Below are 55,506 nucleotides of genomic sequence, written 5' to 3'. Positions count from 1 at the left end.
GTCGAGGTTCAGGCCGCCGAGGTGCACGGTGGAGAAGCGGTCGTCGATCCGGCCGCGCAGCACGCGGTCGACCGCGTCGGGCTGCTCGGAGATCTCCTTGTGCATGTACGTGTCGTGGCCGCCCATGTCGTACGAGGCGGCCTCCCACTCCACGGTCTCCGGGGTCGCGGTGGTGGACGCGCCGGAGGTCGTGTAGGTGCGGAAGTCGTCGGCCTTCAGGGTGGCCATCTCGCCGTCGTCGAGGGTGACGACCTGGCGGGTGTGGGCGATCAGCGCGGCGACGTCGGAGGCGACCAGCATCTCCTTCTCGCCGATGCCGAGGATCACCGGGGAGCCGTTGCGGGCGACCACGATGCGGTCGTTGAAGTCGGCGTGCATCACGGCGATGCCGTAGGTGCCCTCGATGGCCTTGACCGCCTCGCGGACCTTCTCCTCGAGGGTCTCGGCCTGCGAGCGGGCGATGAGGTGGGTGATGACCTCGGTGTCGGTCTCGGAGGCGAAGACGACGCCGTCCGCCTCCAGCTTGGCGCGCAGCTCGGCGGCGTTGTCGACGATGCCGTTGTGGACGACCGCGACCTTGTTCTCGGGGTCCAGGTGCGGGTGCGAGTTCACGTCGCTGGGCGCGCCGTGGGTGGCCCAGCGGGTGTGCGCGATGCCGGTGGTGCCGGTGAAGCGCTTCGGGAGCTTGGCCTCCAGGTCACGGACCCGGCCCTTGGCCTTGACCATCTTCAGGCCGGACGACTTCGGGCTGGTGACGACCATGCCCGCCGAGTCGTAGCCCCGGTACTCCAGCCGCTGCAGGCCCTCCAGCAGCAGCGGAGCGACGTCGCGCTTGCCGATGTAACCGACGATTCCGCACATATAGGTGAAACCCCTCCTGGTAGTGAAGTGCTCGGCCGTCCGGGCGGTCAGCCGTAGACGATGCGGCGCAGCTGGCGGAGCGAGAGCTCCGGCGGCGCCACCGCGCGGTGCGGCAGTTCGGCCGCGATGCGTTCGAAGATCTCGGCGTTCACGGCGCCGCCGGACTGCAGTTCGCGATGGCGGCGGCGGACGAACTCCTCGGTCGTCTCGTCGAAGTACGCCAGCACGTCGAGCACCACCCGGGCGGCCTCACCGCGCGGGAGCGCGGTGCTGCGGACCAGGTGGTCGATCAGGTCGTCGTGCGACGGGCGGCGTTCGAGCACCCGGAAATACTGGGGGAGTCCCGCGAGCTTTGCAAGAATCCTGCCCGATTTCGGGCAGGCGGCCTCGCGAACCGGTCTGTGGAGCCCGAAATTGGTCTACACCTTGACGCTTGCTGGGGCGCACGGTACGCATGGTGACGGTTCGGCTACGCATCGGCTCGCATCGGTACGTATGAAAGGGACTGCCCGTGAGACAGCACAGAACGTTTCCGCGCGTGCTCGGCGCCCTGCTCCTCGTCGCGGCCGCCGGCATCTCCTGCGTCGGCGCCTCGCCCGCCGCCGGGACGGCCGCGGAACCGGTGACCCGGCCGCTCGGCCAGGTCGTCCCCGTACCCGCCTCGGTGAGCCCGGCCGGCTCCCCGTTCACCCTGACCGCCGCCACCCGCATCCGCGTCGACCGCGGCGCGGCCGGCGCGGTCGCCGTCGGCGAGTACCTCGCCGGCGTCCTGCGCCCCTCCACCGGCTACCCGCTGCCCGTCACCGACGACACCGGCCACGGCGGCATCCTGCTCAAGCTCAGCGCGCGCGACTCCGCCCTCGGCGAGGAGGGCTACCGCCTCCGCTCCGGCCGCGGCGGCGTCACCCTCACCGCCCGCACCCCGGCCGGCCTCTTCCGCGCCGTCCAGACCCTGCGCCAGCAGCTGCCCGCCCGGGTCGAGCGGCGCACCCTCCAGCCGGGCCCGTGGACCGTCGCCGGCGGCACCGTCACCGACACGCCCCGGTACGCCTGGCGGGGCGCGATGCTCGACGTCTCCCGGCACTTCTTCACCGTCGACCAGGTGAAGCGGTACGTCGACCAGCTCGCCCTCTACAAGATCAACAAACTGCATCTGCACCTCAGCGACGACCAGGGCTGGCGCATCGCCATCGACTCCTGGCCCCGCCTCGCGACCTACGGCGGCTCCACCCAGGTCGGCGGCGGGCCCGGCGGGTACTACACGAAGGACGACTACAAGGCGATCGTTGCGTACGCGGCCTCCCGCCACATGGAGGTCGTCCCCGAGATCGACATGCCCGGCCACACGAACGCGGCCCTCGCCTCGTACGCCGAACTGAACTGCGACGGCGTGGCCCCGCCGCTGTACACGGGCACGAACGTGGGCTTCAGCTCGCTGTGCGTGGCGAAGGAGGCGACGTACGACTTCGTCGACGACGTGATCCGCGAGCTCGCCGCGCTGACGCCGGGGCAGTACCTCCACATCGGCGGAGACGAGGCCCACTCCACCAGCCACGCCGACTACGCCGCCTTCATGGACCGCGTCCAGCCGGTCGTCGCGCAGTACGGCAAGACCGTCGTCGGCTGGCACCAGATCACCGGCGCGACCCCGGCGCCCGGCGCCCTCGCCCAGTACTGGGGGCTGGACCGTACGAGCGCGGCGGAGAAGGAACAGGTCGCGGCCGCCGCGCGGAACGGCACCGGCCTGATCCTGTCGCCGGCGGACCGTACGTACTTGGACATGAAGTACGACGCCGCCACGAAGCTCGGCCTCTCGTGGGCCGGCTACGTCGAGGTCCAGCGCTCGTACGACTGGAACCCGGCCGCGTACCTGCCCGGCGCCCCCGCCGAGGCGATCCGCGGCGTGGAGGCCCCGCTGTGGACGGAGACGATCTCGGAGAACGCCCACATCGACCGGATGGCCTTCCCGCGTCTGCCGGGCGTCGCGGAACTGGGCTGGTCCCCGGCGGAGACGCACGACTGGGACTCCTACAGACTGCGCCTCGCGGCACAGGGCCCGCGCTTCGAGGCGCTCGGGATCGACTACCACCGCTCGCCCCAGGTCCCCTGGTCATAGGCCCTGTTCGGGGGTCAGCCGGGTGGCGGGGCTCTGCGTGCGCGGCGGGGCGGTGGCACGGAGACTGACGGCATGTCCGTGCCAAGCGAGGAGCCGTCCCGGCCGGCGTCGGCACCGTCCCGCCCTGCGCCGGCGTCGGCACCGTCCCGCCCGGCGTCGGCGTCGACGATGGCGTCCTTCCTGAGCAGGGCGGCGTACGTGGTGGCGCCGGGGACGGCCGTCATCGGCCTGCTGTACTACTTCGCCAGCGTGTACACCGACTCCTACTACGCGGCCTTCGGCGTGCCGTCGTCCGACCTCCAGCTCTCCGTCCAGGCCTACCTGGCCAAGAGTCCCGAGGCGGTCTTCGGCCCCGTGTGGTTCCTGCTGGTCTGCGGACTGACGGTGCTGCTGGTGCTCGGCCGGGTCGGCCACGTGCTGGCCCGCCCCGGGAACGAGAAGCGGCGAGCGGCGGTGTGCTGGTGGTTCCTCGTCGTCGGTCTCCTCCTGGTCCTCCTGGGGTTCCCCGTCTTCTTCGGCCGGCGGATTCCCACACCCCTCCCCGACTCCTGGTGGGGGACGCCGTTCGTCCCTCCCTTCATGGTGGCTCTGGGCGCCACCATGGCGTTCTTTGCCGTGCAGCAGCGTCTCCAGCACAGCGTGGACGAGGACGACGGCCCGCGCGACGAGACCGCCGACCGGTTGTGGTCCGCGGGCGGCGCCCTGTTGATCGGGCTGCTGGCCATGAGCGTGTTCTTCGGCGTCTCCCGGTACGTCGCCGAGTCCGGGAGGACCGATGCCTGGACGGCCATCGAAGGGGGGCACACGGGGAGCCTGCCCGTCGTGGTCTACTCGCAGGTCCCGCTCATCCATCACGCGAAGAACATCAAGGACAAGGACATGGGCGCCGACAAGGGCCCGTACCGGTACGAGTACCGGGGGTTCCGCCTGCTCGTGAAGTCCCCGTCGCGCTTCTACCTCGTGTCCTACGCCTCGCGGTACGAGGACCACCTGACGGTCGTGCTGCCCGACAACGAGACCATGCGCGTGGAGATGACCTCGCCCGTCAAGTGAACCGGGGCCCTGATCCGGCGGGCCGGCCTAGGTCGGGTCGGGGGCCGTGGGGTCGGTGGGATCTGTGGGGTCGGTCGGGTCCGTCGGATCGGTCGGGTCTGTGGGGTTGGTCGGGTCCGTGGGATCGGTGGGGTCGGTCGGGTCTGTGGGGTCGGTCGGGTCCGTGGGGTCCGTCGGGTCGGTCGGGTCGGTGGGGTCGGTCGGGTCGGTGGGGTCCGTGGAGTCGGTCGGACCAGTGGACTCTTCGTCGATCGTCTCCCCGGAGAAGGGCACGGTGAGCGTCTCGCCCTGTGAGGTCTCGACGGTCATCACTCCGCTGTAAGGGCCCGCCACGGAGGCCGTGACCGTGAGGGTCATCACGCAGGACCCGCCGGGCGGGACCTCGCCAGAGCAGGCGCGGGGATTCGCCGCCGCCTGCACACCGTCGCCGTCGGTGCTCGTGAACACATTCACGACGGAGAGGTTCTGGTCGGAATCGTTCTGGACCTTCACTGATGCGCGCGCTTCGCGGCCCACCTTTGCGGTCGGCACGCGGACGGGGGCGGACTGGCCGCCGCCCTTCCCTGGGAAGAGTGTGCTGCCCGCTTCCGGCGTGTGTGTCGGCGAGTCCGTCTCACCGCCCTGCTGTGCGCTCCCGCTCCCGCAGGCGGCCGACGCGACGAGGGCGGCGATCACTGCTGCTTCCGCCATGCCACGGGCGAGTCGATTCCTCACGGCGTCAGCACCTCCGTTCCCGGCCGGCGGATCCGGCCCGACGTCACCCTTCCCCGGCGACGCTGAGTAGCCGCCGAGTTCCCTCTCGTGACGCAAAGTGATCGCCTGAATGGAGGGGGCCGTGCTTCGGGGAGCGGAAGACGGAGCCTGCGGTCCGGGGGGACCGTACCCCCGGACCGCAGGCTGGTTCGGGTCAGGCGAACCGGGCGATCGGGTTCGCCAGGTCGCCGACGAGCTGCAGGGCGCCCGACGGGTCCGCCAGGTCGACCATCTGCTTGTTGTTGCGGAGCTGAAGGCGGTTCAGGGCGGAGAGGGCGAAGGTCTCCGTGAACATGTCGTACTGGGCGAACTTCTCCGCCAGCTCCGGCTTCGACGCCTGATAGGCATGCACGCAGGACGCCACCGTCGACCAGAAGGCGTCCTCGTCCACGACGCCCTCCGCGGCCAGGGTGGCTCCGAGGAAGCGGAAGAAGCAGTCGAAGACGTCGGTGAAGACCGACAGCAGCTTCATGTGCTCCGGGACCTCCGCCCGGATCCGCTCCACCGCCGGCGGAAGGACCGCGTCCGGGTCCATCACGCAGATCTCCTCGGCGATGTCCTTGAACACCGCGCGGACCACCGCGCCGCTCTCGTCCAGGACCAGGATCACGTTCTCGCCGTGCGGCATGTACACCAGGTCGTAGGCGTAGAAGCTGTGCAGCACCGGGAGGAGGTACGCGTCCAGGTACCGGGCCAGCCACTCCTTCGGGGGCAGGCCCGACCGGCGGATCAGGGCCGCCGCCAGCGACCTGCCCTCGTGGTCCACGTGCAGCAGCGACGCCATGGTCGCCAGGCGCTCGCCCTTCCCGAGCGAGGCCACCGGGCTCTCGCGCCACAGCGCGGCCAGCATCTTGCGGTACGGGGAGTAGCGGTCCGTCGCGGCCTCGTACTCCAGGTGCCGGTAGCCGACCGCCGCCCGCTCGCGGATGATCGAGAAGCGGGCCTCCTTGAGGACCGGGTCCGCCTCGATCAGTCCGGCCAGCCAGTCGTTGATCGCCGGCGTGGCCTCCATGTAGGCGGCCGAAAGCCCGCGCATGAAGCCCATGTTGAGCACGGACAGGGCCGTCTTGACGTAATGCTTCGTCGGAGACGACGTGTTGTAGAACGTGCGGATCGACTGCTGGGCCAGGTACGCGTCGTCGCCCTCGCCCAGGTACACCAGGCGCTCCTGCGCGACCTCGGCCGCGAAGGTGACGGACAGCTTGTTCCACCACTGCCAGGGATGTGCCGGGATCAGGAGGTAGTCGGCCAGGTCCAGGCCGCGCGAGGCCAGCGTCTCGGCGAAGCCGTCGACCGCGTTGTCGCCCAGTTCCGCCCGGATGAACGCGTCGTACTCGATGTCCGCGCCCGCCGTGAACGTCGCGCGGTCGCGCCGCGCGGCCAGCCAGATCAGGTGGATCGGGGAGGCGGCCTCCGGCGCGTACGCGCGGTACTCGTCCACACCGAAGCCGAGCCGGCCGTTGTTGGCGACGAAGCAGGGGTGGCCCTCGGTCATCCCCGTCTCGATCGCCTGGAAGTCGGCGCGGGCCAGCTCGGCGGCCGTGACGGGCGGCTTGGTCGACTTGTACGCCGTGCCGGCCAGGGTGGACGAGATCTCCTCCAGATACACCGGCAGGATCTCGTCGCTCAGGCCCAGCGCCTGCCGCAGTTCGGTGATGAACTGCAGCGCGTCCAGCCCCAGTTCCTCGCCATTGCGCAGACGGGTGATCGACGCGGCGTCGACCTGCCAGTGGTCGAGGGCGTACCGGTCCGCGGTGAAGCGGTACTCGGTCGCGCCGTCGTCCGACAGCACGCGGTACGTGCCGTCCCCGAGGTCCTCCGGCGTCAGCAGCCGCTCGTGCGCGAACTCGGCGAGACCCTTGCGGATCAGCGCCCGGTTCGCGTCCGCCCAGCGCTCGGGGGTGAGGTGTGCGACGGGGTTCATACGGCGGCTCCCACGGCTGCCTCGAACTGTGCCCGCGTGCAGAAGCTCAGCAGCGCCCGCTTCTCCGGCTTCTCGATCTCCCGCTCCGGAACGAACCCCACCGCCTCGTTCAGCGCGTGCACCGCCTTGTTGCGGACGTCCGGCTCGACGACCACGCGGGCCGTCGCCGGGTCGGCGAACAGCTCCCGCATCACCTCGGTGATCACCATGCGGGTGAAGCCGTGCACCGGGGTGTCGCTGGGCGCGACCAGGAAGTGCATGCCGACGTCCCCGGGCTGCGGCTCGTACAGGCCGACCAGCTCGAGGTGCGCCGGGTCGTAGCGCTCCATGAGGACCGCGGGCTTCTCGTCCACGAGGCCGATGAAGGCCTGGTGGTGCGGGTCGGCGGCGAAGCCCATGTACTCGCGCTCGACGTCCTCCAGTTTCGCGTCCTGCATCATCCAGAAGGCGGCCTTGGGGTGGGTGACCCAGGGGTGGATCAGCTCCGCGTCCTTGAGCGGATCGAGGGGGCGGAAACGTACGGTCATACGGCGAACTCCTGGAACGCGATGGTCTTCTCTACGGGGTAGTGCTCGCGGCCCAGCAGCTCGCGGACCAGGTAGGCGTTGCGGTAGGCGCCCATGCCCAGGTCGGGGGAGGTGATGGAGTGCGTGTGGACGCCGGCGTTCTGGAGGAAGACCGCGCCGCCCGTCGTGTCGATCGAGTAGTTGCGGGCCACGTCGAAGCGGCCCTGGCCGTCCCAGCGGAGCCGGTCGCGGACCGGCTCCAGGAAGGCGGGGACGGCGTACTTGTAGCCGGTGGCGAGGATCAGGCCCTCGGTCTCCAGGGTGAAGTCCTTCTCCTGCTCCTCCTGGCGGAAGCCGAGCGCGTACGTGCCCGTGGTCTCGTCGTACGAGGCGGTCCGCAGGGCCGCGTTGGTGAGGAGGCGGGTGGGGACCGGGCCGGCCAGGTTCTTCTGGTAGAGCAGGTCGAAGATCGCGTCGATCAGTTCGCCGTCGATGCCCTTGAACAGGCCCTTCTGCTCCGTCTCCAGGCGGTAGCGGGTCCGCTCGGGCAGCGCGTGGAAGTAGTCCACGTACTCCGGAGAGGTCATCTCCAGGGTGAGCTTGGTGTATTCGAGGGGGAAGAAGCGAGGGGAGCGGGTGATCCAGTTCAGCTTGTAGCCGTGGACGTCGATCTCGCTCAGCAGGTCGTAGTAGATCTCGGCGGCGCTCTGACCGCTGCCGACGAGAGTGATCGACTTCTTCTTCTGGAGCTCCTCCTTGTTCGGGAGGTAGCGCGAGTTGTGGATCGCGTCGCCGCCGAGGCCCCGGCAGGACTCGGGGACGTACGGCGGGGTGCCGGTGCCCAGGACCAGACGGGCCGCGCGGAACGTTTCCCCGGAGTCGGTGGCGACGACGTACTGCTCGGCCGTCTCGTCGTACGTCACCTTCGTGACGGTCGTCGAGAAGCGGATGCTGTTCAACTTCTCGGCGGCCCAGCGGCAGTAGTCGTTGTACTCGGTGCGCAGCGGATAGAAGTTCTCACGGATGTAGAACGAGTACAGCCGGCCGCGCTCCTTCAGGTAGTTGAGGAAGGAGTACGGGGACGTCGGGTCGGCGAGGGTGACCAGGTCCGACATGAACGGCGTCTGGAGGTGGGCGCCCTCCAGGAACATCCCGGAGTGCCACTCGAAGTGCGGCTTGGACTCCAGGAAGACGCCGTTCAGCTCGTCGAGCGGCTCGGTCAGACAGGCGAGGCCGAGGTTGAAGGGGCCGAGCCCGATGCCGATGAAATCAAGAGGCTGCGTGGACAAGGGTCTCTCCCAGGTACTGCTCGGCGTGGCCGGCGATCAGATCAAGGACGGCGGCGATGTCGGACACCGTCGTCTCGGGGTTGAGCAGGGTGAACTTCAGGTACTGGCGGCCGTCGACCTTCGTCCCGGCGACCACGGCCTCCCCGGAGGCGAACAGGGCCTTGCGGGCGTGGAGGTTGGCGCGGTCGATCTCGGCGGGCGAGGTGGCGTCCGCGGGGATGTAGCGGTAGACCAGGGTGGACAGCTGCGGCTGGACGACCACGTCGTAGCGCGGGTCGGCGGCGAGCAGCTCGAAGCCGGCGCGGGCGAGGTCGCAGACCTCGTCGAAGAGCTCGCCGACGCCGTCGGCGCCCATCACGCGCAGCGTCATCCACAGTTTGAGGGCGTCGAAGCGGCGGGTGGTCTGGAGCGACTTGTCCACCTGGTTGGGGATCTGCTCGGCGACCGTGGTGGGGGTCCCCCCTGCTCGAGCGGAGCCGAGATCCTGGGGGAGGGGGTTGAGGTAGTCGGCGTGGTACGTGGCGTGCCGCAGGGTGGCGCCGTCGCGGACCAGGACGGCGGAGGAACTCACCGGCTGGAAGAAGGACTTGTGGTAGTCCACGGTGACCGAGTCGGCGCGCTCGAAGCCGTCGAGGAGATGACGGCGGGTGCGCGAGGCGAGGAGTCCGCAGCCGTAGGCGGCGTCGACGTGCATCCAGGCGCCGTACTCGTCGGCCAGCGCGGCGATCTCGGGCAGCGGGTCGATGGAGCCGAAATCGGTGGTGCCGGCGGTGGCGACGATCGCCATCGGGACCAGGCCCTCGGCGCGGCAGGCGGCCAGTTCGGCGGCGAGGACCACGGACTGCATCCGCTTCTCGCGGTCGACGGGAACGGGGATGACGGCCTCGCGGCCGAGGCCGAGCAGCTGGGCGGACTTCTGGACGCTGAAGTGGCTGCACTCGGAGGTGAAGATCCGCAGCTTCAACAGGTCCGCCGTCTTGGCCTCCTCGCGGGCCAGCAGCAGTGCCTGGAGGTTGGACTGGGTGCCGCCGGAGGTGAACACGCCGTCGGCTGCCGGGCCGAGGCCGATGCGGCCGGCCGTCCAGTCGATCAGTCGGCGCTCGATGAGGGTGGCGCCGGCGCTCTGGTCCCAGGTGTCGAGGCTGGAGTTGACCGCGGAGAGCACCGCTTCGCCGAGCACCGCCGGGATGACGACCGGGCAGTTGAGGTGGCCCAGGTAGCGGGGGTGGTGGAAGTACACCGCGTCGCGGAGGTAGACGTCCTGCAGCTCGTCCAGGGCGGCGGAGGTGTCCCCGAGTGGCCGGTCCAGGTCGACGGCGTCGATGACGGGGGCCAGTTCCTGGGGCGTGATGCCGGTGAACGGCCGTCGCGTGGCGGCGAGTCGGTCCGCCACCCGCTCCACTCCTTCGGTGACGGAGCGACGGTAGCGGTCCGCCGTCGAGTCGTTGAGCAGGTGCGAGCGCATGGGGATGGGTCCTCCGGACGTGGAGAGGGGCGAGGGGGTTGGCGTGAAGTAAGGTTAGCCTAACCTAACTTCACTCGCAACGGCCCCTCGCCCCCTTGGTGGGTGGTGAGTTGTCCGGGTTCGGGTGTCTTCTACTCCTCCTCGGGAGCCTCGCGCAGGGCGTCCTCGGACAGGCCCCTGCGCCAGTAGCCGACGAAGGTGACCCGCCGCTTGTCGATGCCGCGCTCGCGCACGAAGTGGCGGCGCAGCGCCTTGATCGCGCCGGACTCGCCGGCGATCCACACGTACGGGTCCGCGCCCGGCAGTTCGGCCGCCGCGACCGCCTCGACGGCGGACGGCGCGCCCTCCTCGCGGACGAGCCAGGTGACGGTGGCGTCGGCCTCGGTGGCCAGGTCCATGCGGTCGCCGGAGTACGGCACCTCGAGGAACACGTGCGCGCGGGTCTCGGCCGGCAGCCACTCCAGGATCGCGGAGGCGGCGGGCAGGGCCGTCTCGTCCGCCCAGATCAGCACGGAGTCGGCGTCGTCGGGGAGCTGGAAGCGGACCCCGGTGTTCTGCGCGACCGCGGGCCCGAGCAGGACGACCCGGTCGCCGGGCTTCGCCTGCTGGGCCCAGCGGCAGGCGGGGCCGACGCCCGCTGCGTCAGCAGCTGATGTCGCTGTATGGACGGCGAAGTCGATGTCGACCTCCGCCGGGTCGGTGCGCTGCTCGCGGACCGTGTACGAGCGCATCACGGCGCGCTCGTCGGCCGGCATCGCGCGCCAGGCGCCCAGGATCGCGTACATGTCCGGGTCGTCGAGCGGCGGCAGGACGGGCGCGTCCTGGCCGGGGTGCGGCAGGAAGAGGGAGAGCGACTGGTCGCGCCCCCCGGAGGCGAACCGCTTGAGGTCCGGGCCGGTGAAGGTGACACGGACCAGGGACGGGCCGAGCCGCCGCGTCCGGTCGACCTGGAGGGAGAAGAACTGGAACGGGGCGGTCTCGGCGGGCGTCATCGGGGTCAGGCCACCTTCGTCGCGTTCTCGAGCGCCTTGGCCAGGTCCTCCAGGAGCGGGGCGCACTTGGCGTACGAGTAGACGGGCTCGGTCACGCGCGGGATGACCTGGCCGGCCTTGACGGCGGGCAGCGCGGCCCAGGTCGGCTTGGCCTTCAGGGCCTCCGGCTGCAGGGCCGAGGTGCGGTTGTCGAGCATGATGATGTCGGCCGCGTACTTGTCGACCTGCTCCCAGCTCAGGCCCTCGAACCAGCCGCCCTGGTCGAGCTTGGTCGGGACGACCAGGTTCACGCCCAGCTCCTTGAAGTAGAGCGTGTCGGTCGGGCGGACCGGGGTGGAGACGTAGAAGAGGTCGGGGGAGCCGGAGCCGATCAGGACCTTGATGTCCTTCTTGCCCTGGGCGGCCTTGCGGACGCGCTCGGCGGCGGCCTCGAAGCGGGCCTTGTCGGCGAGGATCTGCTTGGTCTTCACGTCCGCGCCGAGCGAGGCGGCGAGGTCGGCGTGCCGCTGGAGCACGGCCGGCATGGACTTGTCGGCGGCCCAGAGGGCGACGGACGGGGCGATCTTGAGGATCTTGTCCTTCTGCTCGGCCGGGACGTACCAGAGGTCGTTCTTCTCCCACATGTCGGTGATGAGGACCTCGGGCTCGAGCTTGAGGTACTCCTCGATCTTGAACTCGCCCCAGACGTTGCCGATGACCTTGACCTTGGCGATGTCGAGGTCGCCGGCCTGGACGTCCGGCTTCTTCTCCTTGGTCTTCGGGTCTTCGACGTAGGTCGGGCCGAAGACGCCCTTGACCTCGATGCCGAAGTCCTTGAGGGCGGCGGCGGTGCCGGTGAAGGCGACGATGTTCTTCGGGGTGGACTTCGTCTTCACGACCTGGCCGCGGTCGTCCTTGAACTCCCAGGCGCCGGACTTCTCCGACGCTTTGCCGGCGTCCTTCGTGTCGGTACCGCAGGCTGCGAGTGCGGCGCCGAGCCCGAGGGCGCTGCCGGCGGCGAGCAGGCCGCGACGGGTGAGGTGGGTGGCTCGGGCGTTGCTGGGCATGGCGGTTCCGCTCTCGTGCGCTGGGTCGAAGTCGAGGGTAGGTTAGCCTAACCTCACCGCTACTTGTCCAGAGGGTGATCGGGGGCCGGAACGCAAGGGTGGGGCGGAGCGCCGCGCAGCACGGGGGTGAAGAAGCGCGGCACTCCGCCCCATCCGGGTGAGGGCGTGCAGGCCGTGGCGCGCCCACGATGGCAGTGTGGCCGCAGGGGCTCGAGGGCCACTGACGGCCCGTCGGAGCCTCGCTCCAGCCGCCTTCGAGGGCCGTTCCCTAGCTTCGCTGCCGACCCGGACGGCGAAGGGAGACCCCGTGGGACGGTCCAGGAAGTGGTTGCGCCGGCTGTGGCGGGACGCGGAGGTGGGGCTGGCCGCGCTGGGGCAGGGATTCGGCCTCTACACGACCCCGGAGTGCTACGGCTACGTCGTCCTGCCCTCCGCCGAGCCGTTCCCGGAGCGGATGACTCCCCAAGAGGCCGCGCTCTGGGCCGAGTTGGGGGAGGTGTGGCGGGAGCTTGAGCCGGAGCTCAGGACGATGCGATCACAACCGCCGACGCCACGTCCGCATCATGAGTGAGCGACAGATGCCATGAGGAGATGCCGAGTTGGCCGGCCAGGGCGGCGACACCGCCCCGTACGTGCAGGGCGGGCCGGCCGTCGGGCCCGGTGTGCACCTCCACGTCGTGCCAGCGCAGACCGCCGGGCGCGCCGAGGCACTTCGCCACGGCCTCCTTGGCCGCGAACCGCGCCGCCAGGGAGGCCGTCGCCCTGCGCGCACCGGACGGCCCCACGAGCTCCGCGGGGGTGAACAGCCGGTCGGCGAGGCCGGGGTTCCGCTCCAGCGCGAGCCCGAACCGCGTGATCGCCGCCACGTCGATCCCGACCCCGGCGATGGGCGGCCCCGCGGGGGCGGCCTCGGCCTTGAACGCCCGCCCCAGTCGCCGCCCGATCCCGGTGAATATGCGGACACCCCGCCTGCTGTCGTCACGTCGCATGCCCCGCAGGGTCGCAGTCCCGACTCGACGCCGACTCGAAGGACCGGAGTGCCGCGGCGGCTGAGTACGATCGCCTACGCCGGTCTGAGTACGCGAGCGGTCGCCCGCCGCACGGGGCGCCGGAAGGGTGGGGCGCATGCGCCGACTGCTGCTGCTCGTCCCGCTGTTGCTGCTGTTCGCCGCCGCCTGCGGGGTGCTGCTGGAGACCCCCGAGGCCAAGGCGGAGGACGCCGCGCGGGAGGTGGCCACGAGGGCGGGCGAGCGGCTGTCCAGCCAGCGTCCGCGCACGGCCGAGGAGGTCGGGTACTCCGCCTCCCGCATCGACGGGGTGGAGGTGCTGCGGGTCACGGGCACCGATACGCACGACGGGGACGGCGTCGACGTGGTCATCCGCACGTCCGGCACGGCTCAGGACGGTTGGGACGGCCAGGACATGGTCACCGTGCGGCCCTGTTTCGCGGTGCGGGTGTCGCCCAAGGCGGAGTGGGGCGAGGAGCCCGACTACGTCGACTGCCCGGACAACCCTCCGCTGACCTTCGCCCCGCCGCCCGAACCGCCCGAGCTTCCGTACGAGGAGCTCCGCGCGAAGCTCCCCCGGGTGCCGAAGGGCGGCCGGGCGGACGAGGCCGAGGTGCGCCGTACGGTCGCCGCCCTGGACATGGATCCGGCGATCGTCACCGAGGTGAAGGCGGACGGAGGTCGGGTCGGCGTCCTCCTGCTGGTCAGGGGCAACGGATTCGACGCGCAGGACTGCCTCCTCGCCCGCGTCGAACCCGGCGCCACCGAGGTGTGGGTGCCGTCCCGGATCCAGCGCATGCCCGGAGAGGGCGGCTGCTCCGTCGGCAACGCCCTGGACCCGGCTCCGCCCCCGCACTGATGCGGGGCCGCTCGCTCAGGCGGCCCTCGTCTTCGCCTCCGGAGTGCCCGGCCTGCCCCCAGGGCCACCGGGGCCGCCCGGACCCCTCGCCTCCAGCCTGTCGTCCTTCATCAGCAGGGCTGGGATCAGGGCGACGAGCAGGACCGGGACCGCCGAGAGGAAGACCGTGCCGAGCGCGTTGCCGTACGCCTCGGCCACCTGCGGGTTCGTCCGCGACGGGTCCCAGGTGCCGGCCGTGACCGACTGCGCCGTGTCGGCGGGGAGCAGGCGGGTGGCCTCGGTGGCCAGGCGGGTGTTGAGGAGGGCGCCGAAGACCGTGGCGCCGAAGGCCGTGCCCAGGTTGCGGGCCAGGCCGACCGTGGAGGTGCTGACGCCCAGGTGCGCGCGGGGGGAGGTGCTCTGGGCGACCAGCGTGGTGACCTGGGACGAGAGGCCGACCCCTACGCCCATGACCGCCAGCAGCGTGGCGACCTTCGCCGGGGTCGCGTGCGCCGTGTCCAGGGACATCAGCAGCGCCGCCACCGCGGCCAGCGCCGTGCTCGCCACCGGGAACCACTTGTAGCGGCCGGTCCTGCCGATGATCTGGCCCGCCACCACCGTCGCCACCGCCATGCCGATCATCGCCGGCAGGAACAGCAGGCCCGTCTGCGAGGCGCTCGCCCCGGTCACCGTCTGCAGGAACAGCGGCACGAAGTTGACGCAGCCGAAGAACGCGAAGCTCACCGCGAAGGCCACCGTCACGCAGATGGCGAACGTGCGGTCGCCGAAGAGCGCGAGGGGGACGATCGGTTCCGGGGCCTTGCGCTCGCGCAGGACCCAGGCGACCGCCAGGACCACCGCCGCGGCTCCCAGGGCGAGCACCCGTGCGTCCGTCCAGCCCTCGCGGCCCGCGAAGTCCGTGGCCAGCACGAGGGCTGCGATCAGCAGGGTGAGCAGCGCCGTGCCCGGGTAGTCGATGCGCGGCCGGGTGGCCGGGCGCGGGCCGGCGGGCAGCAGCAGGCGGAGGCCGGCCAGGGCGAGCAGGCCGAGCGGGATGTTCACGTAGAAGATCCAGCGCCAGCCGAGCTGGTCGGTCAGGACGCCGCCCACCAGCGGTCCCGCCAGGTTCGCGAGCACCATCACACCGGCGAAGAAGCCCTGGTACCTGGCGCGTTGCCGCGGCGGCATCAGGTCGCCGAGCACCGCGAACGCGCTCACCTGCAGCCCGCCGCCGCCGAGGCCCTGCAGGGCGCGGTAGGCGATCAGCTCGCCCATGGAGTCGGCGGCGCCGCACGCCGCGGAGCCCACCAGGAAGATGACGACCGCGGAGAGGTACACGGTCCGGCGGCCGAACAGATCGCCGAGTTTGCCGTAGATCGGCATGGCCACGCTGAAGGTGAGCATGTACGCGGTGAAGGTCCAGCTGTACAGATCGAGGGCGCCCAGTTCGGCGGTCAGCCGGGGGCCCGCGGTCGCGACGATCGACTGGTCGAGCATCGACATCGCGCTCGTCAGCAGCAGCGCGGCGAGGAGCAGGGGGAACCGTGGCGGCAGAGGGCGCTCGGGCGCGGCGCCGGGGGCCCGCCCCTGGGGGCGGCCCGGGCTGGGTCCGGTCATCGTCGTTCCTCCAAGGTGAGACGCACGTAGATTTGTTCATCAATTACATGCTTTCCTCATATGATTGCCCTCGGTAGCGTAACCTCGCAACCGGGCTCCGGCAGTGAGGTTCCGGAGGCTTCCTGGTGAGCGGCCGTGGTCCGGTTCTTGTCGAGTGCAGCTCAAGCGGAAGTCAAGTGATCCACCTCACGCTCACGAAGTGCATCAGGCCGTAGGAGATGCAAGCCACGGGAGGGGCAGTGCTGCAGATCGGGTTACTGGGAACCCTGCAAGTCGTGCACGACGGCGTGAACGTGACGCCCTCCGCTCCAAAGGTCCGACAGGTCCTCGCCCTGCTGGCGCTGCGCGCCAACAGCACCGTTCCACTGCACCAGCTCGTGGAGGAGCTCTGGGAGGAACGACCACCGTCCAGCGCGGCCACCACGCTCCAGACGTACATCTACCAACTGCGCAAGCTGCCCGGCCTCAGCCTGGAGACGACGCCCGGCGGCTACCGGCTGTCGGTGCCCCAGGGCTGCCTGGACAGCATGCGCTTCACCGAACTCGCCGACCTCGGGCGCACGGCCATGGAGGAGGGCGCGGTCACCGAGGCCGCCGACCTGCTCCACCGGGCCCTCGCCGTCTGGCGGGGGCCCGCTCTGTCCGACCTCACCCCCGGCCCCATCGTCGGCATCGACGCGCTGCGGCTGGCGGAGCAGCGGTACGAGGTCCTGGAGGAGCGCATCGACGCCGACCTCCTCCTCGGCCGGCACCACCGGCTGATCAGCGAACTGACCGCGCTCGCGGCGGACAACCCCACGCGTGAGGGGCTGCACGCCAAGCTCATGCTGTCGCTCTACCGCGCGGGCCGGCGGCCGGACGCCCTGGAGGTCTTCCAGCGCATCCGCCGGGTCCTCATCCGGGAACTCGGCCTGGAGCCCTGCTCGGAGCTGCAGTGGCTGCACCAGCAGGTGCTCGCCGGGGACCGCGGCCTCGACCTGCCCGCCGGCCGGGCGACCGTCCACGCCGCGCCGGAGGTCCGGCCCCCGGTGAAGCTCCCCGCCGACGCCCCGCTCATCGGCCGCGACACCGAACTCGCCCGCGTCGGGCGTATGTTGTGCGAACCCGCGGCCCAGGGCCCCAAGTGCGTCTGCGTCGCCGGCGCGCCCGGCGTCGGCACCACGTCCTTCACCGTCGCCCTCGCCCACCGGCTCGGCGAGGCCTTCCCGGACGGCCGGCTGTACGTGTCGTTCGGCGACCCGGCCGCTCCCCGCCGGGTCGAGGACGTCCTCGGCGAACTGCTCGAAGCCGTCGGGCATGCCCGCTCCGCGCTGCCCGACGGCCGGGCGGAGCGGGCCGCCCTGCTCCGCGCATGGACCGCCGGCCGCCGGGTGCTGCTCGTCGTCGACCACGTGGCCGCGGCCCACCAGGTCGCCGACCTGCTCCCGGAGGACTCCGGCTCCGCCGTCCTCGTCGCCGGCTACCGGCGGCTGTGCGGCGGGCACTTCGGCGCCCCGGTGGACCTCCTGCCCATCGGGCCGGAGCAGGCGCAGGAGCTGTTCCTCGGCGCGCTCGGCCGGGACCGGCTGCTCGGCGAGGACTCCTCGCGCACCCTGCTGGACCTGTTCGGCGGGCTGCCCGGCCCGATGGCCGAGGCCGTGGGCCTGCTGGAGCTGAGACCCCACTGGTCGGTGCGGCAGCTCGTCGACTGGATGGGCCGCGACCGGCCCGCCCCCACCGGCCAGCGCCCGCACCCGTTCCACCACGTGCGCCGCCGCTGCGGCGGGCTCGACCCGCGGGTCGGCGACGCCCTCGCCAAACTGGCGGGCGAGGCCGACGACGTACTGACGGTGGAGGAGGCCGCCCGGATCCTCGGCGGCAACGCGGACCTCGCCGAGGAACTCCTGGAGGAACTGGTCGAGTTCTTCCTGCTCGAGGTGGACCTCGTCCGCGACGGCTCCTCCGAGCGGTTCTTCCAGTACCGGATGCCGCCGCTGCTCCGCATGGCCCTGCGCACGGTCCCGGTGGGCGCGCCGGCCTGACCCGTGACGACCGCGCGTGGTGGGGGCACCCCGGTCCGGGGCGCCCCTACCACGCGTACCGCTCACAGGTCCACGCTGTCCCCGTGCTCCAGGAGCCAGGTGTTGACCTGCAGCGCCATCTCGATGTTCATCCGGTGCAGCCAGTCCTGCGCGTGTGCCTCGCCCTCCGGGCCGGTGACCGCGCGGGCCTTGTCCAGGTCGAGCAGCGGCCGCACCGGGGAGGCCGGGTCGGCGAGCACCTCGGCGAACTCGGCGTGCAGGGCCTTGGTGTACGTGGCGTCCTGGCTCACCGGGAACGGCGCCTTCGGCCGCTCCAGGACCTGCTCGGGCAGCAGGTCCGCCACCGCCGCCCGCAGCAGGCTCTTCTCCCGGCCGTCGAAGGTCTTCAGCTCCCACGGGATGTCGTAGGCGTACTGGACGAGACGGTGGTCGCAGAACGGCACCCGGACCTCCAGGCCGGAGATCATGCTGAGCCGGTCGTTGCGCTCCAGGAGCCGGGGCAGCCAGTGCGTCAGGTGCAGGTGGCAGATCTCCCGCGCACGGCGGGCCTCCGGGGACTCGCCGGGCAGCCGCGGGATGTCCGCCATGGCCTGGGAGTACCGCTCCGCGTAGTACGCGGGCATGTCGAGACGGGCGGCGAAGGCGGGCGACAGCAGCCCCTGGCCCAGCCCGTCGCGGGTCCCCGGGTGCCACTGCTCGAAGGCCACCCACGGGAACTGCGCCTCGTCGGCCAGGTCCGGGATGTGCACCCAGCTGTAGCCGCCGAAGATCTCGTCGGCGCTCTCCCCGGTCAGCGCCACCTTCGAGTGCCGGCTCACCCCGGCGAACGCCCGGTACGTGGAGGTGTCCATGTCGCCGAACGGCGCGGGCACGTCCTGCGCGCGCAGCACCCCGCGCCGGGCCGCCGGGTCGATGAGGTCGGCGGTGGTCAGCTCGATCTCCAGATGGTCCGCGCCGATGTGCTCGGCGACCGCCCGTGCGTAGGGGGCGTCGGGGGCGCTGCGCACCAGGTCGGCCTTGAAGTCGTCGCTGTACCCGCTGTACGTGACGGTGGTGGTGCGGATCCGCTCGCCGCCGGAGCCGCGGCGGGCGCGGGCGGCGAGCGCGGCGACGGCGCTGGAGTCCAGACCGCCGGAGAGCAGCACGCTCAGCGGCACGTCGGAGACCAGCTCGCGGGCGACGCTGGCCTCCAGCAGCTCGCGCACGGCCGTGACCGTCTCCTCCAGGGAGTCCTCGTGCGGCCGCGCCTCCAGCCGGAAGTACCGGCGCAGGGACATCCCGCCGTCCGCGCCGTACGTCAGGGTGTGGCCGGGCGGCAGGTCGCGGATGTCGCGGTACACGCTCTCGCCCGGGGCGCGGGCCATCGAGAACAGCACCCGCAGCCCGTCGAGGTCCACGGCCGGCCGCACCGCCGGATGGGCCAGCAGCGTCTTGGGCTCGGAGCCGAAGACCAGGCCGTGGGCGGTGGGCGCGTAGTACAGGGGCTTGATGCCGAACCGGTCCCGGGCGAGGAACAGGCTCCGCCGGCGCGGGTCCCACACGGCGAAGGCGAACATGCCCTCCAGGCGCTCCACGCACCGCTCGCCCCACTCCAGATAGGCGTGCAGCACCACCTCGGTGTCGCTGCGGGTGCGGAACCGGTGGCCGAGACCGGCCAGTTCGGCCCGCAGCTGCGGGAAGTTGTAGACCTCGCCGTTGTACGTGAGGACCGCGGCGGGGCGGGCCTGCGACGCGTCGGCGTCGGACATGGGCTGCGCGCCGCCGGCCACGTCGATCACGGCGAGCCGGGTGTGGATCAGCGTGGCGTACGGGTCCGCCCACACGCCCCGCCCGTCCGGCCCGCGGCAGGCCATGGTCCCCGCCATCCCCTCCGCGAGCCCGGGGTCGTCCGTGACCGGCCCGCCCTCGCGGCGGACCCAGCCTGCGATGCCGCACATGCGGTTCTCCTTTCGTGGCTGTCGGTTGCCCTGCCGCAAAGATCCCGGGACACGCTCGAAGCCGTGTGGAGAGGCGCTGGAAGCGGGACTTGACATTGAGCGGGCCGGCTCGTTGACCGCTCCTCGACCCGGGTCAAGAATCGAATAAGCAGATTCTCGCCAATTGGCATACATATGCTGCTCACTGAAGGACCGCAGGGGGAAGCAGTGCTGCTTGAACAGGTTTATGAGGGGGCTCCGACCATTCAGTCGGGGCGGCACCGGACGACCGTGAACGAGTTCACCGACCAGTCGCCCGCGCTGCGCCCCACCGTTCTCCAGGAGGCCGCCGAACGCCTCGTGGCGCTCGGCACGTTCGACTCCGACAAGATCCTCGTCGAGGAGGACAAGGGAGCGATTCTCGGCGGTGTCGTCGCGCTCGCGGTGAAACTCCCGCTGGCGGTGGCCCGTTGGTACACCTACGACCTCGGCGGCCAGTCCATCGCCGTACCGATCGACAGCGAGTACTTCGCCGGGAATCTGTACGTGAACGGGATCGAGCCCGGGGACCGCGTGACCATCGTGGACGACACGATCAGCACCGGGGGCACGCTCATCGCGCTCATCGAGGCCGTGCAGGCCGCGGGCGCCACCGTCTCGGAGGTGCTCGTCGCGGTGGAGAAGCCGGAGAACGGCGGGCGGGAGAAGGTCGCCGAGCGGTTCGGCATCGAGGTCAGGACCCTGATCAGGATCGCCGTGGACGGCGAGACGCAGAAGGCGCGCGTGATGAGCTGACCGCCCGCCCCGTGCCGCCGGACCACCCCCACCGAAGGAGATCCTGAACGTGTCGAGCGCGAACGGCGGGCTCAAGCCCACCGAGCTGTACGAACTCACCCACACCGCGGAGCCGGGCGCGGCCCGGATCTTCGCCAAGTGCGAGTTCAAGAACCCCACCGGCAGCCACAAGGACCGGGTCTTCTCGTTCATGATCGACGAGTTGGAGGCCGAGGGCGCCGTGAAGCCGGGGATGACCCTGGTCGAGTGCTCGACGGGCAACGGCGGCGCCGCGCTGTCCCGGGTCGGCGCCGAGCGCGGTTACAAGGTCGTCATCATCATGCCCACGGGCATGACCGAGGAGCGCAAGAAGCAGATCGAGGCGCTCGGCGGCACCATCCTGGAGACCGCGGGCGACGGATTCCTCCTGGAGAGCGAGGACACCGCCCGGCGCTATGTCGAGGAGAATCCCGGCAGTTACTTCCTCGACCAGTCGACCAACGAGCTGAACTGGCGTTCCTGGCGGCTGTGCGGCGAGGAGATCGTGGCCTCGCTGCGGGAGAAGGGAATCACTCCCGACCATTTCATCTGTTCCATCGGTACGGGCGGTACTTTCACCGGAATCGCCGACGTCCTGAAGGACGCTTTCCCGGACGTGGTGACGACCGCGGTGGAAGTCGACCGGTCCGCCGCGCTCTACGCGAAGCGAAACGGCCTGGAATTCGAGCATCAGGCGCACAATCTGATGGGGCTCGGTCCCGGCAAGATGCCCGCGAACCTGCGGGAGGAACTCGTCGACGAGGTGGAACTCATCACCGGCGACGACGGCTGGGCCACCATGAAGGGGCTGATCTCGGACGAGGGTCTGTTCGTCGGCCCCACCGCCGGCGGCAACGTCTTCGCCGCACGGCGCCTCGCGCGCCGGCTCCCGCCGGAGCAGGTCGTGGTGACCGTGCTGTTCGACTCGGCCTGGAAGTACTTCAGCATCTGGGACGGGAAGTACGGGGAGTACGAGACGGGCGACGCGGGTCCGGAGGCCGGGAAGGCCGCGGAGGCCGGGGCGTGAGCGACGCGGGCGTACGACTCGCCGGCGTCGCGGCGCGGCTCCGGGCCGCCTGCGCGCGGGCGGGACGCCCCGAGGACGCCGCCGCGCTCGTCGCGGTCAGCAAGTTCCACGGCGCGGACGCCGTCCTGCCCGCCCTGCGCACGGGCCACCTCCGGTTCGCCGAGAACCGGGTGCAGGAGGCGCAGACGAAGTGGCCGGCCCTGCGCGAGCGGTACCCGCACGTGGAGCTCCACCTGATCGGCTCGCTGCAGAGCAACAAGGCGGCCGACGCGGTCCGCGTCTTCGACGTCGTCCAGAGCGTCGACCGGCCCAAGGTCGCGACCGCCCTCGCCCGGGCCATGGACCGAGAGGGCCGGCGGCCGCGGTGCTACGTTCAGGTCAACACCGGTGCCGAGGGGCAGAAGGGCGGGATCGCCGTCGGCGAGGTGGCGGCCTTCGTCAAGGAGTGCCGGGAGACGCTGGACCTGCCGGTGGCGGGGCTCATGTGCATCCCGCCGGCGGCGGGAGATCCGGCGCCGCACTTCCGCCTCCTGCGGTCGCTGGCGGCCGACACGGGACTGCCCGGGCTGAGCATGGGCATGAGCGGCGACTTCGAGACGGCGGTCGCCGAGGGATCCACTCTGGTCCGCGTCGGCTCCGCCGTCTTCGGCGCACGGCCGGCCGGGCCCGCCGGGGCGGCCCCGGCAACCGAACTTCCGTAAAGGACCACCGTGGTACCGCTCTTCGCCTTCAGTCTGCTCTCGGCGCTCGTCGACGTCTTCGCGGGCGCCCGGCTCCAGCAGGTGGATCCGGGCGCCGTGGCCGCCGTCGCGTTCACCCTGACGGGCGTGGTGTTCTGCACCGCCGCCGTCGTACGGATGCGGTGGAAGCCGCTCGTCGCCGTGGCGCGCGCGCACGCCCGGGACCTGCTGGTGGTCAACGTGACCACCGCTCTGTCCTGGCTCAGCCTGCTGTACGCGCTGAAGCTGATGGAGCCGGCGGTCGCCAACGTCGTCTCGATCGCCATCGGCCCCGCCTTCACCGTCGTCATGCAGATGCTGTGGTGGCGCCGGGACAAGGTGCTGCCCGGCGAGTTCGTCTCCGCCGTCGGCATCCTCGCCACCCTGGTCCTGCTCGTCTGGGCCTCCCTGACGGGCGAGAGCGGCGTCGGCGCCCGCGACCTGACGGCCATGTCCCTGGGCGTCTTCGCCGCGGTCGTGTCCGGGGCGGCGACCTCGGCGAACGTGGTGTTCTCCGCCCGGCTCGGGGCGGCGGGCGTCGACGTGCCGACCGTCATGGGCCTGCGCTTCGGTCTGGTGGCGGTCGGCGGCTGGGTGATGGCCGGGTTCGCCGGCTTCCAGGCGCTGGGCGAGGCCGTCGTACCGGGTGTGGTGGTCGCCGTCATCGGTGTGTCGGTCCCCGCCTATCTCGTCCAGGTGGGCGTCCGCCGGGTGCCTCCCATGACCGCCTCCATGGTGATCTCGCTGGCGCCGGTCCTCACCCTGCTCCTGCAACTCTTCGACACCCGGCTGGAGTTCTCGACGATCTCGGCCGTCGGCATCGCGGTCATCACCCTGTTCATCGGCGTGGGCCTCCTCGCGCGGCGTTCCGCGCAGCGGCCGGCGCCACCGCCCACGGCAGAGAATGAGGACATCGTCCATGCAGTGCGTGATCATTGACGCGTATTCGACGGGGAGGTACCTGCCGGAGGCGCTGCGCCGGCACGGCGTGCGCTGCACCCATGTGCAGAGCTCCCCCGGGATGCCGGACTTCTTCCTGAAGAGCTTCCCGGCGGAGTCGTTCGCGGCGGACGACCGGCTCGTGCACGACGAGACCGGCCGGGACGGCTTGGACCTCGACGCCCTGGTCGGCGAACTGCGATCCAGGCAACCGGCGTTCGTCGTCGCGGGCACGGAGACCGGCGTGGACCTCGCCGACGCGCTCACCGCCCGCCTCGGGCTGCCCGGCAACGCCTTCGACGCCCGCCGGCCGCGGCGCGACAAGTACGAGATGGCGGCGGCCGTCCGCGCCCACGGCCTGCGCGCCCCGGACACGCTGCGCACGGAGCACTTCGACACGGCCCTGTCCTGGGCGAAGGCGTACGACCGCTGGCCGCTGGTGGTCAAGCCCGCCGACAGCGCGGGCACGGACAACGTCTACTTCTGCGCGGACACCGTCGAACTGTGCACCGCCTTCGACCGCATCCTGCGCTCCCGCAACCTGATGGGCTTCGCCAACCGGACGGTCGTCCTCCAGGAGTTCCTGGCGGGCACCGAGTACTTCGCGAACACCGTCAGCGTCGCCGGCCGGCACCACGTCGCCGAGGTCTGGCGCTACCACAAGCGCCCCGGCCGCAACGGCTCGGCCATCTACGACTACGAGGAGCCCCTGGCCCCGGACGACCCGGCGGTCGTCCGGATCCGCCCGTACCTGCTGTCGGTCCTGGACGCCCTCGGGGTGCGCCAGGGCCCCGCCCACTCTGAGATCATGCTGACCGACCAGGGCCCCACCCTGATCGAGAGCGGCGCGCGGCTCGCGGGCTCGATCATCCCGGAGGTCGTCGACCGGGTCTTCGGCACGAACCACGTGGACCTGACGGCGGAGGCCATCGCCGCCCCGGAGGCGTTCGCGGCCCGCATGGACGACGAAGCCCCCACCCTCCACACGAACCTCCGCTACGTCTCCCTGATCTCCCCGGCCGCCGGCCGCCTGACCTCCGTGGCGCCGTTCGACCGGATCCGCGCCCTGGACTCCTTCGCGGCCCTCAGCCTCGGCGTGGACACGGGCGACCTCATCACCCCGACCGTCGACTCGGCCACGTCCCCGGGCGTCTGCTACCTCGTCCACGACGACGCGGAACAGATCAAGCGCGACTACGAGGCGCTGCGGGCCATGGAGCTGGAGGACCTGTACGAGGTGGAGTGAGCGCGAGCCGCCCCGCGACGACCGGCGGCCCGCTCCCCACCCGTCGGTGGGGAGCGGGCCGCCGTTTCCGTCGCGTGGTCAGGCGGTCGCCGGGGTCTTGCGGAAGGCCGGGAGCAGGACGGCGCCGACCGTCAGGTGGAGGAGGACGAGGGTGGCGCGGTTGCCGGCCGTGAGGCCGGCGCCGAACAGCGGGGCGAAGAGGGAGAGTACGAGGATCGCCGCCGCGGTGATCGTCCAGATCGTCTTGGCACGGCTCGCCGCGAACTTCTCCAGGAGGGCCAGCAGCGCCCAGCCCAGGAGGGCGATCACCGCCGAGCCGATGAGGACGGCCGGGAGGTAGAGCTCGCTGGTGGTGGTGGAGCCCGGGCCGTCCGGGATCCGCAGGTCGATGTCGAGCACGGTGGTGGCGAGCAGCCAGATCAGGCCGTCGATCACGACCGCGGCGACGACGGCAAGGGCTCGGGTGCGGGTGGTCATGTCGGGCCTCCCCGAATGAGTGCTGGATTTATATGTGTGACTTCCGCACATGATGTTCTCACGTCAAAGAATGTCTCGTCCAGTCACATGCCGGTAACCTGGAAGTCGTGAGCACCCCGGATGCCCTCCAGAACGAAGCCGTTGTCGACCCCACCGTGCTCGACGCCGTCGAGTCGGCGATGATCCGGATCCGGCGTCGGCAGTCCCGGCGCAGCCTCGCGCGGCCCGTCGTCATGGGGCTCACCGAGCCCGTGGACCTCAACACGCTGGCCGTCGTCGACGCCGTCGACGAGGGCGCCGGCGAGGGTGGACGGGACGTCACCGTCGGCTTCGTCGCCGACCGGCTCGCCATAGACCCCTCCCGCGCCAGCCGGATCGTCGCCGAGGCCGTCCGCTCCGGCTTCGTCCGCCGCGCCGCCTCCCAGGAGGACGGGCGGCGCAGCTGCCTGGAGCTGACCGAGCTCGGGCGGGAGGCCGTCACCGCCGCCCACCGCACCCGGCAGGGGTTCTACTCCGTGGTCCTCGGCGACTGGGAACCCCAGGACCAGGCGGACTTCGCCCGGCTGCTCACCAAGTTCGTCCACTCCCTCGACGACGCCGGGCGCCGCTGACCCCCGTCCACCGGACTTCGAGGCGGCTTCGAGTCGCCCCGGCAACGCTGATCGCGCCACTACCCCGCAACCGACGGCGCATCACAGCCCCCGCAGCCGTGGGGCGCCCGCGCCTGTCTTGAAGGAGGCGCGAAACGGTGAGTACCACTGACGATCGGGTGGAGAGGCCCACCGCCCCGGGCCGTCCCCGCCCCACGAGTGCCCCGGATTCCCCAGCCGTCCGGCCCCCTGCCGTCGGCTGGGCCTACGCCATGGTGATCGTGGCCACGCTCGCCGCCATCGCCAGCAATGTCTTCGAGATCGCCCACCAGGTCGAGACCGGCGTCGCCGGCGCCGCGACCACCGGCGACCTGGTGCTGACCATCGCCTTCTGCGCCCTCTTCGGCTTCTTCGCCGAGATGCTGCGGGCCGGGCGGCAGTGGGGGCGTGTGCTGCTGACCGTCTTCACCGCCCTCGGGCTGCTCTTCACCGGGCTCGGGCTCGCCGGGGTCGGTGGGCGGCCCATCGTCGGCGCGCTGCAGGCGACCCTTGCCGTCGTCAGCTTCGTCACCTCCGTCGCCGGGCTCGTCTTCCTCTTCCTGCCGTCCGTCAACGCCTGGATCGCCGATGTCCGCGGTCCCAGCCGGGTCATCTCGCAGCGTCTGCGGAAGCTCATGCTGACCTGTCATGTCGCCATCTCCGTGGGGTGGCTCGGCCTCATCACCGGGATGCTCGCGATGGCCATCGCCGGGGCCACCACCAGTGACGGCGAGACGCAGGCCGCCATGTACCGGACCATGTCCATGCTCGACGAGATCTTCCTCGGGATGACCAGCATGTTCGCGCTCATCACCGGGGTCGTCGTCGGGGCCGGCACCAAGTGGGGGCTGCTGCAGCGGCGTTGGGTCGCCGTGAAGTTCTTCACGACCATGGGCGTGATGCTGCTCGGCTTCTCCGTCATCCACCAGCTGATCCTCGAGGCCAACGAACTCGTCGACGCCGGCGCGCCGGTACGCGGCGGTGAACTCGACACCGTCGGCTGGACCATGGCCGGCGCCGCCGCCCTCGCCGTGCTCACGCTCGTCTTCATGACGGCCGTCTCCACGTACAAGCCCTGGGGACCCACCCGCCGCGGCCGCCGCACCGGCCACGCCCCCGCCGCCCGTACCGCCTCTCGCTGACCTGCCGAAAGGACGACCGGCCACCATGACCACGACCACCGCCCCCGTCATCCGGGACACCCAGGACCTGCGGCACAGCCGCCTCCTGGGCCTCGGCGTGTACCGCCCCGAGCGGTCCGTGCCCAACACCGAGATCGCCGAGCGCACCGGCCTCGACCCGGCCTGGATCGAGAGCCGCTCCGGCATCCGCTCCCGGCGCTACGCCTCCGCCGAGGAGACCCTGCCGACCATGGCGACCACGGCCGCCGAGAAGGCGCTCGCCGCCGCCGGTATCGGCGCCGACCAGCTCGGCACCGTCATCGTCGCGACCATCACCTCCATGGAGCAGATGCCCGCCGTGGCCGTCGAGGTCGCACACCGGCTGGGCGCCCCGCAGGCGGCCGCCTTCGACATCTCGGCCGCCTGCGCCGGCTTCTGCCACGCCATCGCCCTCGCCAACGACCTGGTCCGGCTCGGGCGTTCCGAGTACGTGCTCGTCATCGGCGCCGAGCGGATGACCGACATCCTCGACCACGCCGACCGCGACACCGCGTTCCTCTTCGCCGACGGCGCGGGCGCCGTCGTCGTCGGCCCCTCCGAGGAGGCCGGCATCGGCCCGGTCGTCTGGCAGGCCGACGGCTCGCGCAACGCGGCCCTGAAGATGACCGCCCCCTGGCACGACGGCACGGGGGAGCGGCCCGACGACCGGCCCGCGATCACCATGGCCGGCTGGAAGGTCTACCGCTGGGCCACCAACGAACTCGTCCCCGCCGCCCGGCGCATGCTGGACGCGGCCGGCGTCACCGTCGACCAGCTCGACGCGTTCGTCCCGCACCAGGCGAACATGCTCATCACCGACGTCGTCGTCGACCAGCTCGGCCTGACCGCCCGCACCGCGGTCGCCCGCGACATCGTCACCAGCGGCAACAGCTCCGCCGCCTCCATCCCGCTCGCCATGGACGAACTCCTCGCCTCCGGCAAGGCCGCCAGTGGCGATCTCGCCCTGCTCATCGGCTTCGGCGCCGGGCTCGTGTACGCGGGACAGGTCGTCCGCCTGCCCTGACCCGCCCCCACGCGCACAGAAGGGCGCCCGGACCGTCGGTCCGGGCGCCCTTCCGCGCACGACAGGGATCTCAGTACGCCGCCCGCACCTCGAACAGAGCGAACGGGCTGGGCCGTTCGGTGTCCTGGTACGGCCGCAGCGGGGACGTGGTCCCGCGGTGGGCCGAACCCGCCTCCCACTCCCGGAAGGCGGCCATGCTCTCCCACTCGCTCAGCACCGCGTACGCGCCGTCGTCCGTCAGCTCGCGCAGCAGCTCGTTGCCGAGCAGACCCGGCGTGCCCGCCAGGTCCTCGCTGATCCGGTGGTACGCCTTCTCGACCGCGCCCGCCTCGCCGGGCGCCGGCCGCAGGTGCAGCATGATCCGGACCCGGCCCGGGGCGCCGCTCATCCGGCGACCTCGACCAGCCGCATCATCGCCAGCGAGCCGCCCGTCCGGTACGGGTGCAGCTTCTCGCGGTGCGCGACGTGCTCGGGGCTGCGCTCGAAGGCCAGGAAGGACTCCTGGTCCGTCCAGTCGCTCACCACGAAGTACACCGACTCCTCGCCCGGCTTCGCGCTGCGCGCCAGGGTGTGCCCGAGGTTCGCCGGCTGCGCCGTGACCTCCTTGCTGCCCTCCGTCCACACCCGCTCGAAGTCGGCCTCCCTGCCCGGCACGACCTGGACGGTCAGCAGCACCCGGAACCCACCCGTCGTAGCGGCCAACTCAGACACCCCCGTCGACGTGCAGCGTCTCGCCGTTGACGTACGTGGACAGGTCGCTCGCCAGGAACAGCACCGCGCCGGCGATCTCCTCCGGGCGCCCGAAGCGGCCCAGCGCCATCATCCGCAGATAGCGTTCGTTGTACGCGGCCCGCTGCTCGTCGGTCAGCTCGTCCGGGTCCGAGGTGTCGATGACGCCCGGGGCGACCACGTTGAAGCGGATGCCCTTGCCGCCGAGCTCCTTGCACAGCGAGCGGGTCAGGCCCACCAGACCGGCCTTGGAGGCGGTGTAGTGGCCGCGCAGCGGGATGCCCGCCATCGCGCCGCGGGAGCCGATGTTGATCACCGAGGAGCCCTCGCGGAGCAGCGGCAGCGCCTTGCTGATCACCATGAACGGGCCGGTGAGGTTGGTGGTGACGACCCGCTCCCACTCCTCGAACGGCAGCTGGGCGAACGGGATCTGGCTGATGACACCGGCGTTGTTGACCAGCACGTCCAGCGTCTCGAAGCGCTCCCGGCAGGCGGCGAGCACCGTCTCGACACCCTCGGCCGTGCCGACGTCGGCGCGCACGAGGGCGTGGTCGCCGCCGATCTCCTTCAGCTCGCGGGCCAGGCTGTCGACCGCCTCGCCCTCCGTCCGGTAGCAGGTCACCACCGTGGCGCCGGCCTTCGCCAGGGCCAGCACGGTGGCCCGTCCGATGCCCCGGCTGCCGCCGGTGACCAGCGCGTTCTTGCCCACCAGTCGAAGTTCCATGTCGTCTTCCTCCGTACGGGTTCGGTACTCGGCAGGGATCAGCAGGTGCTCAGCGGGCCGCCGGCACCGGGCGGCACTCCAGGACCGCCCAGCGTCCGGCGGCCGGTTCGTTGACGAGCTCGAAGCCCGCGGTCGCGAGCAGCGCGCGCCACTGCTGCTCGGAGCGCTCGCGTCCGCCGAAGCGGACCAGCATGTCCAGGTCCAGGAGCTTGCCCCGGTCCCACTCGTTGGCCGGGCCGACGAGGAACTCGCAGATCAGCAGGCGGCCTTCGGGGTTCCCGGCGAGGGCCTCGCGGACCCGGCCGAGGATCGCGGCGGCCCTGTCGTCGTCCCAGTCGTGCAGCACGGCCTTGAGCACGTACGCGTCCGCACCCGTCGGCAGCTCCTCGAAGAAGTCGCCCGGGACCACGTCCACCCGGTCCGCAACCCCGGCCTCCTCGAAGCTCTTGTCCGCCTCGGCCACCACCGACGGGCGGTCCACCAGCGTGCCCCGCGCCTCCGGGTGCCGGGCCAGCAGCTCGGCCAGGAACAGGCCCCGCCCGCCGCCGACGTCGGCGATCCGGCCGTACTGCCCGAACTCGTAGCCGTCCAGCAGCATCCGCGCGGTCGCCCGGCTCATCCCGGTCATCGCCCGGTCGAACAGGGCGCCCGCCCGCGGGTCCTGCTCCAGGTGCTCGAAGAAGGTGTGCCCGTACGCGGCCTCGAACGCCGGCTCCCCGGTCCTCACCGTGTGCATCAGCTGCCCGTACGAGCGCCACAGCATCTCGTCGCCGTTGTAGAGCACCATGTCCCGCTGGCCGCCCGGCAGGCCCGAACGCAGGCAGGAACCCACCTCGTTGAGCGCGTAGCGGCCGTCGGCCTCCTCGGTGAACACCCCGAACGCGGCGGCGACCCGCAGCACCCGGCCGAGCGAGTCCGCGTGCGCGTCGGTCCGCTCCGCCAGCTCCGCGACGGTCAGCGGGCCGCCGGCCAGCTCGTCGGCGACGCCCAGCTCGGCGACCACGTGCAGCACCCGGGATATCCGTTTGCCGTCGGTCAGCAGCAGCAGCCGTACATGCGGCGGCAGCGCGGCGGTCATCGCCGGGCCGACCACACCGGTCATGGTGTCCACACCTTCTCCTAGGCTCGTGGAAGTCAGATGAGTACGGCGGTCGCGCCGACGTTCGCGAGCAGCGCGGCGACGGCCAGCGCGCCCCGCACCCGGTTCCAGCGGATCCAGCGCTCGCGCGGGTCCCGCCGGTCGAAGTCCGCCGGCAGCGCCTGCGGGTCGAGCGTCGACAGCCAGCGGTTGATCGGGACGTTCTTCGTCAGCGACACCGTCATCGCGCAGGCCAGCAGCAGCGCGCCGAGCGCCGCGAGCACCCGCACCGCCGTCAGCGGGGCGGTCGCCACCAGGGCGAGGTCGCACAGCAGACAGCTCAGCAGCGAGATCGGCATGAACGGGTCGAAGCGGGTGACAAGCCCCTTGTGCACCGGGACGTACATCCCCGTCGGCAGCGTGTTGAACAGGGGCGCCGCGAGCACCGAGATCGCGAGACCGCCGGCCGCGAGACCACCGGCCAACAGCGCCGCGGGCATCAGTATCCGCATCGGGTCCACCACGCATCACCCTTCCGAAGCTGCCGCCGCGCCGTGCGGCGGGACCACTGCGACGACTCTCGGATCCGGAGGTCGAAACGGCCTCGAAGACGGCTCGATCGCGCCTGATCAGGCCGGATGCACCCGGGCGTCGAGCACCCCTCCACAGCGAATCGAGCAGATGGCAGCAGGGTGGCCGGGACATCAACCGTGGACCCCGCCGGGGACCCGACCGTGGACCGGGAGTCGTGATGCTTGAGGAAGTGCTGAGCGGGGTCGTGCTGATCGGGACGGGGACCGTCACGGGGATCTTCGTGGCCGTCCTGGTCAGCGTGGGTCCCGCCATGTCGGCCATGGGACGCGCCGAGTACCTTCGCGCCCACGCCCTGCTGGGCAAGGGCTACCACCCGCTGATGCCGGTCCTGGTCAACGTCGTGACCGTCAGCGGCTTCGTGCTCGGCTGGCTCGCGCCCTCGCCCGGCGACGTGCTGTTCCCCGCGGCTTCCGTACTGCTCATCGGCGTGCAGGCCGTGTCGCACCTCGGCAACGTGCCGATCAACCGCTCCCTGAGCGGGCTCGCCGAGAACGGCCCGTGGAAGGACCCGCGGCCGCTCTGGCGCGCCTGGCACCGGCTGCGTACGGCTCTTGCCGCGCTCGCCCTGACGGCCGTCACCGTCGCGGTGCTCGCCACCCCCTGAACCCGCGCAAGCTCCCAGAAGGAGGAACCACCGCCATGCCACTCGACGCCATCACCTACCGCGTCCGGCCCGGATGCGAGGACGAACTGATGGAGGTGTTCTCGCCGCACAACTTCACCCGGGTCGACTCGCCCGTCATCAAGGACGACGCGGGCGGCACCGTCGGCATGCTGCTCGGCACCGGCCTGTTCGTGCAGGGCGACACGGTCATCCGGGTCATCCACCACGACGGGGTCAGCGCGGCCCGGGTCGCCCGGCACATGTCGGTGCAGAACGGGGTCCACGAGGCCGAGCGGGCGATCCTGCCGTTCCTCGTCGAACCCCGCGACACCGAGACCCCCGAGGGCTTCCGGCAGCACTTCCACCGGAGCCTGATGACCGCCCTCGAACAGCACAGCCCCGACGAGCGGCCCGCGGCGGGCACGGTCGCCCTGCGCCACCAGCTCCGCAGGGGCGCGGGCGCCGCGCTGGCCCGGGAGCGCGGCACCGTCAACCGCAGGGCCTCGCTGCTGCTGTCCGAGGACCACCCGACGATCGTCCGCACGGCGCTGTTCCTGCACGAGGACACCCTCGTGCGGGTCGTCCAGTACGACGGCCACCCGTACGACGTCGTCGGCTACCTCACCGACCGCTGCTTCGGGCAGGACGCCGACGCCTGGCTGGAGCCGTACCTGGACGACACCACGCGCCCGGACCACCCGGACGCGTACCTGGCCCTGGTGCACGAGCAGGCGATGCTGTCGATCGCCCACATGTCCGTCCTGGGCGTCGACTACTGAGCGCACACCACCCGCCGTACGCACGAAACCGCCGCCGGACCCTCCAGGGCCCGGCGGCGGTTCCGTACCGCGTCACACCTCGGGGTGGTCGAACCACTCGCCGAGCTTGGTGCCCATCAGCGGGCTGCCGCGCAGCTTCAGCTTGCCGGTCAGGAACGCCTTCGCGCCGGGCAGCTTGCCCACGCCCATCGCCAGCATGTCGGGGAACTTGATGCCGATGGTGATGTCCGGGGCGTCGTGCTGCCCCTTGTCGGTGCGGCAGTCGCCGGCCTCGACCGCCACGTAGTGGAGCTTCTGCCCCTCCGAGGAGGCGATGTCGAACTGGAAGACGCCCTTCTGGCCCTCCGCCTTCTTCGGGTTGAACTCCGAGACGAGGAGCTCGAAGATCAGCGTCAGCGCCGCGTCCAGACCGCCGTCCCGCTCGGCGACGGCCGCCTCCAGCTGCTTCGACGGCACCGTCTCGACGAGCTCGATCAGCTCCGTCACCTGTTCCTGCTGCACACTCACGGGTTCTCCTCCTGCGCATTCGGCTCTTGGGGACATACATGCAGCGGTTCGAGCAGATGCATCTCGCCGCCCGCGCGCATCGGCCACAGCCGCTGCAGATACGCCTGCTGCTCGGGGCTCTGCTCGAACGCCCGGAACGTGGGCTCGTCCGTCCAGTCCGTCAGCACCGTGTAGCCGGCGCCCTCCCCGCTCTGCCGCAGCAGCTGCTGGCCGTGGTTGTCGGGGAAGGTGCGGACGGTACGGGAGTGGGCGAGCCACAGCTCCTCGAACTCCGCCTCGTGGCCGGGCCTGACCTGGATCCGGAGCAGGACGCGCAGTCCCGGCGCGGGCCGGGTCACGCGCGCACCGCCGCCTGCTCCACCAGACCCTTGATCCGGGCCATCTCCCGGCGGGTGTTGGTGTTCAGGCGCTCCGCCATCTCCGCGTCGCCGAACGGCAGACCCTCGCGGACCTTGAACTCCTGCCGCCAGCGCATCTCCACGCCGGCCTCGGTCTGCTCGTACGTCCAGTACAGGTCCATGAACTCGAACGGACCCGTCTCGATCCGCCGGGCGCGCACGGTCCGCGTCTCCGGGTCCGGGGTGCGCTCCGAGACCCAGCTCCACACCTGGCCGTTCTCGTCCGGGTGCAGGGTGAGCCGGAAGCGCAGGGTGGCCCCGTCGCGCTCCAGGATCTCCGCGGCCGCGTACTCGGAGAACAGCTGCGGCCAGGACGCGACGTCGTTCGTCATGTCCCACACCAGGTCCATCGGCGCGTCGACGACGATGCTGTTGTCGGTGGCGGCCATGGGTCAGGCCGCCGCGAGGCTGGTGTTGACGTAGTCGATGACGTCCTGCGGCGAGTTCATCTCCTCGATGGCCTCGTCGGGGATCTGCAGGCCGTACTCGCGCTGGACCTGGCTGGCTATCTCCAGGACCGCGAGGGAGTCGTAGCCGATGTCGGTGAAGTCGGCCCCGAGGTGCTCCTCGGACAGCTCCTCGGTCTCACCGGTGCACCGGCTCATGATCTCCTTGAGGTCGCCGAAGGTCATAGTGGTGCTGCTCATCTGTTCCTCCTGGGGACGTGGTGGGGCATGGGCGAGCGGTGGTTCGAGCGGTCTTCGGGTCGTGAGCGGTCGTGCGGTCCTCAGACGGAGCGGAGGACCAGCGCGGCGTTGAAGCCGCCGTAGCCGCGGCTGAGGACCAGTGCGGTGCGCAGCCGGGCCTCGCGGGGCCAGTCGGTGACGAGGTCGAGCCGGTGCGCCCGGTCCGGGCGGATGTTCACCGACGGGGGAATGACCTGGTCGCGCAGGGCCAGCGCGGCCGCCGCCGCGTCGAGGGCCGCGCCGCCGGCGTACAGCCGGCCGGTCATCGTCTTCGGCACGGACACCGGCACCCCGGCCGGGCCGAAGACCGCGGTGATCGCCTCGGCCTCCTGCCGGTCGAGCTCCGGCACGCCGTGGCCGTCGGCGAAGACCACGTCGACGTCCCCGGGCGCGCAGCCCGCCTCGGCGAGCGCCAGCTCGGCGGCCCGCCGCAGACCCGGCTCCCGGCCCGAGCCGGGCCGCGGGTCGAACGTGGCGGCGTAGCCGGCGAGTTCGGCGTACATCCGCGGAGCCCTGCGGGCCTCCGCGTCCGCGCGGCTCTCCACGGTCAGGATCGCGCCGCCCTCGCCCGGCACGTATCCGCTCGCCGCGGGGTCGAACGGCACGAACGCGCGGTCCGGCCGCTGCTCCTCGCTGAGCCGGCCGTTGGACAGCTGGCAGACCAGGCCGTACGGGGAGAGCGAGGCGTCGGTGCCGCCGGAGACGACCAGCTTCGTGCCCTTGGCGAGCACCCGCCGGGACTGCGCGAGCGCGTCCAGGCCGCCGGCCTGCTCCGAGCAGACGACGCTGCAGGGCCCGCGCATGCCGTGCCGGATGGACAGCTGGCCGGTGGTCGCCGCGTAGAACCAGGCGATGGCCATGTACGCGCCGACCGCCTGCGGGCCCTCCGCGTACAGCTTCTGCAGCTCGCGCTGGCCGAACTCGACGCCGCCGGAGGAGTTCGCGGTGATGACCGCCATCTCCAAGTCGGCGAACGCCTCGGTGTCCACGGCCGCGTCGGCCAGCGCCTCGTTGGTGGCGGCGAACGCGTACTGCGTCATCGCGTCCGTCTCGCTGACCAGCCGCTGCGGCGCATGGTCCGCCGGGTCGAAGCCGTCCGCCTCGCCCGCCACCCGCACCGGGTAGCGCTCGGGGTCGAAGCGGGTGATCCGGCCGAGCCCGGACTTGCCGTCCAGGGTGGCCTGCCACCAGGCCTCCCGGTCGAGCCCGTTGGGCGCGACGACGCCGATCCCGGTGATGACCGAGGCCTTCATGCGGACCTCCTCGGGGACGTGAGCACCACCGCGCTCTGGAAGCCGCCGAAGCCGCTGCCGACGCTCAGGACCACGTCGAGCTCCGCCTCGCGCGCGGTGCCCGGCACGTAGTCCAGGTCGCACTCGGGGTCCGGCTCCTCGTAGTTGGCGGTCGGCGGGATCGCCCCGCGGTCGATGGCCAGCGCGCTGGCCGCGATCTCGATCGAGCCGATCGAGCCCAGCGAGTGCCCCACCATCGACTTGATCGAGCTGACCGGGATGTCGTACGCGTGATGCCCGAGGCTCCGCTTGTACGCGGCCGTCTCGTGCCGGTCGTTCTGCTTGGTGCCGCTGCCGTGGGCGTTGGCGTAGTCGATCTCGTCCGGGTTGATCCGGGCCTCGTCGAGCGCGGCGGTGATCGCCTCGCCCATCTCCCGGCCGTCCGGCCGCAGCCCGGTCATGTGGTAGCCGTTCGCGCGGGCCGCGTACCCGGACACCTCGCAGTAGATCTTCGCGCCGCGGGCCAGCGCGTGCTCCCGCTCCTCGATCACGAAGACCGCCGAACCCTCCCCGAGCACCAGCCCGTTGCGCCGCCGGTCGAACGGCCGGCAGGCGTGCTCCGGGTCGTCGTTGCTGGTCGAGGAGGCCCGCAGGGTGTCGAAGCAGGACACCGTGATCGGGTAGATCGGCGCGTCGGTCGCGCCGGCCACCATCACGTCCGCCGAGCCCTCGCGGATCAGGTCCACCGCGTACCCGACGGCGTCGATGCCCGCGCAGCAGCCGGAGGAGACCACGGTCGCCGGGCCCTCCGCGCCGGCCGCCCACGCCACCTCGGTGGCCAGCGAACTGGACATCACGTACGCGTACAGGTGCGGCTTCATGTAGCCCTGGTCGACCAGCCACGCGCGGCCGTTGTCGCTGACCGTGCGGTACTCCTGCTCCATCGAGATCGCGTTGCCGACGCCGTTGCCGACGCTGACGCCGACGCGGTGCGGGTTCTCCGCGTCCATGTCGATCCCGCTGTCCGCCAGCGCCTCGCGCGCGGCGACGATCGCGAACTGGCCGGCCCGGTCGGTGCGCCGGATCTCCTGGTACGACAGCCCGGCCGCCTCGGGGTCGAAGTCGCACTCCGCGCCGATGCGGCTGCGGAACGGCGCCGGGTCGAACAGGGTGATCCGCCGGGTCGCCGTACGGCCCTTGACGATCATCTCCCAGAAGTTCTCCCGGCCCGGCTGCCCCGGGGCGACGACGCCGATGCCGGTGATGACAGCTCTGCCGGTCATCCCGCGCCCCCGACCTCGGGCAGCGTGCCCTCCCCGGGCAGCGGCTCGCAGTCGACGTGGCCCAGTTCGGGGCGCGGCGCGAGGGGGCTGAGGAAGAAGGCGACGAACGCCTGCTCGTCGCCCGGGTTCTCGATGCGGTGCCGCACGCCGATCGGGACCATGAAGGACTCGCCCGGCTCCAGGATCAGCTCCCGCCCCTCGATCCGGAGCAGGATCCGGCCGCGGATCGTGTGGAAGAACTCCTCGGAGTGCGGGTGGTAGTGCTCGGAGACGAACTCCCCGGGCTCCAGCGTGCCCACGCCCATGAAGCCCGAGGTCGCGCCGCAGGTCTTGGGGCTGAGCAGGACACGCAGATCGCCGCCGCGCTTGCGGTTCGGCGGCACGTCGTCGATGGCGACCTTGACGAGGTCGGTGTCGGTGGTCTGCATTGGGTGCTCCACAGAAGGGGGACGGGTGCGGCGGACGGCTCAGGGGGTCCAGCTGTAGAAGGTCTCGGCCATCGAGTCCTTCGGCTCCCGCCAGTCGGGGGAGTACGGCGTCATGAACTCCTGGAGCCGGGTGTTGATGTCCTCGTACAAGGGGTGGCTGCGGGCCTTGTACAGGTTCGGCGTGATCGACTCGTCCGCCTCCACCAGGTGGAAGTACAGGCCGTGGAAGCGGAACAGGGTGCGCCGCTGCACCCCGATCATGTGCGGCAGTTCGGTGGCGTCGGACTCGGCGAACAGCGCGGCCACCTTGTCCGCGTCGTCGTGGTCCATGCGCGCGACGATGAGTGTGCGATGAGCCATGGGTACTCCTCGTGGGTACGCCCGGAGCGGTCGGGCCTCCGGCGGCCGGTGAGCGGTCCGGCCTGCCGGTTGTGATGATTCATGCGGCGGCTTGAGGCGGTGTCCAGGCCAACTCGACGTCAGATTCGAGCCGTTCCACGCCCGGGTGCGAGCTGCTCAGCGCCGGCCCGCAGCGGCCTCTCCCGGTACTCCCGGGGCAGGAGTAAGGCGGTCACGGCGGCGACGGCGGCGAATCCGGCCAGGTACGTCCACAGCGGCAGCACGCCCACGAGCCGCGACAACTGCCCGCCGACGCCCGCGCCGAGGGCGGCGCCCAGATAGAACAGGCCCATCATCCGGCCGCGGTGGCCCTCCGGCGCGGTCTCCGCCGTGGTGCTCAGGCCCACCGGGCCGAAGACCAGCTCGCCGCAGGCCACGAACAGGAACGCGGCGAGCAGCCACCCGGGGGAGACGAGGCTGCCCGCGGAGCCCTCCGCGAACCAGGCGCCCGTCGCGAGCACCGCGAACCCGGCCGCCCCGAACCCCAGCCCCACCGAGAACTTCCGCCCCGAGGCGCCCCGGCCGGCGACCCGCAGCCACACCCAGGCGAACACCGGGGCGAGCAGCAGCAGGAACAGCGGATGCGCCGACTGGAACCAGCTCGCCGGCACGAGGAAGCCGGCCACCTCCCGGTCGGTGTGCTCCCGCGCGAACAGGCTGAACACCGAGCCCAGTTGACCGAACATCGCCCAGAACAGCACCGACGGCGCGAACACCCGCAGATAGCCGCGGACCCGCGCTCGCTCGGCGGTGCCGAGCTCGCCGCCGCGCAGCAGCCGCCGGAAGTACCAGACCGGCGCGGCCAGCGAACCCAGCCCGCACAGCGCGAGCACCGGGTGCAGCGCCGCCCCGCCCACGGCCAGCGCCCCCGCCGCGAGCAGCACCGCGACCGCCAGCGCCGCCCAGGCGCCGCGCACCAGCCGCCGCAGCGCCTGGGGCGGCAGCGGACGGCTCGGCCCGGTTCGCGCGCCGCGCAGGGTCGGCGCGCCGTGCAGGTACTGCAGGACGCCGAGGACCATGCCGACGGCGGCCGCGCCGAAGCCCAGGTGCCAGGCGACCCGCTCGCCGAGCGCGCCGGTCACCAGCGGCCCGAGCAGGGCGCTGACCTGCACGCTCATGTAGAAGAGGGAGAACGCCGCCTGCCGCTGCGCGCTGGACGCGCCCGGGTTCATCTGGTCGAACATCACCGGCAGGTTGGGCTTGAGCAGCCCGGTGCCGCAGGCCACCAGCATCAGCCCGAGGTAGAACGCGGTCGTCGCCGGCACCGCCATGCAGGCGTGCCCGGCCGCGATCACCAGCGCGCCGGCCAGCATCGCCCGGTGGGTGCCGAGCACCCGGTCGCCGAGCCAGCCGCCGGGCATCGCGGCCAGGAACGACGCCGAGATGTACAGGCCGAACAGCGCGCCGGCCGTACCGTCCGAGAGCCCGAGGCCGCCGTCGGCCCGGGGCGCGGTCGCGTACAGGAACAGCAGCGCCTGCATGCCGTAGAAGCTGAACCGCTCCCACATGTCCGTCATGAACAGCGTGCTGAACCAGCGCTCGCGGAACAGGGTGTGCAGCGGGCGGTCGGGCTGCTCCGCGCTGCTCACAGCGCGATGCCGCCGTCGATCTGCACGACCTGCCCGGTGATGTAGTCGGCGGCGTCGGACACCAGGAACGCGACGAGTTCGGCGACGGACCCGGCGCTGCCGAACCGCCCCATGGCGACCTTCCCGAGCGCCGCCTCGCGGGCCTTCGGCGTCATCCCGTCGAGCATGTCGGTCTCGATGAACCCCGGCGCGACCGCGTTGACCCGCACGCCGTACGGGGCGACCTCCTTGGCCAGGGCGCGGGTCAGGCCGTTGAGGCCGGCCTTGGCGGTGGCGTAGTTCGTCTGCCCCGGATTGCCGTACACCCCGATCACGGACGAGACGTTCACGATCGCCCCCGCCCGGCGGGTCAGCATCCCGCGCACCACGGCGCGGGTCGTGTGGAACGCCCCGTCCAGGCTGGTGCCGACCACGGACTGCCAGTCCTTCGCGGACATCAGCGCCATCGGCCGGTCCTTCAGCACCCCCGCCGAGTTGACCACCGCGTACGGCGCGCCCAGCTTCTCCTCCGTCGCCTCGACGAAGGCGCGGACGGCCTCCGGATCGGTGACGTCGCACACCGCGTGGTGCACGGCCGCGCCCTCCTCGGCGACCAGACGGGCCGTCTCCAGGGCCGCCTCGTCCGCCGAGCGGGAGCAGAAGCCGATGTCGTACCCCGCCCGCGCGAGCCGCACCGCGATCGCCCGGCCGATGCCCCGTGAGCCGCCGGTCACCAGCGCACACCGTCTGTCGGTCATGTCGGCCATTCCCGGTCTCCTTCGACTCCGCCACGGCCGGGGCGGCTGCCGCGGCCGCGGCGAGCATCGGACAGCGGCCTCGAGGCAGACTCGAAGGGCGCACGTCACGCTGCCCGCATGGTGGAGAACCTCTTCGAGCAGAACCTGTTGTGGGCGGTCCTGGCCGCGGTCTTCTGGGCCTACGCGGCCCGCGGCGCCCGCTGCCTGGCGGCCCGCCGCACGACGCGTGCGGTGCGCCGCCGGGCGCGCCTGGGCCTCGTGCTGCTGTCGGTGTCGCTGCTGGTGCTGGTGCTGCGGGTGGGCCTGGCGCTGGCTCTGGCCGGCGAGGCGGGCCGGCGCGCCGCCGACGACTTCGTGCTGTTCGCGGCGGTGCCGCTGACGCTGGCGGGCGCGGGCGTGGCGGTGTTCGCGGTGCCGGCGTACGTGCGGGTGGTGAGGCGGACGGCGGGGAGCGGGGGCGGCGAGGTCCCCGACGCGCGCCGAGCGGCGGAGGAACGCGTACCCGCGCACGCGGGCCGGGCGGCCGGGCCCGCGCAGTCGGGCCGAGCCTCCGGCGAGGCCGCTGGGGCTGCCGGGGGAGCAGGCGCTCGTGCGGCCGTGGGGGAGTCCGTATCCGCCGAGCAGCGCGGAGCTGGTGGCGGGGCCGTCCCCACCGGCCTGCCCCACGCAGCAGCCGAGTCCCGGCCCGCGGGCCCGTCTCGCGCGGCCCGGGTCGCCGCCGACCCCGTACCCGCCGAGCTGCGCCGGGCCGCCGCCGATCCGCGGCTGGTCGTGCCCGTCCGCGTCTGCTTCGCGACCACGGTCGTCGCCGCCGCGCTCACGCTCCACCCGCCGGCGCCCTCGTACACCGGGCCGTTCCTCCTCGAACTCGCCCTGCTCGCCGTCGTCGCGGGCGCGTTGCTGCTGTTCCAGCAGCGGCGCCGGGGCGACCTCGCCGCGCCCGGCTGGACGCCACCGTCCACGGCGCGGCGGATGGTGCGGCCCACCGCACTGGTGACCGCCGTCGCGCTGCTGTCCACCGGGGGCTGCACACTGATGTGGCAGGAGAGCCGACTGCCCGCCACGGTCGGCCACGCCCACGCGTACGACACGGGCGGCGGTCCCGCCGCGGGCGCGGCGCCCGTCCGGGACCTCGCCGGGCTCACCGGGCCGCGCACCGAACAGCCCACCACCCGCTTCACCCTCACCGCCACCAGCCGCACCACCACCCTCGCCTCCGGCGAGAAGGTCGCCGCACTCGCCTTCAACGGCTCCCTCCCCGGACCCGAACTGCGCATGAAGCGAGGCGAGTTGGTCGAGGTCACCCTCGTCAACCAGAACGTCCCCGAAGGCGTCACCGTCCACTGGCACGGCGTCGACGTGCCCAACGCCGAGGACGGCGTCGCCGGCGTCACCCAGAACGCGGTCCGGCCGGGGCAGCGGCACGTGTACCGGTTCCGGCCGCCGCGCGCCGGCACGTTCTGGTACCACTCCCACCAGCAGTCCAGCACCGTCGTCACCCGCGGCCTCTTCGGCGCGCTGATCGTCGAGGAGCCCGGCGCCCGCCCCGAGGGCGTGGACCGGACCGTCGTCGCCCACGCCTGGCCGGTCCTCGGCGGCACCGGCGAACAGGGCGGGCCCCACCGGGGCGGGGGCGGCGCGCTCAGCGGCCGGAACGGGGCCGGTGGTCTGCTGCGCACCGCGATCGGCGACGACACCCGGCGCCGCCAGGAGAAGGTCGCCGCCGGCACCCCCGTACGGCTGCGGCTCGTCAACGCCGACAACTGCCCCCGCACGTACTCGCTCGCCGGCACCCCGTACCAGGTCGCGGCGATCGACGGCAACGAGGTGAACGGGCCCACCGACCTCGACGGCCGGCTGCTGCGGATCGCCGGCGGCGGCCGCGTCGACGTCACGTTCCGCCAGCCCGCCGGGCCCGTCCACCTGACGATCGTCGGCGACGCCAACGCCTCGGGCGCCTCGCACGGCTTCGAGGGCTGCGGCGAGGACGGCGCGTACGGCACCGGCCGCACCGAGACCGCCTCGCTGCTGCTCGACCCGAGCGGTACGGCGACGAGGACACCGCCCGCCGTCACCGGGCCGCTGTTCGACCCGCTGCACTACGGCACCCGCACCACGACCCCGTTCGGCCCCGGCACCCGCTACGACCGGGACTTCCACCTCGTCCTCGGCAACAGCGTCGGCTTCTTCGACGGCCGGCCCATGATGACGTGGACGATCAACAACGCGGTCTACCCCGACATCCCCGCACTGCTGGTCAAGGAGGGCGACACCGTGCGCACCTCCTTCGTCAACCGCAGCCTCGACGACCACCCCATGCACCTGCACGGCCACCGCATGCTGGTGCTGTCGAGGGACGGCGAACCGGCCACCGGCAGCCCCTGGTGGACCGACACCCTGAACGTCGCGCCCGGCGAGCGGTACGAGGTCGCCTTCCGCGCCGACAACCCCGGGGTGTGGATGGACCACTGCCACAACCTCGACCACGCCCGCGACGGCATGGTGCTGCACCTTGCCTACGACGGCGTGACCAGCCCCTACGAGGCGGGCAGGTCCAGCGGCAACCTCCCGGAGTGAGCCGACGCGAGCAGCGACTCGCGTGCCGCGCGCACGCTCCGCCGGTCCTCCCCGGGCCCCAGGGCCCGGGGAGGCAGCATGGCCACCACCGCGCTGCGGCCCGCCCGCACCGCCTCGTGCCCGCGGGCCGGCACCGTCAGGCTCTGCGACGGACCGGCCTCCACCAGGACCCGGTCCTCCGCCGCGAGGACCCGGTCCAGCGTCGGCCAGAACAGGACCGGCGTGACCGGCTGCGCCGCCCAGAACGCCGGGTCCACCGCGGTCTCCGCGGTGAGCGGCCCGCCGGTGTACGCCGAGTACAGCGGGACGCGCGGCGGCCGCATCGGCAGCGTCCGCAGCAGCGCCTCCGCCGGCGCGACCAGCGGGGCGAGCGCCGGGCTGTGGTACGGCGTCCTCGTGGCCAGCCGCCGGAACGTGCGGCCGTCCGCGACCAGCCGCCGCGTCACCGCCTCCAGCGGCCCGTCCGGCCCGGACAGCACGGTGTGCCGGGGCGCGTTCACCGCCGCGACCACCACGCCCCCGCCCAGGTACGCGTCGAGCTCCCGCGCCGCCGCGGCCACCGCCAGCATCCCGCCCGCCGGTGTGAACCGCTGCAGCACGACCCGCTCCCACAGCAGCCGCATCGCGTCCTCCAGGGTGAACACCCCCGCCAGTACGGCCGCGGTGAACTCGCCCATGCTGTGCCCGAGATACGCGTCCGGCCGCACCCCCCAGCTCTCCACGAGCCGCCCCATCGCGTAGTTCACCGCGAACAGCAGCGGCGCCGCGCGCACGTCGGCCTCCATCGGCACCGCCGGCTCGTGGGCCAGCCAGTCCGCGCGGGCCGCCCGGCCCTCCGGCCCGAGCAGGCCCAGGACCTCGTCCACGGCCTCGCTGAACACCGGCTCGTGCCCGTACAGTCCGGCCGCCATGCGCGGATGCTGCGCCCCGGTCCCCGGCAGCATCAGGACGACGGAGCGGCGGTGAGGAAGAGTCATGCGGCCAGCGTGATCCGTACCGATCGAGCCGTTCTCCAGCGCCTCATGCAGAAGCGTTCGAGCCCGCCTTGAGCGCCGCGGCGCATCCTGCACCGCATGAGTGTTGTCGAGGAAACGCCCCCGAGACCGAGCCCGAGACCCGGGATCAGAACCGGCACTCCACCTCCCCAGGACGGCTGTCTGCGCGACCGGACCGCGGAACTCGCCGCCCTGCACGACCAGGTGCGGCGCGGCCCGAGCGACCGGGCCACCGAGGCGCAGCACGCCAAGGGCAAACTGACCGCGCGCGAGCGCATCGCGCTGCTCTTCGACGAGGGCACGTTCTCCGAGATCGAGGAGCTGCGCCGGCACCGCGCCACCGGCTTCGGCCTGGAGGACCGCCGCCCGCACACCGACGGCGTGGTCACCGGCTGGGGCAAGGTGCACGGCCGCACCGTGTTCGCGTACGCCCACGACTTCCGGATCTTCGGCGGGGCTCTCGGCGAGGCCCACGCGGAGAAGATCCACAAGCTGATGGACCTGGCGGAGGCCGCCGGAGCACCGATCGTCGGCCTGTGCGACGGGGCGGGCGCGCGGATCCAGGAAGGCGTGACGGCCCTCGCGGGCTACGGCGGGATCTTCCAGCGCAATGTCCGCAACTCCGGTGTGATCCCGCAGATCAGCGTGATCCTCGGCCCGTGCGCGGGCGGCGCGGCGTACTCGCCCGCCCTGACCGACTTCGTCTTCATGGTGCGCGGCACGGCCCAGATGTTCATCACCGGGCCGGACGTGGTGCAGGCCGTCACCGGCGAGGTCATCAGCCACGACGCGCTGGGCGGCGCCGACGCGCACGCCTCGGTCTCCGGCGTCGCGCACTTCGCCTGCGACGACGAGGAGTCCTGCCTGGAGGACGTGCGCCACCTCCTGTCGCTGCTGCCCGCGAACAACCGCGAACTGCCGCCGCCCGCGCCCACGCAGGACCCGCCGGACCGCCGCACGGAGGCGCTCCTCGACCTGGTCCCGGCCGACCCGAGCCGCGCGTACGACATGCGCGCGGTGCTGGAGGAGATCGTCGACGACGGCGACTACCTGGAGATCCAGGAGAACTGGGCGACGAACATCGTCTGCGCGCTCGCCCGCCTGGACGGTCAGGTGGTGGGACTGGTCGCCAACCAGCCCTCCGCCTTCGCCGGCGTCCTGGACATCCACGCCTCGGCAAAGGCGGCGCGCTTCGTCCAGACCTGCGACGCGTTCAACATCCCGCTGGTGACGCTGGTCGACGTCCCCGGCTTCCTGCCGGGCGTCGACCAGGAGCACGGCGGCATCATCCGCCACGGCGCGAAACTGCTGTACGCGTACTGCAACGCCACGGTGCCGCGGGTGCAGTTGATCCTGCGCAAGGCGTACGGAGGTGCGTACATCGTGATGGACTCGCGCTCCATCGGCACGGACGTGTCGCTGGCCTGGCCGAGCAACGAGATCGCCGTGATGGGTGCGGAGGGCGCCGCGAACGTGGTCTTCCGCCGCGAGATCGCCGCGGCGACGGACCCGGAGGCGACCAGGGCCCGCCTGGTGAAGGAGTACCGCTCGGAGCTGATGCACCCGTACTACGCGGCGGAACGCGGCCTGGTGGACAGCGTGATCGACCCGGCGGAGACGAGGGCGCGTCTGATCGACGCCCTGTCGATGCTCAGGGCCAAACACGCCCCGCTCCCCAGCCGCAAACACGGAAACCAGCCGCAGTGACGGCGATCAGAGTGGTACGCGGGGCCCCGACCCCGGAGGAACTGGCGGCCTGCGTTCTGGTCCTGCAGTCCCTGGCAGCGGCCCGCGCGACCGGCCACACGGGCCCGGTCGACCCACCGACGGCCGTCTGGCCGAGGACAGCAGCTCGGCCCGCCACCCCGGCCCCGTCGTGGTCGTCACTCGGCCGGGCGGGGGCATGGCGCGCCTAGGCGCGCCCCCGACAGGGGCGCGGGGCTGTGTCGATGTGCGGCTCCGCCCCGTGGGCGCGAGCAGCCATGACGCACCCGCACGCGACAACCGGCCCATGAGGGGCGCGGGGCTGTGTCGATGTGCGGCTCCGCCGCGTGGGCGCGAGCAGCCATGACGCACCCGCACGCGACAACCGGCCCATGAGGGGCGCGGGGAACTGCGTGACCAGCCACAACGGACCCGCACGGGCCCGCGGCCGAGCCTCGCAGCTCCCCGCCCAAGGGGCCGGCTACGCCGGAAGCCCCAGCTCCCGCGCGATCAGCATCCGCTGCACCTCACTCGTGCCCTCGCCGATCTCAAGGATCTTCGAGTCCCGCCACATCCGCGCCACCGGGTACTCGTTCATGAACCCGTACCCGCCGTGGATCTGCGTGGCGTCCCGCGCGTTGTCGACGGCCACGGTCGACGAGTACAGCTTCGCCACCGCCGCCTCCTTCTTGAACGGCTCGCCGAGCACCAGCCGCGACGCCGCGTCGCGCCACCCGATGCGGGCCATGTGCGCCCGCATCTCCATGTCCGCGATCTTGAACTGGATCGCCTGGTACGTGCTGATCGCCGAGCCGAAGGCGTGACGTTCCTTCGCGTACTTCACCGACTCGTCCACACAGCCCTGTGCGAGCCCGGTCGCCAGCGCCGCGATCGCGATCCGGCCCTCGTCCAGGATCCGCAGGAACTGCGCGTACCCGCGGCCCTCCTCGCCGAGCAGGTTCTCCACCGGCACCCGGACGTTGTCGAACGACAGCTCACGGGTGTCGGAGGCGTTCCAGCCGACCTTGGAGTAGGGGGCGGCGACGGTGAACCCGGGCGTCCCGGACGGAACGATGATCGACGAGATCAGCGGCCGGCCGTCGTCCTTCCGCCCGGTGACGGCGGTGACGGTCACCAGACCCGTGATGTCGGTGCCGGAGTTCGTGATGAAGCACTTGGAGCCGTTGATGACCCACTCGTCGCCGTCCCGGACGGCGGTCGTCCGCGTGCCGCCCGCGTCCGAGCCGGCGCCCGGCTCGGTGAGTCCGAACGCGCCGAGCATCTCGCCGGAGCACAGCTTCGGCAGCCAGGTCCGCTTCTGCTCCTCGGTGCCGAACCGGTAGACCGGCATCGCGCCGAGCGAGACGCCCGCCTCCAGGGTGATGGCCACGGAGGAGTCGACCCGGGCCAGCTCCTCCAGGGCGATGCCGAGGGCGAGGTAGTCGCCGCCCATGCCGCCGTACTCCTCGGAGAAGGGCAGGCCGAAGAGGCCCATCTGCCCCATCTGGCGGACGATCTCGTAGGGGAACTCGTGCCGCTCGTAGTAGTCGCCGATCTTCGGGGCGACCACGTCGTGGGCGAACTCCTCGACGGTACGGCGGAGTTCCTCGTGCTCGGGGGTGAGCCGGTGGTCGAGGGACATGTTCGTCACTCCTTGTGGGAGAGGGCGCGGACGGTACGGGACGGGCTCGGGCGGCCCAGTTGTTCGGCCATCCACCCGCTCGTGGCGGTGAGGGCGGCCAGGTCGACCCCGGTCTCGATGCCGAGGCCCTGGAGCATCCACACCAGGTCCTCGGTGGCGAGGTTGCCGGTCGCGGACTTGGCGTACGGGCAGCCGCCGAGGCCGCCCGCGGACGCGTCGACGGTGGTGACGCCGTGCCGGAGCGCGGCGAGGGTGTTGGAGAGGGCCTGGCCGTACGTGTCGTGGAAGTGCACGGCGAGGCGCCCGGTGGGCACCCCGGCGTCGTTCAGGGCCTGCAGCAGGGCCTGGACGTGGCCGGGGGTGGCGACGCCGATGGTGTCGCCGAGGCTCAGCTCGTCGCAGCCCATGTCGGCGAGGGCCTTGGTGACGCGGACGACCTGCTCGATCGGCACGGCGCCCTCCCAGGGGTCGCCGAAGCACATCGACAGGTAGCCGCGCACGTCCAGACCCTCGTCCCTGGCCCGGACGACGACCGGCTCGAACATGGCGAGCGCCTCGTCGACGGTCCGGTTGAGGTTGGCCTTGGCGAAGGACTCGGTGGCGGAGGCGAAGACGGCGACGTGCCGGGCGCCGAGGGCGAGCGCGCGGTCGAGCCCGCGCTCGTTGGGCACGAGCACGGGGAGCCGTACGGGAAGGTCCTTCACGCGGGGGAACAGGTCCTCCGCGTCGGCGAGCTGCGGCACCCACTTCGGGTGCACGAAGCTCGTCGCCTCGACGGTGTCGAGCCCGGCGGCGGCGAGCCGGCGGACGAACTCGGCCTTGACGTCGGTGGGGACGACGGTCTTCTCGTTCTGCAGCCCGTCGCGCGGCCCGACCTCGTGGATCCGCACACGGGCGGGAAGGCCGGGGTCGGCAACGGTCATGGGCAGCCCGGACACGCTCATGCTTCCTCCCGCGGAGTGACGACGGCGAGCACCTGGTCCATGGCGACGGTGGTCCCGGGCGTCACGTCCAGCTCGGTGACGGTGCCGGCGTGCGGGGCGGAGATGACGTGCTCCATCTTCATCGCCTCGACGACGAGCAGGCTCTGCCCGGCCTCGACCTCGTCCCCGACGGCGACCTTCACGACGGTCACGGTGCCGGGCATCGGCGCGGCGAGCGTGTCCGCCCCGCCGTGCCGGGCGCCGCTGAGCGCGGCGGCGACGGGATCGTGGTCCTGCAGGTGCCACGAGTCCCCGTCCCGCCCGAGCCAGAGCCCGTCGGGGGAGGGGACGACGTGGAACCGGTGGGTGACGCCGTCGAGTTCGACGGTGACGAGCCCGTCCGCGGCGTCGACGATCCGCGCGGTGCGGAGGGCGTCGCCCTCGGACCCCTCCGGCAGGAGCAGCTCCACGCCCCGCGCGGCGGCACGGGTGCGCACCTCGACGGGGTCGTGACCCGGGATGCGGAAGTGCTGGACCGTCCACGCGGGTGTGCCGCCGAGCCGCCAGCCGTCGGCGACCCCGAAGGGGTCGACCCAGCCTCCGCCGGTGGTGCTCCCGCCCCGCGCGACCAGCGCCGCCGCCGCGTACACCTCCGCCGGCACTCCCTCCGGGAGGAGGTCGGCCAGGTCACGCTCCACCAGGCCCGTGTCCAGCTCGCCCGCGACGACCGCCTTGTGACCCAGGAGGCGGCGCAGGAAGCCGGCGTTCGTCGGGACGCCCAGCGTCATCGTGTCGGCGAGCGCGGCGCGCAGCTTGCGGAGGGCCGACGGGCGGTCGGCGGCGTGGACGATGACCTTCGCGAGCATCGGGTCGTACAGGCTGCCGACCTCCGTGCCCTGCGACAGGCCCGAGTCGGTCCGCACACCCTCGCCCGCGGGCTCGTGCAGGGCGAGGACCGTGCCGCCCGACGGGAGGAACCCGCGCGCGGGGTCCTCCGCGCAGATGCGCGCCTCGATCGCCCAGCCGTCCAGCCGCACGTCCGACTGGCCGAAGGACAGCGCCTCGCCCGCCGCGACCCGCAGCTGCCACTCCACCAGGTCCACGCCCGTGATCAGCTCGGTGACCGGGTGCTCCACCTGGAGGCGGGTGTTCATCTCCATGAAGTAGTACGAGGACGGGTCGCCGCCCGGCACGATGAACTCGACCGTGCCCGCGCCCACGTACCCGCAGGACCGCGCCGCCTCGACCGCCGCCGCGCCCATCGACTCCCGGATCTCGGGGGTCAGCAGGACCGACGGCGCCTCCTCGATGATCTTCTGGTGCCGCCGCTGCAGCGAGCACTCGCGCTCGCCGAGGTGCACCACGTTGCCGTGCGCGTCCGCGAGGACCTGGATCTCGATGTGCCGCGGCCGGTCGATCCACCGCTCCACGAGCAGCGTGTCGTCGCCGAAGGACGACCGCGCCTCACGCCGCGCCGCGGCGATCTCGTCCGTGAGGACGGCGAGGTCGCGCACGAGGCGCATGCCCTTGCCGCCACCGCCGGCCGACGGCTTCAGCAGCACCGGGGCGCCCAACTCCCGCGCCGCGTCCTCCAGTTCCGGGTCGGCGGCGCCGGGCACCACGGGCACGCCCGCGGCCTTCACCGTCTCCTTGGCCCGGATCTTGTCGCCCATCAGCGAGATCGCGGACGCGGGCGGGCCGATGAAGACGAGCCCCGCCTCCGCGCAGGCCGCCGCGAACCCGGCGTTCTCCGCGAGGAACCCGTAGCCGGGGTGCACGGCCTGCGCACCGGTCCGGCGGGCGGCCTCCAGGAGCGCCGGCACCGACAGGTACGACTCCGAGGCCGCCGGCGGCCCGATCCGGACCGCCGTGTCCGCCTCCCGGACGTGCCGCGCGTCGGCGTCCGCGTCGCTGTACACGGCCACCGAGCGGACGCCGAGCGCCCGCAGCGTGCGGATGACGCGGACCGCGATCTCGCCCCGGTTGGCCACAAGGACTGTGTCGAACATGATCCGAGTTCCCCTCACATCCGGAAGACGCCGAACTGGGGGTCACCCAGGGGCGCGTTGGCGCAGGCGGTCAGCGCGAGGCCCACCACCTGGCGGGTCTCCATCGGGTCGATGACCCCGTCGTCCCAGAGCCGCGCCGTGGCGTAGTAGGCACTGCCCTGGGTCTCGTACTGCTCGCGGATCGGGGCCTTGAAGGCGTCCTCCTCCTCCGCGCTCCACGCGTCGCCGAGCTGGTCGCGCTTGACGGTGGCGAGCACCGAGGCGGCCTGCTCGCCGCCCATGACCGAGATCTTGGCGTTGGGCCACATCCACAGGAAGCGCGGCGAGTACGCCCGGCCGCACATCGAGTAGTTGCCGGCGCCGTACGAGCCGCCGACGACGACGGTCAGCTTCGGCACCCGGGTGCAGGCGACGGCCGTGACCATCTTGGCGCCGTGCTTGGCGATGCCGCCGGCCTCGTAGTCGCGGCCGACCATGAAGCCGGAGATGTTCTGCAGGAACAGCAGCGGGATGCCGCGCTGGTCGCACAGCTCGATGAAGTGCGCGCCCTTCTGGGCGGACTCGGAGAACAGGATGCCGTTGTTGGCGACGATGCCGACCGGGTGGCCGTGGATCCGGGCGAAGCCGGTGACCAGCGTCTGCCCGAACTCGGCCTTGAACTCCTGGAACCGGGAGCCGTCCACGAGCCGCGCGATGATCTCGCGGGCGTCGTACGGCGTGCGCGAGTCGACCGGCACCGCCCCGTACAGCCCCGCCGGGTCCACCTTGGGCTCCTCGGCCGGCTCGACCGACCAGGGCAGCGGCCCGCGCTCGGGCAGGGTGGCGACGATGTTCCGGACGATCCGCAGCGCGTGCGCGTCGTCCTCGGCGAGGTGGTCGGTGACACCGGAGGTCCGCGAGTGGACCTCTCCGCCGCCGAGCTCCTCCGCGGTGACGACCTCGCCGGTCGCGGCCTTCACCAGCGGCGGTCCGCCGAGGAAGATCGTGCCCTGGTTCCGGACGATCACGGCCTCGTCGCTCATCGCGGGCACGTACGCGCCACCGGCCGTGCACGACCCGAGCACCGCCGCGATCTGCGGGATGCCCGCGCCGGACATCCGGGCCTGGTTGTAGAAGATCCGGCCGAAGTGCTCGCGGTCGGGGAAGACCTCGTCCTGCATCGGCAGGAAGGCACCGCCCGAGTCGACCAGGTAGAGACAGGGCAGCCGGTTCTCCAGCGCCACCTCCTGGGCCCGCAGGTGCTTCTTCACCGTCATCGGGTAGTAGGTGCCGCCCTTGACGGTCGCGTCGTTGGCGACGATCACGCACTCCCGGCCGGAGACCCGGCCGATGCCGGCGATCACGCCGGCGGCGGGGGCCTGGTCGCCGTACATCCCGTTCGCGGCCAGCGGGGCCAGCTCCAGGAACGGCGAGCCGGGGTCGAGGAGGCTGTCGACCCGGTCCCGCGGCAGAAGCTTGCCGCGCGCGGTGTGCCGCGCCCGGGCCTTCTCGCCGCCGCCGAGCGCGGCCGCGGCGAGCTTGGCGCGCAGCGTCTCGGCCAGCTCGGTGTGGGCCGCCTCGTTGGCCTGCCAGGCCTCCGACGCGGGGTCCGCCGCGCTCGTCAGCACAGGTGCCTGCTGCATCGATCGAGCTCCCTTGCTCGGTTAATGAGCGTTAACGTATGTCAGTCAGGTTAACGACCGCTAACCGCGTTGTCTAGAATCGATCGCATGACCACCAGGACCGACGCCCCCACGCGCCGCCAGCAGATCCTCAAGGAGGCCGCACGCCTCTTTGCCGAGCGCGGTTTCCACGGCGTCGGCGTCGACGAGATAGGAGCCGCGGTCGGCATCAGCGGCCCCGGCCTGTACCGGCACTTCGCGGGCAAGGACGCCATGCTCGCCGAGCTGCTGGTCGGCATCAGCGAGCGGCTGCTCGAAGGCGGCATGCTCCGTGTCGAGGGTGCGAACGGCAGCTCGCGCGAGGTCCTGTCCTCCCTGATCGACGGCCACATCGACTTCGCGCTCGACGACCGCCCCCTCATCACCCTGCACGACCGGGAGCTGGACCGCCTCCGGGACGAGGACCGCAAGCGGGTCCGGCAGCTCCAGCGGCGGTACGTGGAGCTGTGGGTCGCGGTGGTCGGCGAGCTGTACCCGGCGGCGGGCGAGGCGGAGGTCCGCGCGGCCGTGCACGCGGTCTTCGGCCTGCTCAACTCCACCCCGCACCTCGGTGCGCCGCTGGGCCGCAGTGCCATGGAGGAGCTGCTGCGGCGCCTGGCGAACGGGGCCTTCGACGCGCTGGCGGCGGAGCCGACGGTCCAGTAGACGACTCCGGGGGTCCGGAAACCGGAACGACCGCTCGGATGCGATCGGACTCGTTCACAATGAGTGGCATGCCGATACTCAGCCGTGACGCGCTCGTCGAGCAACTGGTTCGCACCCGGATCGCCGGAGACGTCGCCACGCCGCGCGACAACAACCTCTCCCACTACCGCAAGCTCGCCAACGGCGACCGGCACTACTGGCTGGGCCTGGAGTTCGGCGACCGCTGGGCCGACGAGCAGGACGTCCTCGCCGTCATGGCCGAGCGCTGCGGTGTCAACGACGACCCGGCACACCGCTTCGGCCAGGACACCATCGACCCCGAGCTGACCGTCGACGCCCTGGACCGCGCCGCGGCCCGGCTGCGCAAGGCGGCCGCCGGCCGGGAACGCGTCCTCTTCGCGACCGGCCACCCCGGCTCCCTGATCGACCTGCACAGCCGCACCGCGGCCGCGCTGCGCGCCGCCGGCTGCGACATCGTCCGCATCCCCGGCGGCCTGACGGCCGACGAGGGGTACGTGGTCCAGTTCGCCGACGTCTCGCTCTTCGAACGCGGCGCGAGCCTGTGGCACACCCATTCGCCGGAGCCGATGAACGCGATCCTGGACGCCCTGGAGGCCGAGGGCAGCCCGCGGCCCGACCTCGTCGTGGCCGACCACGGCTGGGCCGGCCGCGCCGCCCAGCGCGGCCTCGACGCCGTCGGCTACGCCGACTGCAACGACCCCGCGCTCTTCCTCGCCGAGGCGGAGGGCACCCTCCAGGTCGCGATCCCCCTGGACGACCACGTCATCGACCCGCGCTTCTACGAGCCGATGACGGAGTACCTCCTGAACGCGGCGGGCCTGCTGGACTGAGCCCGGCTCAGCGCTCCTGCCCCAGCCCGGGCGTGCCGACGTAGCGCTCGTTCGCGTACCCGAGCGGATGGTCCTCGTCGGCGGACTCCGCACCGCGCGTCAGCGCGGTGAGGAGCATGACCTCGGTGACCGTGTCGGCGACGGAGTGGGCCGCCTCGGAGAGCATCGCGCTCGATCCTCCCCCGTGCCCTAGGGGGCATGGGAGGTGCCCCGACGACCCCCGCAACGGCTTTGGCACTCGCGCCCTGCCCGGCCGTCAGCGCGGAACGCGAACGACACCCTCCTGGATGACGGAGATCGCGAGCCGCCCGTCCTGCGTGTAGATCCGGGCCTGTCCGAGCCCCCGCCCGCCCGAAGCGGTGGGGGACTCCTGGTCGTACAGCAGCCACTCGTCGGCCCGGAAGGGCCGGTGGAACCACATCGCATGGTCCAAAGAGGCGCCGACCACATCACCCACGGCCCACCCGCCCCGCCCGTGGGCGAGCAGGATGGAATCGAGCAGCGTCATGTCGGAGACGTACGTGGCCAGCACGACATGAAGCAGCGGATCGTCCGCCAGCTTGCCGTTCGTCCGGAACCACACCTGCGAGCGCGGCTCCCTCGGCGTGCCGACCGTCCCCCACGGGGGCGTCTCGGCGTACCGCAGATCGACCGCGGCCCGTGCCTCGATCAGCCGGTCGGCGACCTCCCGCGGCAGATGCCGGGGCAGCATCTCGGCGGGCGAGGGCAGCGACTCCGGATCCGGCGCGTCCGGCATGGCGGCCTGATGGTCGAGCCCGTCCTCGTACACCTGGAACGAGGCCGACAGATGAAAGATCGGCTGACCGTGCTGGACAGCCACCACACGCCGTGTCGTGAAGGACCGCCCGTCCCGGATGCGGTCCACGGTGTAGACGATCGGCGCACCCGGGTCGCCGGGCCGCAGGAAGTACGCGTGCAGGCTGTGCGCGAGGCGGTCCTCGGGGACGGTCCGCCCGGCCGCCACCAGCGCCTGGGCGGCAACCTGGCCGCCGAAGACGCGCGGTACCAGAGCGGACCGGGACTCCCCCCGAAAGATGTCCTGCTCGATCCGCTCGAGATCGAGCAGATCGAGCAGGGCATCCAGAGCACTGGGTGCTTCGGGCACTTACAGACCCATCGACTTGGCGATGATCGACTTCATGATCTCGCTGGTGCCGCCGTAGATGCGGTTGACGCGGTTGTCCGCGTACAGGCGGGCGATCGGGTACTCGTTCATGTACCCGTAGCCGCCGTGCAGCTGGAGGCAGCGGTCGATCACGCGGTGCGCGACCTCGGTGCAGAACAGCTTGGCGGAGGCGGCCTCGGCCGGCGTCAGCTCACCGGCGTCCAGGGCCTCCAGGGCGCGGTCGGAGACGGCCTGGGCGGCGTCCACCTCGGCCTGGCAGGCGGCCAGCTCGAACTTGGTGTTCTGGAAGTGCGCGACCGGCTTGCCGAAGACGGTGCGGTCGGTCACGTACTGCTGCGCGAAGCGCACCGCGGCAGCAGCCTGCGCGTAGGCGCCGAAGGCGATGCCCCAACGCTCGGACGCCAGGTTGTGGCCGAGGTAGTAGAAGCCCTTGCCCTCCTCGCCGAGCAGGTCTTCCACCGGCACCTTGACATCCACGAACGCCAGCTCGGCCGTGTCAGAGGTACGCAGCCCGAGCTTGTCCAGCTTGCGGCCGATGGAGTAGCCCTCGGACTTGGTGTCCACGGCGAACAGCGAGATACCGCCACGACGGTCCTGCTCGCTCGGAGCGGAGGTCCGCGCGCACACGATCACGCGGTCGGCGTGCACGCCACCCGTGATGAAGGTCTTGGCGCCGTTGAGGACGTAGTGGGTGCCGTCCTCGGAGAGCTTGGCGGTGGTCTTCATGCCCGCCACGTCCGAACCGGTGCCCGGCTCGGTCATGGCCAGCGCCCACATCTCCTCACCGGAGACGAACTTGGGCAGGTACCGCTTCTTCTGCTCGTCACTCGCCAGCATCTTGATGTACGGCAGAGCAAGCAGCACGTGCACGCCGGAGCCACCGAACTGCACACCCGCACGCGCGGTCTCCTCGTAGAGGACGGCCTCGAACTTGTGCGTGTCCAGACCGGCGCCGCCGAACTCCTCAGGCACGTTGATGCCGAAGATGCCCAGCTCACCGAGCTTGTAGTAGAAGTCCCGCGGGGCCTGCCCGGCAGCGAACCACTCGTCGTAGACGGGGACGACCTCGGCCTCGATGAACGCCCGGATGGTCTCCCGGAACGCCTCGTGGTCCTCGTTGAAAACGGTACGGCGCACGGCCGGCTCCTTGTCTAAGCGCTTGCTCAGCGTACGTCCCTCGAAGTTACCCGCCGGTCATCGAGCCTGTCCAGAGACGAGAACGTCGCGCCGGTCACAGGGCGACCTGACGAACTTCGTTCGAAGGTCCGGAACGGACCACCCCCATCGCCTACCGTCGACGGCTCCGCGTACCGAAAGGACCGACATGACGGCCGGCAGCCAGATCACCGTTCTCGGACTCGGCGACATGGGGTCCGCGATCGCCAGAACCTTCGTCGCACGTGGTTTCCGCACCACGGTCTGGAACCGCACCACCGCCAGGACCGAGCCGCTCGTCGAGGTCGGCGCCACCGCCGCGCCCACGGCCGCCGAGGCCGTCGCCGCGAGCCCGCTCGTCGTGGTCTGCCTCCTCGACGGCACCGCCGTCGACCAGGTCCTCGCCTCCGTCGCCTCCGCCGTCGCGGGCAAGACCCTGGTGAACGTCACCAGCGGCTCGCCCGCCCAGGCCCGCGCGAACGAGCGATGGGCCAGGGAGCACGGCGCCGAGTACATCGACGGCAAGATCATGGGCGACCCGCCCTACGTCGGCACCGACCACATCATGTTCCCGTTCAGCGGCTCTCCCACGGCCTACGAGACCCACGAGCCGACCCTCAGGACGCTCGGCGGCATCGCCTACCACGGCGAGGACCCGGGCGCCGCCGCCGTCGAGTTCATGGCCCAGGTCGCCTTCTCGTACGAACTCCTCATCGGCTTCCTGCACGTGCTCAAGCTGGTCCGCTCCGAGGGCTTCGACGTCGCCGCGTTCACCGAGCGCGCCGCGGGCTCCCTGGCCGTGTTCCCGTCCCTCTTGAACTCCATGGCCCAGGCGGTCAAGAGCGGCGAGTACGGCCCCGACCTGGGCTCCCTCGACGTCCAGGCCGCCCTCATGAACGACATGATCGGCCACCGCGCCGCGCAGGGCGTGGAGGCCGTGCGCATGCGCGAGATCAAGGACCTGATGGACCGCCGCATCGCAGCGGGCCACG

At 72.0% G+C, this 55,506-nt stretch carries 56 protein-coding genes and 1 pseudogene (2 of these 57 only partly in view); 21 read left to right on the top strand and 36 right to left on the bottom strand.

What is annotated here, in order from left to right:
- Both glmS and ABZO31_RS11760 read right to left on the bottom strand, forming a co-directional pair.
- Positions 1-861: the beginning of a glutamine--fructose-6-phosphate transaminase (isomerizing) gene (gene glmS, locus ABZO31_RS11765; RefSeq protein WP_406861104.1), read on the bottom strand. The gene continues 957 nt to the left of window position 1, outside the view; only the first 861 of its 1,818 coding nucleotides appear in the window; its start codon is at positions 859-861; its stop codon lies off the left edge, out of view.
- A 47-nt stretch (positions 862-908) separates the two neighbouring features.
- The gene (locus ABZO31_RS11760) at positions 909-1,184 is read right to left on the bottom strand and encodes a hypothetical protein (protein ID WP_406861103.1); all 276 of its coding nucleotides are present in this window, start codon (positions 1,182-1,184) and stop codon (positions 909-911) included.
- Between the two features lie 188 nt (positions 1,185-1,372).
- On the opposite strand from ABZO31_RS11760, the gene ABZO31_RS11755 reads away from it, so the two are divergent.
- Both ABZO31_RS11755 and ABZO31_RS11750 read left to right on the top strand, forming a co-directional pair.
- A complete protein-coding gene (locus ABZO31_RS11755; protein ID WP_406861102.1) occupies positions 1,373-2,977 on the top strand; it encodes a beta-N-acetylhexosaminidase in 1,605 nt (534 codons plus the stop codon).
- 72 nt (positions 2,978-3,049) lie between these two features.
- Entirely contained in the window at positions 3,050-4,030 is a 981-nt protein-coding gene (locus ABZO31_RS11750; protein WP_406861101.1) for a hypothetical protein, read from the top strand.
- Positions 4,031-4,057: 27 nt separating this feature from the next.
- Here ABZO31_RS11750 and ABZO31_RS11745 read toward each other — a convergent pair whose 3' ends face one another.
- The 7 genes from ABZO31_RS11745 to ABZO31_RS11715 form a co-directional block, all read right to left on the bottom strand.
- Positions 4,058-4,705 (bottom strand): hypothetical protein, encoded by a 648-nt coding sequence (locus ABZO31_RS11745; RefSeq protein WP_406861100.1) that lies wholly within the window; start codon positions 4,703-4,705, stop codon positions 4,058-4,060.
- Positions 4,706-4,937: 232 nt separating this feature from the next.
- The gene (locus ABZO31_RS11740) at positions 4,938-6,707 is read right to left on the bottom strand and encodes an IucA/IucC family protein (RefSeq protein WP_406861099.1); all 1,770 of its coding nucleotides are present in this window, start codon (positions 6,705-6,707) and stop codon (positions 4,938-4,940) included.
- Positions 6,704-7,234 (bottom strand): GNAT family N-acetyltransferase, encoded by a 531-nt coding sequence (locus ABZO31_RS11735; RefSeq protein WP_406861098.1) that lies wholly within the window; start codon positions 7,232-7,234, stop codon positions 6,704-6,706. Before ABZO31_RS11735 ends, ABZO31_RS11740 begins: the two co-directional genes overlap by 4 nt.
- Positions 7,231-8,502: a lysine N(6)-hydroxylase/L-ornithine N(5)-oxygenase family protein gene (locus tag ABZO31_RS11730; RefSeq protein WP_406861097.1), complete on the bottom strand. Its 1,272-nt coding sequence runs from the start codon at positions 8,500-8,502 to the stop codon at positions 7,231-7,233. Before ABZO31_RS11730 ends, ABZO31_RS11735 begins: the two co-directional genes overlap by 4 nt.
- The gene (locus tag ABZO31_RS11725) at positions 8,483-9,967 is read right to left on the bottom strand and encodes a pyridoxal phosphate-dependent decarboxylase family protein (protein WP_406861096.1); all 1,485 of its coding nucleotides are present in this window, start codon (positions 9,965-9,967) and stop codon (positions 8,483-8,485) included. The genes ABZO31_RS11730 and ABZO31_RS11725 overlap by 20 nt, the downstream gene beginning before the upstream one ends.
- A gap of 131 nt (positions 9,968-10,098) precedes the next feature.
- Positions 10,099-10,959: a siderophore-interacting protein gene (locus tag ABZO31_RS11720; protein ID WP_406861095.1), complete on the bottom strand. Its 861-nt coding sequence runs from the start codon at positions 10,957-10,959 to the stop codon at positions 10,099-10,101.
- 5 nt (positions 10,960-10,964) lie between these two features.
- Positions 10,965-12,005 (bottom strand): ABC transporter substrate-binding protein, encoded by a 1,041-nt coding sequence (locus tag ABZO31_RS11715; protein ID WP_406861094.1) that lies wholly within the window; start codon positions 12,003-12,005, stop codon positions 10,965-10,967.
- A 307-nt stretch (positions 12,006-12,312) separates the two neighbouring features.
- On the opposite strand from ABZO31_RS11715, the gene ABZO31_RS11710 reads away from it, so the two are divergent.
- A complete protein-coding gene (locus ABZO31_RS11710; protein WP_406861093.1) occupies positions 12,313-12,576 on the top strand; it encodes a hypothetical protein in 264 nt (87 codons plus the stop codon).
- Here ABZO31_RS11710 and ABZO31_RS11705 read toward each other — a convergent pair.
- The gene (locus ABZO31_RS11705) at positions 12,527-12,892 is read right to left on the bottom strand and encodes a holo-ACP synthase (RefSeq protein ID WP_406865323.1); all 366 of its coding nucleotides are present in this window, start codon (positions 12,890-12,892) and stop codon (positions 12,527-12,529) included. The two genes, ABZO31_RS11710 and ABZO31_RS11705, sit on opposite strands and share 50 nt — an antisense overlap.
- Before the next feature lie 238 nt (positions 12,893-13,130).
- Here ABZO31_RS11705 and ABZO31_RS11700 point away from each other — a divergent pair, with 238 nt between their 5' ends.
- A complete protein-coding gene (locus ABZO31_RS11700; protein ID WP_406861092.1) occupies positions 13,131-13,871 on the top strand; it encodes a translation initiation factor IF-2 in 741 nt (246 codons plus the stop codon).
- 15 nt (positions 13,872-13,886) lie between these two features.
- On the opposite strand, the gene ABZO31_RS11695 is transcribed toward ABZO31_RS11700, so the two are convergent.
- Positions 13,887-15,467: an MDR family MFS transporter gene (locus ABZO31_RS11695; protein WP_406861091.1), complete on the bottom strand. Its 1,581-nt coding sequence runs from the start codon at positions 15,465-15,467 to the stop codon at positions 13,887-13,889.
- A gap of 275 nt (positions 15,468-15,742) precedes the next feature.
- On the opposite strand from ABZO31_RS11695, the gene ABZO31_RS11690 reads away from it, so the two are divergent.
- Entirely contained in the window at positions 15,743-17,488 is a 1,746-nt protein-coding gene (locus tag ABZO31_RS11690; RefSeq protein WP_406861090.1) for an AfsR/SARP family transcriptional regulator, read from the top strand.
- Positions 17,489-17,550: 62 nt separating this feature from the next.
- Here the strand turns inward: ABZO31_RS11690 and asnB are convergent, their stop codons facing one another.
- A complete protein-coding gene (gene asnB / locus ABZO31_RS11685; RefSeq protein WP_406861089.1) occupies positions 17,551-19,425 on the bottom strand; it encodes an asparagine synthase (glutamine-hydrolyzing) in 1,875 nt (624 codons plus the stop codon).
- A 174-nt stretch (positions 19,426-19,599) separates the two neighbouring features.
- On the opposite strand from asnB, the gene ABZO31_RS11680 reads away from it, so the two are divergent.
- From ABZO31_RS11680 to ABZO31_RS11660, 5 genes are read left to right on the top strand one after another with little or no spacing between them, the layout of a single operon-like run.
- Positions 19,600-20,199, top strand: a complete 600-nt coding sequence (locus ABZO31_RS11680) for a phosphoribosyltransferase family protein (RefSeq protein WP_406861088.1) — start codon at positions 19,600-19,602, stop codon at positions 20,197-20,199.
- A gap of 49 nt (positions 20,200-20,248) precedes the next feature.
- The gene (locus ABZO31_RS11675) at positions 20,249-21,244 is read left to right on the top strand and encodes a cysteine synthase family protein (protein ID WP_406861087.1); all 996 of its coding nucleotides are present in this window, start codon (positions 20,249-20,251) and stop codon (positions 21,242-21,244) included.
- A complete protein-coding gene (locus ABZO31_RS11670) occupies positions 21,241-21,945 on the top strand; it encodes a YggS family pyridoxal phosphate-dependent enzyme (protein WP_406861086.1) in 705 nt (234 codons plus the stop codon). Before ABZO31_RS11675 ends, ABZO31_RS11670 begins: the two co-directional genes overlap by 4 nt.
- A 9-nt stretch (positions 21,946-21,954) precedes the next feature.
- The gene (locus ABZO31_RS11665; RefSeq protein WP_406861085.1) at positions 21,955-22,902 is read left to right on the top strand and encodes an EamA family transporter; all 948 of its coding nucleotides are present in this window, start codon (positions 21,955-21,957) and stop codon (positions 22,900-22,902) included.
- Positions 22,892-24,148, top strand: a complete 1,257-nt coding sequence (locus ABZO31_RS11660; protein ID WP_406861083.1) for an ATP-grasp domain-containing protein — start codon at positions 22,892-22,894, stop codon at positions 24,146-24,148. The genes ABZO31_RS11665 and ABZO31_RS11660 overlap by 11 nt, the downstream gene beginning before the upstream one ends.
- Positions 24,149-24,226: 78 nt before the next feature.
- On the opposite strand, the gene ABZO31_RS11655 is transcribed toward ABZO31_RS11660, so the two are convergent.
- Complete coding sequence (locus tag ABZO31_RS11655; protein WP_406861082.1) at positions 24,227-24,625, bottom strand: DUF6069 family protein; 399 nt, start codon at positions 24,623-24,625, stop codon at positions 24,227-24,229.
- A gap of 107 nt (positions 24,626-24,732) precedes the next feature.
- Here ABZO31_RS11655 and ABZO31_RS11650 point away from each other — a divergent pair, with 107 nt between their 5' ends.
- The 3 genes from ABZO31_RS11650 (at position 24,733) to ABZO31_RS11640 (ending at position 27,438) form a co-directional block, all read left to right on the top strand.
- A complete protein-coding gene (locus tag ABZO31_RS11650; RefSeq protein ID WP_406861081.1) occupies positions 24,733-25,236 on the top strand; it encodes a MarR family winged helix-turn-helix transcriptional regulator in 504 nt (167 codons plus the stop codon).
- 137 nt (positions 25,237-25,373) lie between these two features.
- On the top strand, positions 25,374-26,396 hold the full coding sequence (locus ABZO31_RS11645; protein WP_406861080.1) for a hypothetical protein: 1,023 nt from the start codon (positions 25,374-25,376) through the stop codon (positions 26,394-26,396).
- A gap of 25 nt (positions 26,397-26,421) precedes the next feature.
- Positions 26,422-27,438, top strand: coding sequence for a beta-ketoacyl-ACP synthase 3 (locus tag ABZO31_RS11640; protein WP_406861079.1), 1,017 nt, complete (start codon positions 26,422-26,424; stop codon positions 27,436-27,438).
- A gap of 70 nt (positions 27,439-27,508) precedes the next feature.
- On the opposite strand, the gene ABZO31_RS11635 is transcribed toward ABZO31_RS11640, so the two are convergent.
- Genes ABZO31_RS11635 through ABZO31_RS11615 form a run of 5 tightly spaced genes read right to left on the bottom strand, consistent with a single transcriptional unit; the run spans position 27,509 to position 30,481 of the window.
- Entirely contained in the window at positions 27,509-27,826 is a 318-nt protein-coding gene (locus tag ABZO31_RS11635; protein ID WP_406861078.1) for an antibiotic biosynthesis monooxygenase family protein, read from the bottom strand.
- A complete protein-coding gene (locus tag ABZO31_RS11630; RefSeq protein WP_406861077.1) occupies positions 27,823-28,149 on the bottom strand; it encodes an antibiotic biosynthesis monooxygenase family protein in 327 nt (108 codons plus the stop codon). The genes ABZO31_RS11635 and ABZO31_RS11630 overlap by 4 nt, the downstream gene beginning before the upstream one ends.
- Positions 28,142-28,891 carry an SDR family NAD(P)-dependent oxidoreductase gene (locus ABZO31_RS11625; protein ID WP_406861076.1) on the bottom strand — a complete coding sequence of 250 codons (750 nt, stop codon included), beginning with the start codon at positions 28,889-28,891 and terminating at the stop codon, positions 28,142-28,144. The genes ABZO31_RS11630 and ABZO31_RS11625 overlap by 8 nt, the downstream gene beginning before the upstream one ends.
- Before the next feature lie 49 nt (positions 28,892-28,940).
- Positions 28,941-29,993: a methyltransferase gene (locus ABZO31_RS11620; protein ID WP_406865322.1), complete on the bottom strand. Its 1,053-nt coding sequence runs from the start codon at positions 29,991-29,993 to the stop codon at positions 28,941-28,943.
- A gap of 32 nt (positions 29,994-30,025) precedes the next feature.
- A complete protein-coding gene (locus ABZO31_RS11615) occupies positions 30,026-30,481 on the bottom strand; it encodes an anthrone oxygenase family protein (protein WP_406861075.1) in 456 nt (151 codons plus the stop codon).
- Between the two features lie 239 nt (positions 30,482-30,720).
- Between ABZO31_RS11615 and ABZO31_RS11610 the strand changes: the two genes are divergently transcribed.
- Positions 30,721-31,167 (top strand): anthrone oxygenase family protein, encoded by a 447-nt coding sequence (locus ABZO31_RS11610; RefSeq protein WP_406861074.1) that lies wholly within the window; start codon positions 30,721-30,723, stop codon positions 31,165-31,167.
- A 35-nt stretch (positions 31,168-31,202) separates the two neighbouring features.
- Positions 31,203-31,946: a SchA/CurD-like domain-containing protein gene (locus ABZO31_RS11605; protein WP_406861073.1), complete on the top strand. Its 744-nt coding sequence runs from the start codon at positions 31,203-31,205 to the stop codon at positions 31,944-31,946.
- Positions 31,947-32,018: 72 nt separating this feature from the next.
- Here the strand turns inward: ABZO31_RS11605 and ABZO31_RS11600 are convergent, their stop codons facing one another.
- From ABZO31_RS11600 to fabG, 10 genes are all read right to left on the bottom strand, one after another.
- Complete coding sequence (locus ABZO31_RS11600; protein ID WP_406861072.1) at positions 32,019-32,453, bottom strand: SCP2 sterol-binding domain-containing protein; 435 nt, start codon at positions 32,451-32,453, stop codon at positions 32,019-32,021.
- Positions 32,450-32,791 carry an antibiotic biosynthesis monooxygenase family protein gene (locus ABZO31_RS11595; RefSeq protein WP_406861071.1) on the bottom strand — a complete coding sequence of 114 codons (342 nt, stop codon included), beginning with the start codon at positions 32,789-32,791 and terminating at the stop codon, positions 32,450-32,452. The genes ABZO31_RS11600 and ABZO31_RS11595 overlap by 4 nt, the downstream gene beginning before the upstream one ends.
- On the bottom strand, positions 32,788-33,240 hold the full coding sequence (locus ABZO31_RS11590; protein ID WP_406861070.1) for an SRPBCC family protein: 453 nt from the start codon (positions 33,238-33,240) through the stop codon (positions 32,788-32,790). The genes ABZO31_RS11595 and ABZO31_RS11590 overlap by 4 nt, the downstream gene beginning before the upstream one ends.
- A gap of 3 nt (positions 33,241-33,243) precedes the next feature.
- On the bottom strand, positions 33,244-33,498 hold the full coding sequence (locus tag ABZO31_RS11585) for an acyl carrier protein (protein WP_406861069.1): 255 nt from the start codon (positions 33,496-33,498) through the stop codon (positions 33,244-33,246).
- A gap of 80 nt (positions 33,499-33,578) precedes the next feature.
- A complete protein-coding gene (locus tag ABZO31_RS11580; protein ID WP_406861068.1) occupies positions 33,579-34,790 on the bottom strand; it encodes a ketosynthase chain-length factor in 1,212 nt (403 codons plus the stop codon).
- Positions 34,787-36,052 carry a beta-ketoacyl-[acyl-carrier-protein] synthase family protein gene (locus tag ABZO31_RS11575; RefSeq protein WP_406861067.1) on the bottom strand — a complete coding sequence of 422 codons (1,266 nt, stop codon included), beginning with the start codon at positions 36,050-36,052 and terminating at the stop codon, positions 34,787-34,789. The genes ABZO31_RS11580 and ABZO31_RS11575 overlap by 4 nt, the downstream gene beginning before the upstream one ends.
- Complete coding sequence (locus ABZO31_RS11570) at positions 36,049-36,480, bottom strand: cupin domain-containing protein (RefSeq protein ID WP_406861066.1); 432 nt, start codon at positions 36,478-36,480, stop codon at positions 36,049-36,051. The genes ABZO31_RS11575 and ABZO31_RS11570 overlap by 4 nt, the downstream gene beginning before the upstream one ends.
- A 39-nt stretch (positions 36,481-36,519) precedes the next feature.
- On the bottom strand, positions 36,520-36,840 hold the full coding sequence (locus tag ABZO31_RS11565; protein ID WP_406861065.1) for a TcmI family type II polyketide cyclase: 321 nt from the start codon (positions 36,838-36,840) through the stop codon (positions 36,520-36,522).
- A 119-nt stretch (positions 36,841-36,959) separates the two neighbouring features.
- A complete protein-coding gene (locus ABZO31_RS11560) occupies positions 36,960-38,468 on the bottom strand; it encodes a peptide MFS transporter (protein ID WP_406861064.1) in 1,509 nt (502 codons plus the stop codon).
- Positions 38,465-39,205, bottom strand: coding sequence for a 3-oxoacyl-ACP reductase FabG (gene fabG, locus ABZO31_RS11555; protein ID WP_406865321.1), 741 nt, complete (start codon positions 39,203-39,205; stop codon positions 38,465-38,467). The genes ABZO31_RS11560 and fabG overlap by 4 nt, the downstream gene beginning before the upstream one ends.
- 117 nt (positions 39,206-39,322) lie before the next feature.
- Here fabG and ABZO31_RS11550 point away from each other — a divergent pair, with 117 nt between their 5' ends.
- Positions 39,323-41,782 (top strand): multicopper oxidase family protein, encoded by a 2,460-nt coding sequence (locus ABZO31_RS11550; protein WP_406861063.1) that lies wholly within the window; start codon positions 39,323-39,325, stop codon positions 41,780-41,782.
- On the opposite strand, the gene ABZO31_RS11545 is transcribed toward ABZO31_RS11550, so the two are convergent.
- Positions 41,743-42,759 (bottom strand): acyltransferase domain-containing protein, encoded by a 1,017-nt coding sequence (locus tag ABZO31_RS11545; protein WP_406861062.1) that lies wholly within the window; start codon positions 42,757-42,759, stop codon positions 41,743-41,745. The genes ABZO31_RS11550 and ABZO31_RS11545 overlap by 40 nt on opposite strands.
- 96 nt (positions 42,760-42,855) lie before the next feature.
- Between ABZO31_RS11545 and ABZO31_RS11540 the strand changes: the two genes are divergently transcribed.
- Positions 42,856-44,484, top strand: a complete 1,629-nt coding sequence (locus ABZO31_RS11540; protein WP_406861061.1) for an acyl-CoA carboxylase subunit beta — start codon at positions 42,856-42,858, stop codon at positions 44,482-44,484.
- A complete protein-coding gene (locus tag ABZO31_RS11535) occupies positions 44,481-44,693 on the top strand; it encodes an acyl-CoA carboxylase subunit epsilon (protein ID WP_406861060.1) in 213 nt (70 codons plus the stop codon). The genes ABZO31_RS11540 and ABZO31_RS11535 overlap by 4 nt, the downstream gene beginning before the upstream one ends.
- 269 nt (positions 44,694-44,962) lie before the next feature.
- Here the strand turns inward: ABZO31_RS11535 and ABZO31_RS11530 are convergent, their stop codons facing one another.
- Genes ABZO31_RS11530 through ABZO31_RS11515 form a run of 4 tightly spaced genes read right to left on the bottom strand, consistent with a single transcriptional unit; the run spans position 44,963 to position 50,677 of the window.
- Complete coding sequence (locus ABZO31_RS11530) at positions 44,963-46,123, bottom strand: acyl-CoA dehydrogenase family protein (protein WP_406861059.1); 1,161 nt, start codon at positions 46,121-46,123, stop codon at positions 44,963-44,965.
- A 5-nt stretch (positions 46,124-46,128) separates the two neighbouring features.
- The gene (locus tag ABZO31_RS11525) at positions 46,129-47,067 is read right to left on the bottom strand and encodes a hydroxymethylglutaryl-CoA lyase (RefSeq protein WP_406861058.1); all 939 of its coding nucleotides are present in this window, start codon (positions 47,065-47,067) and stop codon (positions 46,129-46,131) included.
- Positions 47,064-49,055 carry a biotin carboxylase N-terminal domain-containing protein gene (locus ABZO31_RS11520; protein WP_406861057.1) on the bottom strand — a complete coding sequence of 664 codons (1,992 nt, stop codon included), beginning with the start codon at positions 49,053-49,055 and terminating at the stop codon, positions 47,064-47,066. Before ABZO31_RS11520 ends, ABZO31_RS11525 begins: the two co-directional genes overlap by 4 nt.
- 14 nt (positions 49,056-49,069) lie before the next feature.
- Positions 49,070-50,677: a carboxyl transferase domain-containing protein gene (locus tag ABZO31_RS11515; protein WP_406861056.1), complete on the bottom strand. Its 1,608-nt coding sequence runs from the start codon at positions 50,675-50,677 to the stop codon at positions 49,070-49,072.
- A gap of 87 nt (positions 50,678-50,764) precedes the next feature.
- Between ABZO31_RS11515 and ABZO31_RS11510 the strand changes: the two genes are divergently transcribed.
- Positions 50,765-51,361 (top strand): TetR/AcrR family transcriptional regulator, encoded by a 597-nt coding sequence (locus ABZO31_RS11510; protein WP_406861055.1) that lies wholly within the window; start codon positions 50,765-50,767, stop codon positions 51,359-51,361.
- Positions 51,362-51,429: 68 nt separating this feature from the next.
- Positions 51,430-52,212 carry a phosphatase gene (locus ABZO31_RS11505; protein WP_406861054.1) on the top strand — a complete coding sequence of 261 codons (783 nt, stop codon included), beginning with the start codon at positions 51,430-51,432 and terminating at the stop codon, positions 52,210-52,212.
- A 37-nt stretch (positions 52,213-52,249) separates the two neighbouring features.
- Here the strand turns inward: ABZO31_RS11505 and ABZO31_RS11500 are convergent.
- The 3 genes and pseudogenes from ABZO31_RS11500 to ABZO31_RS11490 form a co-directional block, all read right to left on the bottom strand.
- Positions 52,250-52,378: pseudogene (locus tag ABZO31_RS11500) on the bottom strand (cation transporter); the annotation flags it as partial.
- 90 nt (positions 52,379-52,468) lie between these two features.
- Positions 52,469-53,338 (bottom strand): acyl-CoA thioesterase, encoded by an 870-nt coding sequence (locus tag ABZO31_RS11495; protein WP_406861053.1) that lies wholly within the window; start codon positions 53,336-53,338, stop codon positions 52,469-52,471.
- Positions 53,339-54,496 carry an acyl-CoA dehydrogenase family protein gene (locus ABZO31_RS11490; protein ID WP_406861052.1) on the bottom strand — a complete coding sequence of 386 codons (1,158 nt, stop codon included), beginning with the start codon at positions 54,494-54,496 and terminating at the stop codon, positions 53,339-53,341.
- On the opposite strand from ABZO31_RS11490, the gene ABZO31_RS11485 reads away from it, so the two are divergent.
- Positions 54,435-55,506 carry the 5' portion of an NAD(P)-dependent oxidoreductase gene (locus ABZO31_RS11485; RefSeq protein ID WP_406861050.1) on the top strand. 50 nt of this gene lie beyond the right edge of the window, so 1,072 of the gene's 1,122 nt are visible here — the first part of the coding sequence; its start codon is at positions 54,435-54,437; its stop codon lies off the right edge, out of view. The two genes, ABZO31_RS11490 and ABZO31_RS11485, sit on opposite strands and share 62 nt — an antisense overlap.

The organism is Streptomyces solicamelliae (genome assembly GCF_045348655.1).
In the GTDB taxonomy this organism is placed as follows: domain Bacteria; phylum Actinomycetota; class Actinomycetes; order Streptomycetales; family Streptomycetaceae; genus Streptomyces; species Streptomyces solicamelliae.
Note: the sequence above shows the minus strand (reverse complement) of the source record. Positions and strands in the feature narration are given on the sequence as shown.

Bases quoted from the DNA above. Each gene is read 5' to 3' on its own strand.
- ABZO31_RS11750 (WP_406861101.1), top strand. From the start codon at position 3,050: ATGTCCGTGCCAAGCGAGGAGCCGTCCCGGCCGGCGTCGGCACCGTCC.
- ABZO31_RS11740 (WP_406861099.1), bottom strand. From the start codon at position 6,707: ATGAACCCCGTCGCACACCTCACCCCCGAGCGCTGGGCGGACGCGAAC.
- ABZO31_RS11735 (WP_406861098.1), bottom strand. From the start codon at position 7,234: ATGACCGTACGTTTCCGCCCCCTCGATCCGCTCAAGGACGCGGAGCTG.
- ABZO31_RS11725 (WP_406861096.1), bottom strand. From the start codon at position 9,967: ATGCGCTCGCACCTGCTCAACGACTCGACGGCGGACCGCTACCGTCGC.
- ABZO31_RS11720 (WP_406861095.1), bottom strand. From the start codon at position 10,959: ATGACGCCCGCCGAGACCGCCCCGTTCCAGTTCTTCTCCCTCCAGGTC.
- ABZO31_RS11715 (WP_406861094.1), bottom strand. From the start codon at position 12,005: ATGCCCAGCAACGCCCGAGCCACCCACCTCACCCGTCGCGGCCTGCTC.
- ABZO31_RS11700 (WP_406861092.1), top strand. From the start codon at position 13,131: ATGCGCCGACTGCTGCTGCTCGTCCCGCTGTTGCTGCTGTTCGCCGCC.
- ABZO31_RS11695 (WP_406861091.1), bottom strand. From the start codon at position 15,467: ATGACCGGACCCAGCCCGGGCCGCCCCCAGGGGCGGGCCCCCGGCGCC.
- asnB (WP_406861089.1), bottom strand. From the start codon at position 19,425: ATGTGCGGCATCGCAGGCTGGGTCCGCCGCGAGGGCGGGCCGGTCACG.
- ABZO31_RS11680 (WP_406861088.1), top strand. From the start codon at position 19,600: ATGCTGCTCACTGAAGGACCGCAGGGGGAAGCAGTGCTGCTTGAACAG.
- ABZO31_RS11655 (WP_406861082.1), bottom strand. From the start codon at position 24,625: ATGACCACCCGCACCCGAGCCCTTGCCGTCGTCGCCGCGGTCGTGATC.
- ABZO31_RS11640 (WP_406861079.1), top strand. From the start codon at position 26,422: ATGACCACGACCACCGCCCCCGTCATCCGGGACACCCAGGACCTGCGG.
- ABZO31_RS11635 (WP_406861078.1), bottom strand. From the start codon at position 27,826: ATGAGCGGCGCCCCGGGCCGGGTCCGGATCATGCTGCACCTGCGGCCG.
- ABZO31_RS11625 (WP_406861076.1), bottom strand. From the start codon at position 28,891: ATGGAACTTCGACTGGTGGGCAAGAACGCGCTGGTCACCGGCGGCAGC.
- ABZO31_RS11620 (WP_406865322.1), bottom strand. From the start codon at position 29,993: ATGACCGGTGTGGTCGGCCCGGCGATGACCGCCGCGCTGCCGCCGCAT.
- ABZO31_RS11615 (WP_406861075.1), bottom strand. From the start codon at position 30,481: ATGCGGATACTGATGCCCGCGGCGCTGTTGGCCGGTGGTCTCGCGGCC.
- ABZO31_RS11610 (WP_406861074.1), top strand. From the start codon at position 30,721: ATGCTTGAGGAAGTGCTGAGCGGGGTCGTGCTGATCGGGACGGGGACC.
- ABZO31_RS11605 (WP_406861073.1), top strand. From the start codon at position 31,203: ATGCCACTCGACGCCATCACCTACCGCGTCCGGCCCGGATGCGAGGAC.
- ABZO31_RS11590 (WP_406861070.1), bottom strand. From the start codon at position 33,240: ATGGCCGCCACCGACAACAGCATCGTCGTCGACGCGCCGATGGACCTG.
- ABZO31_RS11585 (WP_406861069.1), bottom strand. From the start codon at position 33,498: ATGAGCAGCACCACTATGACCTTCGGCGACCTCAAGGAGATCATGAGC.
- ABZO31_RS11580 (WP_406861068.1), bottom strand. From the start codon at position 34,790: ATGAAGGCCTCGGTCATCACCGGGATCGGCGTCGTCGCGCCCAACGGG.
- ABZO31_RS11575 (WP_406861067.1), bottom strand. From the start codon at position 36,052: ATGACCGGCAGAGCTGTCATCACCGGCATCGGCGTCGTCGCCCCGGGG.
- ABZO31_RS11570 (WP_406861066.1), bottom strand. From the start codon at position 36,480: ATGCAGACCACCGACACCGACCTCGTCAAGGTCGCCATCGACGACGTG.
- ABZO31_RS11565 (WP_406861065.1), bottom strand. From the start codon at position 36,840: ATGGCTCATCGCACACTCATCGTCGCGCGCATGGACCACGACGACGCG.
- fabG (WP_406865321.1), bottom strand. From the start codon at position 39,205: ATGACCGACAGACGGTGTGCGCTGGTGACCGGCGGCTCACGGGGCATC.
- ABZO31_RS11550 (WP_406861063.1), top strand. From the start codon at position 39,323: ATGGTGGAGAACCTCTTCGAGCAGAACCTGTTGTGGGCGGTCCTGGCC.
- ABZO31_RS11545 (WP_406861062.1), bottom strand. From the start codon at position 42,759: ATGACTCTTCCTCACCGCCGCTCCGTCGTCCTGATGCTGCCGGGGACC.
- ABZO31_RS11540 (WP_406861061.1), top strand. From the start codon at position 42,856: ATGAGTGTTGTCGAGGAAACGCCCCCGAGACCGAGCCCGAGACCCGGG.
- ABZO31_RS11530 (WP_406861059.1), bottom strand. From the start codon at position 46,123: ATGTCCCTCGACCACCGGCTCACCCCCGAGCACGAGGAACTCCGCCGT.
- ABZO31_RS11525 (WP_406861058.1), bottom strand. From the start codon at position 47,067: ATGAGCGTGTCCGGGCTGCCCATGACCGTTGCCGACCCCGGCCTTCCC.
- ABZO31_RS11520 (WP_406861057.1), bottom strand. From the start codon at position 49,055: ATGTTCGACACAGTCCTTGTGGCCAACCGGGGCGAGATCGCGGTCCGC.
- ABZO31_RS11515 (WP_406861056.1), bottom strand. From the start codon at position 50,677: ATGCAGCAGGCACCTGTGCTGACGAGCGCGGCGGACCCCGCGTCGGAG.
- ABZO31_RS11510 (WP_406861055.1), top strand. From the start codon at position 50,765: ATGACCACCAGGACCGACGCCCCCACGCGCCGCCAGCAGATCCTCAAG.
- ABZO31_RS11505 (WP_406861054.1), top strand. From the start codon at position 51,430: ATGCCGATACTCAGCCGTGACGCGCTCGTCGAGCAACTGGTTCGCACC.